General features: G+C 71.9%; 53 protein-coding genes and 1 tRNA gene (1 of these 54 running past the window's edge). 35 read left to right on the forward strand and 19 right to left on the reverse strand.

Going from position 1 to position 55800, the window contains the following annotated elements; all coding sequences use genetic code 11:
* On the reverse strand, window positions 1-860 hold the 5' portion of the coding sequence (locus SGA01_RS21655; RefSeq protein WP_141298092.1) for a serine/threonine-protein kinase. The gene continues 304 nt to the left of window position 1, outside the view; the window shows 860 of its 1164 coding nt (coding positions 1-860); it begins with the start codon at window positions 858-860; its stop codon lies beyond the left edge, outside the window.
* Between the two features lie 117 nt (window positions 861-977).
* Here SGA01_RS21655 and SGA01_RS21660 point away from each other — a divergent pair, with 117 nt between their 5' ends.
* Together SGA01_RS21660 and SGA01_RS21665 are read left to right on the forward strand one after the other, a co-directional pair.
* Window positions 978-1580 (forward strand): gamma carbonic anhydrase family protein, encoded by a 603-nt coding sequence (locus SGA01_RS21660; RefSeq protein ID WP_141298093.1) that lies wholly within the window; start codon window positions 978-980, stop codon window positions 1578-1580.
* A gap of 122 nt (window positions 1581-1702) precedes the next feature.
* Window positions 1703-2566: a glycosyltransferase family 2 protein gene (locus SGA01_RS21665; protein WP_141298157.1), complete on the forward strand. Its 864-nt coding sequence runs from the start codon at window positions 1703-1705 to the stop codon at window positions 2564-2566.
* On the opposite strand, the gene SGA01_RS41140 is transcribed toward SGA01_RS21665, so the two are convergent.
* Entirely contained in the window at window positions 2559-2708 is a 150-nt protein-coding gene (locus tag SGA01_RS41140) for a hypothetical protein (RefSeq protein WP_167534150.1), read from the reverse strand. The two genes, SGA01_RS21665 and SGA01_RS41140, sit on opposite strands and share 8 nt — an antisense overlap.
* Window positions 2709-2896: 188 nt before the next feature.
* Here SGA01_RS41140 and SGA01_RS21670 point away from each other — a divergent pair, with 188 nt between their 5' ends.
* From SGA01_RS21670 to SGA01_RS41145, 3 genes are read left to right on the forward strand one after another with little or no spacing between them, the layout of a single operon-like run.
* Window positions 2897-3391: a DUF5994 family protein gene (locus SGA01_RS21670; RefSeq protein WP_141298094.1), complete on the forward strand. Its 495-nt coding sequence runs from the start codon at window positions 2897-2899 to the stop codon at window positions 3389-3391.
* Complete coding sequence (locus SGA01_RS21675) at window positions 3388-3744, forward strand: PRC-barrel domain-containing protein (protein WP_141298095.1); 357 nt, start codon at window positions 3388-3390, stop codon at window positions 3742-3744. The genes SGA01_RS21670 and SGA01_RS21675 overlap by 4 nt, the downstream gene beginning before the upstream one ends.
* A gap of 30 nt (window positions 3745-3774) precedes the next feature.
* Window positions 3775-3945, forward strand: a complete 171-nt coding sequence (locus SGA01_RS41145) for a hypothetical protein (RefSeq protein ID WP_167534153.1) — start codon at window positions 3775-3777, stop codon at window positions 3943-3945.
* 72 nt (window positions 3946-4017) lie between these two features.
* Here SGA01_RS41145 and SGA01_RS21680 read toward each other — a convergent pair whose 3' ends face one another.
* The 4 genes from SGA01_RS21680 to SGA01_RS21695 all read right to left on the reverse strand — a co-directional run bounded on the left by SGA01_RS21680 (window position 4018) and on the right by SGA01_RS21695 (window position 7494).
* Window positions 4018-5259, reverse strand: a complete 1242-nt coding sequence (locus tag SGA01_RS21680; protein ID WP_141298096.1) for a PP2C family protein-serine/threonine phosphatase — start codon at window positions 5257-5259, stop codon at window positions 4018-4020.
* A 420-nt stretch (window positions 5260-5679) separates the two neighbouring features.
* Window positions 5680-5753 (reverse strand) — tRNA-Pro (locus SGA01_RS21685).
* A 38-nt stretch (window positions 5754-5791) separates the two neighbouring features.
* Window positions 5792-6538 (reverse strand): Pr6Pr family membrane protein, encoded by a 747-nt coding sequence (locus tag SGA01_RS21690; protein ID WP_141298097.1) that lies wholly within the window; start codon window positions 6536-6538, stop codon window positions 5792-5794.
* 17 nt (window positions 6539-6555) lie between these two features.
* Window positions 6556-7494, reverse strand: a complete 939-nt coding sequence (locus SGA01_RS21695; protein WP_141298098.1) for a metallophosphoesterase — start codon at window positions 7492-7494, stop codon at window positions 6556-6558.
* 74 nt (window positions 7495-7568) lie between these two features.
* On the opposite strand from SGA01_RS21695, the gene SGA01_RS21700 reads away from it, so the two are divergent.
* Complete coding sequence (locus tag SGA01_RS21700) at window positions 7569-8033, forward strand: GatB/YqeY domain-containing protein (RefSeq protein WP_055642689.1); 465 nt, start codon at window positions 7569-7571, stop codon at window positions 8031-8033.
* A gap of 65 nt (window positions 8034-8098) precedes the next feature.
* On the opposite strand, the gene SGA01_RS21705 is transcribed toward SGA01_RS21700, so the two are convergent.
* Window positions 8099-10351, reverse strand: a complete 2253-nt coding sequence (locus SGA01_RS21705) for a transglycosylase domain-containing protein (RefSeq protein ID WP_141298099.1) — start codon at window positions 10349-10351, stop codon at window positions 8099-8101.
* Between the two features lie 417 nt (window positions 10352-10768).
* On the opposite strand from SGA01_RS21705, the gene SGA01_RS21710 reads away from it, so the two are divergent.
* Window positions 10769-11113 (forward strand): WhiB family transcriptional regulator, encoded by a 345-nt coding sequence (locus SGA01_RS21710; protein ID WP_015034550.1) that lies wholly within the window; start codon window positions 10769-10771, stop codon window positions 11111-11113.
* Window positions 11114-11140: 27 nt separating this feature from the next.
* On the opposite strand, the gene bagB is transcribed toward SGA01_RS21710, so the two are convergent.
* On the reverse strand, window positions 11141-12466 hold the full coding sequence (bagB, locus tag SGA01_RS21715; protein WP_141298158.1) for an ATPase BagB: 1326 nt from the start codon (window positions 12464-12466) through the stop codon (window positions 11141-11143).
* 110 nt (window positions 12467-12576) lie between these two features.
* Window positions 12577-13539, reverse strand: coding sequence for an ATPase BagA (gene bagA, locus SGA01_RS21720; protein ID WP_174867415.1), 963 nt, complete (start codon window positions 13537-13539; stop codon window positions 12577-12579).
* A 73-nt stretch (window positions 13540-13612) separates the two neighbouring features.
* Here bagA and sp36 point away from each other — a divergent pair, with 73 nt between their 5' ends.
* From sp36 to SGA01_RS21745, 5 genes are all read left to right on the forward strand, one after another.
* Window positions 13613-13771 (forward strand): Sp36 family protein, encoded by a 159-nt coding sequence (gene sp36, locus SGA01_RS21725; protein WP_015034547.1) that lies wholly within the window; start codon window positions 13613-13615, stop codon window positions 13769-13771.
* Window positions 13768-14238, forward strand: coding sequence for a RidA family protein (locus SGA01_RS21730; RefSeq protein WP_141298101.1), 471 nt, complete (start codon window positions 13768-13770; stop codon window positions 14236-14238). Before sp36 ends, SGA01_RS21730 begins: the two co-directional genes overlap by 4 nt.
* 172 nt (window positions 14239-14410) lie before the next feature.
* A complete protein-coding gene (locus tag SGA01_RS21735; RefSeq protein ID WP_141298102.1) occupies window positions 14411-15289 on the forward strand; it encodes an NUDIX hydrolase in 879 nt (292 codons plus the stop codon).
* Window positions 15286-16116: an MBL fold metallo-hydrolase gene (locus tag SGA01_RS21740; RefSeq protein ID WP_055642694.1), complete on the forward strand. Its 831-nt coding sequence runs from the start codon at window positions 15286-15288 to the stop codon at window positions 16114-16116. The genes SGA01_RS21735 and SGA01_RS21740 overlap by 4 nt, the downstream gene beginning before the upstream one ends.
* A gap of 213 nt (window positions 16117-16329) precedes the next feature.
* Window positions 16330-17214 carry a prohibitin family protein gene (locus tag SGA01_RS21745; RefSeq protein WP_141298103.1) on the forward strand — a complete coding sequence of 295 codons (885 nt, stop codon included), beginning with the start codon at window positions 16330-16332 and terminating at the stop codon, window positions 17212-17214.
* Between the two features lie 75 nt (window positions 17215-17289).
* Here SGA01_RS21745 and SGA01_RS21750 read toward each other — a convergent pair whose 3' ends face one another.
* Window positions 17290-17964 carry a Crp/Fnr family transcriptional regulator gene (locus SGA01_RS21750; protein WP_015034542.1) on the reverse strand — a complete coding sequence of 225 codons (675 nt, stop codon included), beginning with the start codon at window positions 17962-17964 and terminating at the stop codon, window positions 17290-17292.
* Window positions 17965-18150: 186 nt separating this feature from the next.
* On the opposite strand from SGA01_RS21750, the gene nth reads away from it, so the two are divergent.
* From nth to SGA01_RS21765, 3 genes are all read left to right on the forward strand, one after another.
* Window positions 18151-19230, forward strand: a complete 1080-nt coding sequence (nth, locus tag SGA01_RS21755) for an endonuclease III (RefSeq protein WP_371866103.1) — start codon at window positions 18151-18153, stop codon at window positions 19228-19230.
* Window positions 19231-19425: 195 nt separating this feature from the next.
* A complete protein-coding gene (locus tag SGA01_RS21760) occupies window positions 19426-20160 on the forward strand; it encodes an NUDIX hydrolase (protein ID WP_055642696.1) in 735 nt (244 codons plus the stop codon).
* Between the two features lie 46 nt (window positions 20161-20206).
* Window positions 20207-21406 (forward strand): MarP family serine protease, encoded by a 1200-nt coding sequence (locus tag SGA01_RS21765; protein ID WP_141298104.1) that lies wholly within the window; start codon window positions 20207-20209, stop codon window positions 21404-21406.
* A gap of 43 nt (window positions 21407-21449) precedes the next feature.
* Here the strand turns inward: SGA01_RS21765 and SGA01_RS42170 are convergent, their stop codons facing one another.
* From SGA01_RS42170 to SGA01_RS21795, 6 genes are all read right to left on the reverse strand, one after another.
* Window positions 21450-21644 carry a hypothetical protein gene (locus tag SGA01_RS42170; protein WP_141298105.1) on the reverse strand — a complete coding sequence of 65 codons (195 nt, stop codon included), beginning with the start codon at window positions 21642-21644 and terminating at the stop codon, window positions 21450-21452.
* A gap of 147 nt (window positions 21645-21791) precedes the next feature.
* A complete protein-coding gene (locus SGA01_RS21775; protein ID WP_141298106.1) occupies window positions 21792-22727 on the reverse strand; it encodes an alpha/beta fold hydrolase in 936 nt (311 codons plus the stop codon).
* Window positions 22724-23209, reverse strand: coding sequence for a phage holin family protein (locus SGA01_RS21780; RefSeq protein ID WP_141298107.1), 486 nt, complete (start codon window positions 23207-23209; stop codon window positions 22724-22726). The genes SGA01_RS21775 and SGA01_RS21780 overlap by 4 nt, the downstream gene beginning before the upstream one ends.
* Window positions 23210-23283: 74 nt before the next feature.
* Window positions 23284-24675, reverse strand: a complete 1392-nt coding sequence (gene nhaA / locus SGA01_RS21785; protein ID WP_141298108.1) for a Na+/H+ antiporter NhaA — start codon at window positions 24673-24675, stop codon at window positions 23284-23286.
* A 297-nt stretch (window positions 24676-24972) separates the two neighbouring features.
* On the reverse strand, window positions 24973-26928 hold the full coding sequence (acs, locus tag SGA01_RS21790; protein WP_141298109.1) for an acetate--CoA ligase: 1956 nt from the start codon (window positions 26926-26928) through the stop codon (window positions 24973-24975).
* 193 nt (window positions 26929-27121) lie between these two features.
* Window positions 27122-29593, reverse strand: coding sequence for a bifunctional SulP family inorganic anion transporter/carbonic anhydrase (locus SGA01_RS21795; RefSeq protein ID WP_141298110.1), 2472 nt, complete (start codon window positions 29591-29593; stop codon window positions 27122-27124).
* A gap of 324 nt (window positions 29594-29917) precedes the next feature.
* On the opposite strand from SGA01_RS21795, the gene SGA01_RS21800 reads away from it, so the two are divergent.
* Window positions 29918-31234, forward strand: coding sequence for a polysaccharide deacetylase family protein (locus SGA01_RS21800; protein ID WP_141298111.1), 1317 nt, complete (start codon window positions 29918-29920; stop codon window positions 31232-31234).
* Window positions 31235-31337: 103 nt separating this feature from the next.
* Here SGA01_RS21800 and SGA01_RS21805 read toward each other — a convergent pair whose 3' ends face one another.
* A complete protein-coding gene (locus SGA01_RS21805; RefSeq protein WP_141298112.1) occupies window positions 31338-32324 on the reverse strand; it encodes an ATP-binding protein in 987 nt (328 codons plus the stop codon).
* A 102-nt stretch (window positions 32325-32426) separates the two neighbouring features.
* Between SGA01_RS21805 and SGA01_RS21810 the strand changes: the two genes are divergently transcribed.
* Complete coding sequence (locus SGA01_RS21810) at window positions 32427-33290, forward strand: Fic family protein (protein ID WP_141298113.1); 864 nt, start codon at window positions 32427-32429, stop codon at window positions 33288-33290.
* 345 nt (window positions 33291-33635) lie between these two features.
* Here SGA01_RS21810 and SGA01_RS21815 read toward each other — a convergent pair whose 3' ends face one another.
* Window positions 33636-34502, reverse strand: a complete 867-nt coding sequence (locus SGA01_RS21815; RefSeq protein ID WP_055642706.1) for an HAD family hydrolase — start codon at window positions 34500-34502, stop codon at window positions 33636-33638.
* Window positions 34503-34922: 420 nt separating this feature from the next.
* On the opposite strand from SGA01_RS21815, the gene ssd reads away from it, so the two are divergent.
* From ssd to SGA01_RS21850, 7 genes are read left to right on the forward strand one after another with little or no spacing between them, the layout of a single operon-like run.
* Window positions 34923-36122 (forward strand): septum site-determining protein Ssd, encoded by a 1200-nt coding sequence (gene ssd, locus SGA01_RS21820; RefSeq protein ID WP_371866105.1) that lies wholly within the window; start codon window positions 34923-34925, stop codon window positions 36120-36122.
* On the forward strand, window positions 36119-37312 hold the full coding sequence (locus tag SGA01_RS21825; RefSeq protein WP_174867417.1) for a TadA family conjugal transfer-associated ATPase: 1194 nt from the start codon (window positions 36119-36121) through the stop codon (window positions 37310-37312). Before ssd ends, SGA01_RS21825 begins: the two co-directional genes overlap by 4 nt.
* Complete coding sequence (locus SGA01_RS21830; protein ID WP_229918240.1) at window positions 37306-38199, forward strand: type II secretion system F family protein; 894 nt, start codon at window positions 37306-37308, stop codon at window positions 38197-38199. The genes SGA01_RS21825 and SGA01_RS21830 overlap by 7 nt, the downstream gene beginning before the upstream one ends.
* A complete protein-coding gene (locus SGA01_RS21835; protein ID WP_141298115.1) occupies window positions 38196-38981 on the forward strand; it encodes a type II secretion system F family protein in 786 nt (261 codons plus the stop codon). Before SGA01_RS21830 ends, SGA01_RS21835 begins: the two co-directional genes overlap by 4 nt.
* Window positions 38982-39013: 32 nt before the next feature.
* Window positions 39014-39346 carry a DUF4244 domain-containing protein gene (locus tag SGA01_RS42955; protein WP_229918242.1) on the forward strand — a complete coding sequence of 111 codons (333 nt, stop codon included), beginning with the start codon at window positions 39014-39016 and terminating at the stop codon, window positions 39344-39346.
* Window positions 39333-39704 (forward strand): TadE family type IV pilus minor pilin, encoded by a 372-nt coding sequence (locus SGA01_RS21845; protein WP_167534154.1) that lies wholly within the window; start codon window positions 39333-39335, stop codon window positions 39702-39704. The genes SGA01_RS42955 and SGA01_RS21845 overlap by 14 nt, the downstream gene beginning before the upstream one ends.
* Window positions 39701-40093, forward strand: a complete 393-nt coding sequence (locus tag SGA01_RS21850) for an Rv3654c family TadE-like protein (RefSeq protein ID WP_141298116.1) — start codon at window positions 39701-39703, stop codon at window positions 40091-40093. The genes SGA01_RS21845 and SGA01_RS21850 overlap by 4 nt, the downstream gene beginning before the upstream one ends.
* Here the strand turns inward: SGA01_RS21850 and SGA01_RS21855 are convergent.
* Window positions 40032-42512, reverse strand: a complete 2481-nt coding sequence (locus SGA01_RS21855) for a DEAD/DEAH box helicase (protein ID WP_141298117.1) — start codon at window positions 42510-42512, stop codon at window positions 40032-40034. The genes SGA01_RS21850 and SGA01_RS21855 overlap by 62 nt on opposite strands.
* Window positions 42513-42592: 80 nt before the next feature.
* Here SGA01_RS21855 and SGA01_RS21860 point away from each other — a divergent pair, with 80 nt between their 5' ends.
* From SGA01_RS21860 to topA, 11 genes are all read left to right on the forward strand, one after another.
* A complete protein-coding gene (locus SGA01_RS21860) occupies window positions 42593-42946 on the forward strand; it encodes an STAS domain-containing protein (RefSeq protein ID WP_055642712.1) in 354 nt (117 codons plus the stop codon).
* A gap of 14 nt (window positions 42947-42960) precedes the next feature.
* Complete coding sequence (locus SGA01_RS21865) at window positions 42961-43419, forward strand: ATP-binding protein (protein ID WP_055642713.1); 459 nt, start codon at window positions 42961-42963, stop codon at window positions 43417-43419.
* Between the two features lie 216 nt (window positions 43420-43635).
* Window positions 43636-45963: a sodium-translocating pyrophosphatase gene (locus SGA01_RS21870; RefSeq protein ID WP_141298118.1), complete on the forward strand. Its 2328-nt coding sequence runs from the start codon at window positions 43636-43638 to the stop codon at window positions 45961-45963.
* A gap of 161 nt (window positions 45964-46124) precedes the next feature.
* Window positions 46125-46778: an oligoendopeptidase F family protein gene (locus SGA01_RS21875; protein WP_141298119.1), complete on the forward strand. Its 654-nt coding sequence runs from the start codon at window positions 46125-46127 to the stop codon at window positions 46776-46778.
* Between the two features lie 204 nt (window positions 46779-46982).
* Complete coding sequence (locus SGA01_RS21880) at window positions 46983-48563, forward strand: DUF7059 domain-containing protein (protein ID WP_229918244.1); 1581 nt, start codon at window positions 46983-46985, stop codon at window positions 48561-48563.
* Window positions 48560-49564: an ArsR/SmtB family transcription factor gene (locus tag SGA01_RS21885; protein ID WP_141298121.1), complete on the forward strand. Its 1005-nt coding sequence runs from the start codon at window positions 48560-48562 to the stop codon at window positions 49562-49564. Before SGA01_RS21880 ends, SGA01_RS21885 begins: the two co-directional genes overlap by 4 nt.
* Before the next feature lie 73 nt (window positions 49565-49637).
* Entirely contained in the window at window positions 49638-50663 is a 1026-nt protein-coding gene (locus SGA01_RS21890) for an ABC transporter ATP-binding protein (protein ID WP_141298122.1), read from the forward strand.
* The gene (locus tag SGA01_RS21895; protein WP_141298123.1) at window positions 50660-51433 is read left to right on the forward strand and encodes an ABC transporter permease; all 774 of its coding nucleotides are present in this window, start codon (window positions 50660-50662) and stop codon (window positions 51431-51433) included. Before SGA01_RS21890 ends, SGA01_RS21895 begins: the two co-directional genes overlap by 4 nt.
* Before the next feature lie 14 nt (window positions 51434-51447).
* Window positions 51448-52239: an ABC transporter permease gene (locus SGA01_RS21900; RefSeq protein ID WP_229918246.1), complete on the forward strand. Its 792-nt coding sequence runs from the start codon at window positions 51448-51450 to the stop codon at window positions 52237-52239.
* A gap of 159 nt (window positions 52240-52398) precedes the next feature.
* A complete protein-coding gene (locus SGA01_RS21905; protein ID WP_141298124.1) occupies window positions 52399-52596 on the forward strand; it encodes a hypothetical protein in 198 nt (65 codons plus the stop codon).
* Between the two features lie 308 nt (window positions 52597-52904).
* The gene (gene topA, locus SGA01_RS21910) at window positions 52905-55775 is read left to right on the forward strand and encodes a type I DNA topoisomerase (protein WP_141298125.1); all 2871 of its coding nucleotides are present in this window, start codon (window positions 52905-52907) and stop codon (window positions 55773-55775) included.
* Window positions 55776-55800: the final 25 nt, after the last annotated feature.

Genomic DNA, 55800 nt, shown 5'->3' on the forward strand with positions numbered 1-55800 from the left:
TGAGGCAGCCCGTGAACGGACTGGGGGACCTGGTGGCCGGGCTGCGGATAGCCGCGCCAGGCACCCGACGAGAACCAGTCCGCGATCGCCTGCGCCGAGGGCCGCTGCTCGGGCTGCTTGGCCAGCAGGCTCAGCAGGTACGTCTCGAAGACGGGCGGCAGCGCCACCCCCAGCCGGCCGGGCGGCACCGGCGCGGTGTCGATGTGCTGGTAGAGCAGGGCCGTCGCCGTGTCCGCCCGGAAAGGCGGCTGGCCGATGAGCAGTTGGTAGAGCACGCAGCCCAGCGAGTACACGTCGGACGCGGACGAGGCGGGCTGCCCCAGGGCCCGCTCGGGGGCCAGATAGAGCCCGGTGCCCACGATCTGGCCGGTCGTCGTGAGCGCCGCCGAGGGGTCGTCGACGAACCGCGCGATGCCGAAGTCGGCCAGCTTCACCGTGCCCTCGGCGTCGACCAGCAGGTTCCCCGGCTTGATGTCGCGGTGCACGACCCCCTGCCGGTGGGCGGCGGCGAGCCCGGCGGCGGCGTGGGCGGCGACGACGGCGACCCGCTCGGCCGGCAGGACCAGCGGATCGGACGGGCTGCCCGCGAGGCTGTCGCCCTCGACCAACTCCATGACGAGGAACAGCTTCCCGTCCCACGTGCCGAAGTCGAAGACGCCCACGACGTGCGGGTGGCTCAGCCGGGCGGCGGTCTGCGCCTCCAGCCGGAAGCGGTCGCTCGCGGACGGGTCGGTGCCGTGACCCAGCATCAGCTTCACGGCCACGGGCCGGCCGAGGACCTCGTCCGTGGCCTGCCACACCTCGCCCATGCCGCCCCGGCCGATACACACATGAAGCCGATATCGGTCCGCGACCAGCACCTGGACACCACCCTTTCGACGATCGATCAACTTGACGGAAGGGGACCAGCGTAGAGCCGTCCGGACACGCTCCTCGCCGCGCGTCCCCTCAGGGCTCCGCCCCGGCATGATGACGGGATGCTGATCGAACACGAAGGCCAGGCGCCGAGCGTCCACCCGACCGCGTACGTGGCCCCGACGGCGACCCTCTCCGGCGACGTGCGCGTCGGCGCGGGCTGCCGGATCCTCTTCGGAGCCGTACTGACCGCGGAAGGCGGCCCGGTGGAGCTCGGCGAGGGCTGCATCGTCATGGAGAACGCGGTCCTGCGCGGCACCCACCGCGACCCGCTGACCCTCGGCCGGCACGTCATGGTCGGCCCGATGTCCTCCCTCGCCGGCTGCACGGTGGAGGACGAGGTCTTCCTCGCCACCGGCAGCAGGGTGTTCAACGGGGCGCGGATCGGTACGCGTTCGGAGGTCCGGGTCAACGGCATCGTGCACCTGCGGACGGTCCTCCCCGCCGACGCGACCGTCCCGATCGGCTGGGTCGCGGTCGGCGACCCGGCGCGGATCCTCCCCCCGAACGACCACGGCGAGATCTGGAAGGTCCAGCGGCCACTGGACTTCCCCGGCTACGTCTTCGGCCTGGACCGCCCGGCGGAGGGGGAGAGCCTGATGCCGGCCGTCTCCGAACGCTACGGTCGCGCGCTCGCCCGCCACCGCGAGGACCGTGTGCTCTGACGAGCGGCCGGAGCCGTGTCCTCCACACGTGACGCGGGTGAACGGAAGGTGACGCCCGCCCGTTAGCATCCGGGGCGAGTGTCGGTCAGCGTGGGACGGAGTGGGTCGTGGCACGACCGCGTATGGGTGTGGCGGTACTGACGATGGGCACGCGCCCCGACGAGCTGCGGGCCCTGCTCGACGCCGTGGCAGGGCAGGACGAACCGGCGGCCCGGATCGTCGTGGTCGGCAACGGCACCGGCTCGCTCCCGGAGCTCCCCGAGGGCGTCATCGGCGTCGAACTCCCCGAGAACAGGGGAGTGTCGGGCGGCCGGAACGTCGCGATCGAGGCGCTGCGCGAGTACGGCGACGTCGATGTCGTGGTGGACCTCGACGACGACGGCCTGCTCGTCGACACGGACGTCCTGCGCCGCCTCGGCGACCTGTACGAGGCCGACCCGACCCTCGGGATCGTGTCGTTCCGCATCGCCGACGAGACGGGCGAGACGCAGCGCCGCCACGTCCCCCGCCTCGGGGCGAAGGACCCGCTGGTGGGCGGCGAGGTGACGACCTTCCTCGGCGGCGGCCACGGCCTGTCGATGCCGATGCTCGACCAGGTCGGCGACTGGCCCGAGGACTTCTTCTTCACCCACGAGGAGACCGACCTCGCGTGGCGGGCCCTCGACGCGGACTGGAAGGTCGTGTACGCGCCGGAGCTCCTCCTCCAGCACCCGAAGACCAGCCCCGCCCGGCACGCCGTCTACTACCGGATGACCGCCCGCAACCGCGTCTGGCTGGCCAAGCGCAACCTGCCCGTCCTCCTGGTCCCCGTCTACCTCGGCGTCTGGACCCTCCTGACCCTGGCCCGCACCCGCTCCGTCCCGGGCCTGGCGGCCTGGTTCGCCGGCTTCGCGGAAGGCGTCCGCCGCCCCTGCGGCCCCCGCCGCCCCATGCGCTGGTCCACGGTCGCCCGCATGACCCGCCTGGGCCGCCCGCCGATCATCTGAGGAAACCGCCGGCCGCCCTCCGGGGCCGGCCGGCGCCCGGGAGCACCACCGGGACTCCGAGGAGACGGTTGCCTTCGGTGGCTTCGTAGAGGGCGGTCAGGACCCGTTCGCGGTAGAGCTGGCGCTCACGGAGTGTCGCCATGACCGAGTCTTTCAGCGTACTCCGCCCAGCGGCCGGACGAGCGGCTCTGACCAGGCGATTTCCCGCGAGGGGCACCTCCCGGCCGGCGGTCGCGGGCATCACCGCAGGCACGCGGGTACCGTGAGAACCACGGCGGTATCGCGCCGGCCATGAGGTGTCGGCGGCCCCGCGCAGGCAGGCGGACCACTATGGCCGAATCCGACACTCCCACCCCTCCCCGGCTCCTTCCGGAAGAGATCCACCGAGCGGTGAAACCCGGCACGGCCCTCCTCCGGCTGCAGACGACGCCCGCCCGCGAAGGCGTCCTCGACGGCGCCTGGTGGCCCCGCACCCGGCACGTCAGAGCCGAGTTGCCCGCCCTGATCCGGGCGCTCACCGGACACCTCGGTCCCATCACGCGGGTCGGCCTCGACACCGCCGCCTGGGAGGAGGTCCCGACTCGTGTGGTCGTCGACGGCCGTGTCGTGCACCTCGACTCCTTCCCCGTCGGCGACGACACCGTCCTCATCACTCGAGGCGCCAACGACCACTTCGCCCTGATGGTGGTGCCGCCGGACACGACGCCCGACGCGGCACGTGACGCGATGGCCCGTGCGGTCCGAGCCGACAACGTCACCCAGGCCGCCGAGATCCTTGTCGCCCCGCTTCCCGAACCAGCGGCACCCCGTCAGGAGTCGGCATGATCCAGATGGCAGACATCCGTGAGTGGCGAACCCACGACGTGGTGGACGCGCGGGGCCACAGGATCGGTGAGCTGGAAGCGGTCTACGTCGACACCAGCACCGACGAGCCGGCCATGGCCACGGTCCGCGTCGGCCTGCCCACCCGACACCGTCTGGTGTTCGTCCCCCTGGACGGTGCGACGGTGGGGCCGGGCTATGTGAAGGTCGCCCATGACAAGGCGCTGGTGAAGCAGTGCCCTTCGATCGGCAGCGACGACGTACTTCCCGCCGAGGACGAGGAGGCGGTCTTCCGGTACTACGACCTCCCCTACCAGCCCGGGGCGAACGGTGAACGCCAGCTGGCCCGCCGCTGAGCTCCCCGACCGACCGAGGAGGTGGCCCTCGTGTCGCTCTTCCTGGCCCTGATCATCGTGGCGATCGTGCTGGGCCTCATCGGCGCCGTCGTCGACGGACTGCTCTTCCTTCTGTTCATCGGCATCGTGCTGCTCGTGGCAGACCTCATCTACATCGCCATGCGCACGCGCCGCTCCGCTCGTCACCGCCCGGTCCGGTGACCCGACGCACCGGGCGAACCGGTCCGGACAGCGAAGAAGCCCTGTCCACTGCGTGTGAGGGCGCGCATTCGTTCAATCGAGTGTGGCGAGATGGTCGGCGTCGCCGCCGCGCCACTCGATGAGGAAGATGGTCGCGTCGTCGCTGGTGACGCCGCCTCGTCCCTGTTTCAGGGCGTGGGAGAGCGCGCGCACCACCGGCCGCACCGCCGTGTGGTCACGGACGGCCCGGTTGGTGCACTCGATGAGCTGCTCCTCTCCGAACTGTTCCCCGCCGGGCTGATGCTCTTCGATCAGCCCGTCGGTGAAACACAGCAGCCGGTCCCCGGGCTGCAGCATCCGCTCGCTGACCACCGGCTCCTCACCGCCGAAGCCGACCGGCAGGGTAGTCGGGCTCTCCAGCCGGTCCACCACGGCGCGGCCGCGGATCAGCAGCGGTGCCGGGTGGCCGGCATTGACCCACTGCAGCCGGCCCGTGGCGACGTTCAGACACATCATCTGGGCGGTGACGAAGTGGTCGTGGCCGAACTGCTCGTTGATGGCCTTGTCCATGAACGCGTACACCTGGGACAGGCCGGTGCCGGCCCGCCGCGTGTGGCGGTAGGCGCCGATGGCGACCGTCGCCATGGTCGCCGCGTCCAGGCCGTGGCCCATCGCGTCGATCATGGCCACATGGAGGATGTCGCCGTTGAGGGCGTAGTCGAAGCTGTCGCCGGCCACGGTGTACGCGGGCTCCAGGATTCCGGCGACCTCGACTTGCGGAACAGTCATCGACAGCGGAGGCAGCAACGACCACTGGATCTCTGCGGCCACGCTCATGGGGGCGCGGCGTCGGGTCTGGAAGAACAGGTCGGTGTAGGCGTCCTTGGTCACGATCATGTCCGCGACCAGCCCGGCGAGCCTGCGCAGCAACCGCCGGTCGTCGTCATCGACGCTGTCCAGCGTGACGGCCATCGCCCCGACCTGGTCACTGCCGTCCAGCAGCGGCAGATACATCCGCACATTTCCGTCCCGCGGTACCTCTACCGTTCTGCGGCTCAGGAACGACTCCCCGGCGGGGGACCCCTCGACCGGTTCGGGGTCCCCGACCATCAACCCCCGGCCCGGCAGCGGCACCAGCAGCATCTGTTCGTAGTCCTGCAAGAGGATCGAGACGTCCCGGCCGCCGACCCTGGCCACTTCTTCCGCAACGAGCGGCGCGATCAACTGCGGCGGCATCTCGTGAGCCCGGTCCAGCAGCAGACCCAGCAACCGCTCGCCAAACCCCTCCGACCGGTCCACCCCGAACTCGCCCGGCTTTCGCCCACCTTCGGACATCGCTGCTCGCATCCCTTCATTGGCGCGGCATGGGAATTCAGTGCGTGGTCATCCAGGTGCCTGCGCCTTCGGCCGCGGCGGCTGCATATCCCGGGTCGGGGTGCCCGCGACCCGACGCGGACCCCGACATGCTCGGATCCAGCGAGCAGTCAACGGCGATCCGCTCGAAACGACGTTCACACGCCCCATGCGCACAGGGCTCCTCGCACGACAGAGATCAACCCGTGCAGCCTGACACCGCCAACCGGCCCAACGAGCCGATTACGCCAGAGGCGGCATGTCACGCCCGGTCAGAGGAGTTGGCATGCACGGTCCCCCTTGAGATCCGGGTCCGGCGGCGAGAGTGCTCAAGGTCCCGGAAACCACTCAGGGGCCTGATCCGATTTCTCGGATCAGGCCCCTGACCTGGTCTTACGGCTGTCGGGGTGGCGGGATTTGAACCCACGACCTCTTCGTCCCGAACGAAGCGCGCTGCCAAGCTGCGCTACACCCCGATGTCGCTGCTCTGTGCTTCACGTCGCGGCGACATCGCTTACTTTAGCCCACGGGCGCGCTGAGACGAAATCCGGTTTTCGGAGAGCCGCGCCGCAGGTCGGATGCGGTCGAGGCCGACGATCGCGAGGCCCAGGACGTAGAAGGCCGCGCCCAGCACGACCGTGTTCACGAGGACGCCGGCGTAGCCGTGGGCGGTGACGTCGAGGAACGGGTACGTGTAGCGGGTGGGGGCGTCCGGGGAGATCAGTTCGCCGCGGATCAGGGCGAAGGCGAGGTAGAGGCCCGGGGCCGCGAGCCACTGGGCGGCGTGGCGCCACCGGAGGGCGCCGGGGAGGGTGAGGAGGAGGAAGTCGAGCGCCGCGCCGATCGGGGTGACGGTGTGGAGGAGCTGGTTGGCGACGGCCTTCGCGCCGGTGAGGCGGGCGATCTCGGCCGCCTGGTTGAACTGGTTCGACGGGTTGTCGAGGACCAGGTGGAAGACGAGGCCGACGACCGAGATGCAGAGCAGGGCGCCGCCGGTCCAGAGGGCGGGGAGCGGCGGGCGGCGGCTCCAGGCGCGGACGGCGCTCCGGCCGAGGACCACGGCGACCAGGATGTTCGACCAGATCGTGAAGAAGCTCAGGACGACGAGCACGGTCCCGTGGGCGCACTCGATGACGATTCCCGTCGCCGCGCACAGGGCGATCAGGCCACGGAACGCCGCCGCGAAGGGGCGGCGCTCGGCCGGGGGTACGACGGCGGAGGCCGGCACGGCCGCGGAGTCGGCGGGGCGAGGCGTGATCATCACCCCACCGTAGGGGCTCAGGCGCGAGCCGTCAGCGTGAGCAGGGTGACCTCGGGCGGGCAGGCGAAGCGGACCGGGGTGAAGCGGTTGGTGCCGCAGCCCGCCGAGACGTGCAGGTAGGAGGTCCGGTCGGCGACGGTGTGGGTCGAGAGCCCCTTCACCCGGTCGGTGTCCAGGTCGCAGTTGGTGACGAGCGCCCCGTAGAAGGGGATGCACAGCTGGCCGCCGTGGGTGTGCCCGGCGAGGATCAGCTCGTACCCGTCCGCCGTGAACGCGTCGAGCGAGCGCAGGTACGGGGCGTGGACGACGCCCATCGTGAAGTCGGCCGAGGCGTCGGGGCCGCCGGCCACCCGCTCGTACCGGTCGCGCTTGATGTGCGGGTCGTCGAGGCCGGTGAAGGCCAGTTCGGCCTCGGGCAGCTTGAGCGTGCCGCGGGTGTTGGTGAGGTTCACCCAGCCCGCCGCGTCGAAGGCGTCCCGCAGGCCCTCCCACGGGTTGTGCACGGCGCCGACGACCGGCTTGTTGCCGTTGAGCCCGTGGCGTCCCTGCACCTTCTCCATCAGGTAGCGGCCGGGGTTGCGCAGCATCGGCCCGTAGTAGTCGTTGGAGCCGAAGACGTACACGCCGGGAAACTCCATCAGCGGCCCGAGCGCGTCCAGGACCTCCGGCACCGCCTCGGTGTCGGAGAGGTTGTCGCCGGTGTTGACGACGAAGTCCGGGCGGAGCCCCGCGAGCGACTGGAGCCAGGCCCGCTTCTTGCGCTGGCCGCTCACCATGTGGATGTCGGAGACCTGAAGGACCCGCAGGTCGCGCATGCCGCGCGGGAGTACGGGCACGGTCACGCGGCGGAGCCGGAAGGAGCGGGCCTCGAAGCCTGCCGCGTAGACGATTCCGGCCGCGGCCGTCGCCGTGAGACCTGCCGTGACCTTCAGGGGAATCCCGTACCGTGCGCGCATCGCACCATCGTCGCAGACCCGGCGGGTGGAAATGTGCGGGCGTGCGGGGCGGGGCACCTGCCACACTTGACCCCATGACCACGCTCAAGGAGAAGCTCAAGGCCGACCTCGACGCCGCGATCAGGGGGCGCGACGAACTGCGCTCCTCGACCCTGCGGCTGACCATCACCGCGATCACCATGGAGGAGGTCTCGGGCAAGTCCAAGCGCGAACTCTCCGACGACGAGGTGCTGAAGGTGATCGCCAAGGAGGCGAAGAAGCGCCGCGAGGCCGCGGAGGCCTTCGCCCAGGGCGGTCGGGCCGAGTCCGCCGAGCGGGAGCGGGCCGAGGGCGTCCTCCTCGACGCGTACCTGCCGAAGCAGCTCAGCGACGAGGAGCTCGACGGGATCGTCGCGGCGGCCGTCGAGGAGGCGAAGGCGGCGGGCGCCGAGGGGCCGCGTGCCATGGGCGCCGTCATGAAGATCGTGAACCCGAAGGTGGCCGGCCAGGCCGACGGCGGCCGGGTCGCCGCCTCCGTGAAGAAGCTGCTCGCGGGCTGACACAGCGCGTACGACGAAGGGCGCCCCACTCCTGTGGGGCGCCCTTCCTCGTACTCATCCGCGCGTCAGCGGTTTCCGCCTCGGCGGTTGCCGTTGTTGTTGTCACCGTCGCCGAACATGTCCGGCGGGATCGTGATCCCGGGGAACGGGTTCGTCGGCGGCTTCGTGTCGCCCGGCTTGCCGTCGCGCGGCTTCCGCGGCTTGTTCGGGCCCTCCTCGCCCTCCTTCTCCTTGTCCTTGGGCTTCTCGGCCCGCGGCACGGAGATGGGGGTGAAGCGCGGCCGGTCGGAGTCGTCCAGCGCGCCCGTCATCGCGATCCGCCAGATGGGGCCGGGCAGGCAGCCACCGCAGACCTTGTCGTAGTAGACGCCACCGATGGTGATGTCGAACATCTCGTCACGCTTGCCGACGTCGTCGCCGACCCAGACGGCGGTGGACAGGCTCGGCGTGTAGCCGACGAACCAGGCGTCCTTGCGGCCCTCGGTGGTACCGGTCTTGCCCGCGTTGTCACGGTCGGTCAGACCGGCCCGCGTACCGGTGCCGTCCTCGACGACGCCCTTCAGCATCTGGTTGATGGTGTCGGCGGTGCGGTCGGACATCGCGCGCGTGCACTTGGTCTGCGGCACGTTCAGCTTGTCGCCGTTGGCGGCCCTGATCGACTCGATGGCGACCGGGGTGCAGTAGATGCCGCGGTTGGCGAAGGTGGCGTAGACGTTCGCCATGTCGAGCGGGGTGCTCTCCAGGCTGCCGAGCGTGGCCGACGGGCTCTGTGCGATGGACTTGCCCAGCTCGCGCTCGTAGCCGACCTTCTTCGCCATCGTCAGCGTCTCGCACAGGCCGGCCATCTGCTCCAGCTTGGCGAAGTACGTGTTGATGGACTTGCCGAGGGCGCTCGTCATGTCGTACGCCCCCTTCTCCGACTTGAGCTCGTTCTGGACGGGCCACTCGGCGTAGCCGGCGGGCTTGCCGTCGCAGCGAGTGAAGTCGTTCTCCCGCATCGAGATCTTCCACGGCGTGTCGAAGCTCTGCGCCGGGCTCAGCCCCTTCTCCAGGGCGGCGGCGGCCGTGATCGGCTTGAAGGTCGAGCCGACCGGGAAGCCGTACGTGGTGCCGCCCATCTTGCTGCCGACGGCGAGGTTGAGCGTCGTCTGGTGCTGCTTCTGGTCCAGGCCGTACGGGCGGGACTGGCCCATCGACAGGATCTTGCCGGTACCGGGCTGGACCTGGACGACGGCGGTCGCGACCCCGTCGTCCTTGTTGACCTTGGCCACGGAGGCCTCGTTGGCCGCCGCCTGCGCCTTCGGGGAGAGCGTGGTCTTGACGGTGAGACCGCCCAGGTTCCACAGCTTCTGCCGCTCCTCGGCCGTCTTCCCGAAGACCGGGTTGCTCAGGATCGTCTTGCGGACGTAGTCGCAGAAGAAGCCGGCGCCGTCGACGGCGGTGATGCAGCCGTTCTTCGGCGTCTTGACCTTGAGCTTGAGCGGCGCGGCCTTCGCCTTGTCCGCCTCCGCCTGGCTGATGTCCTTCACGTCGGCCATCCGCTGGAGGACCACGTTGCGGCGCTTGGTGGCTTCCTGGATGTCGTTGATCGGGTCGTAGCGGCTGGGCGACTGGACGAGTCCGGCCATCATCGCCGCCTCGCCCAGGTCCAGCTTGGCGGCCGGCTTGGAGAAGTACCGCTGGGAGGCGGCCTCGATGCCGTACGCCTGCTGACCGAAGAACGTGATGTTGAGGTAGTTCTCCAGGATCTTCTTCTTGCCCAGCTCCTCCTCGACCTGGATCGCGAACTTCAGCTCGCGGACCTTGCGGCCGATGGTCTGCTGGGTGGCCTGCGCGACCTTCTCGGGGTCGTCGCCGGCCTCCTCGACGAAGACGTTCTTCACGTACTGCTGGGTGAGCGTGGACGCGCCCTGCGCGACCCCGCCCGACTGCGCGTTGCGGTTGATCGCGCGCAGCACGCCCTTGAGGTCGATCGCCCCGTGCTCGTAGAAGCGGCCGTCCTCGATCGCGACGATCGCCTTCTGCATGTACGGGGAGATCTTGTCCAGCGGGACGACCTTCCGGTCCCGCGAGTACACCGTGGCGAGGAGACCGCCCTCGGCGTCGAGAATGGTGGTGCGCTGACTCAGCGGCGGGGTCTTCAGGTTGGAGGGGATCTCGTCGAACCCCTCGACCGTGCCCTTCGCGGCCAGTCCGAGTGCTCCGGCCGCGGGCAGGGCGATGCCCGCCAGCACGGCTCCGGAGAGCACACTGACACCGAGGAACTTGGCGGCCTGCTGGGTCCCGGTCAGACCACCGCCCGAGCGCTTCTTTGCCATGGGGGCAGCCTACGTTCTCATTCGCCGGACACGCGTATATGCCTTGGCCTAAGCTGCTCACAACTGTCACAGCAGTGCGGTCTCGCATCAAGACCCGCGCGTGACATCGGCATGAATTTCCGTGACCCCGAAACACGGGAAGCTCGTGTCCGTTTCCGGATCATGCGTCACCCGGCGCCCCAAGTGGGGCCGGTGAGGAAGGACGTATCCATGGGGATATGTCCGCTATCACGCGCATGTCCTTCGATCACTCCCCTGGGTGATCTGACGCGTACGCATAGTCCGTTCGGGCCATTCAAGATTGGGCCCGAAGGGGGTGTTGCGCTGTGCCCACCTTCCGTAACGTCCCAACTGGCAGCGGTGAATATGCCGCTACCGCCGTGGGGGAGCCTCGATTCGGGAGAGGACGGCGCCGGTATGGGCTGGGTAGCTGACTGGAGTGCGCAGGCGGCCTGCCGCACTACCGATCCGGATGAACTTTTCGTGCAGGGAGCGGCACAGAACAGGGCAAAGGCGGTGTGCACCGGATGTCCGGTGCGGACCGAGTGCCTCGCCGACGCCCTCGACAACCGCGTGGAGTTCGGTGTGTGGGGCGGCATGACGGAGCGCGAGCGCCGTGCGCTGCTGCGCCGACGGCCGACGGTCACGTCGTGGCGCCGGCTCCTGGAGACCGCGCGGACGGAGTACGAGCGCGGTGCGGGCCTGCTGCCCGTGGCGATCGAGGACGACGCGACGTACGAGGCGTACGCCGCGGTGGGCTAGTCCCCCGGACCGGCAGGGGCCGGTGGCTCAGGCCGAGGGCATCCGCCCGGCCGTGAGCCGGTCACCGATGGCCCGCAGCCCGGCGAGGTCGTGCACATCGCCGGGCAGGGCGGCCACTTCGGCCACGGCCACCTCGGGGTGGAGCGCGGTGAAGCGGTCGCGCGTGCGCTGCTCACGCGCGAGCACCCGCATGCGCTCGGCATGCAGGCGCAGAAGTCCCGCGGTGAGATGTCGTACGTCTGTGTCTGTGTCCGTGCCGGTGACTGCGTCTACGTCGTCTACGTCGGGGTGCTGTGCGGCCGGTTCGGCTGTGGGGGCAGCCTCGGGTACGGAAGAAACGGCGGCGGTGGCGAGATCTGACAGCTCGGGCGACGTGGCCGGGGAGCCACTCAGTCCAGCCTTCCCGTCCCCCCGATCCGTCATGCGCCCCTCGTCAAGATTTTCCGCGGCGGCCCGCGCCCGCTCGGCCGACAGGCCGGCCGCGCCACTGCCGTGGACGCGGTTGAGGACGAGACCGGCCAGCGGCATCTCCTCGGCCGCCAGCCGCTCCACGAAGTACGCGGCCTCGCGCAGCGCGTCCCGCTCCGGGGTGGCGACGACGAGGAACGCCGTGCCCGGGGCCTGGAGCAGCCGGTACGTGGCGTCGGCGCGGGTCCGGAAGCCGCCGAACATCGTGTCCATCGCCGCCACGAAGGTCTGCACGTCCTTGAGGAACTGACCGCCGAGCAGCTTCCCGAGCGTCCCCGTCATCATCGACATGCCGACGTTGAGGAACTTCATGCCGGCCCGGCCGCCCACCTTCGCCGGGGCCATGAGCAGCTTGATGAACTTCCCGTCGAGGAAGGACCCGAGACGCTTCGGCGCGTCCAGGAAGTCCAGCGCGGACCGGGACGGCGGCGTGTCGACGACGATCAGGTCCCACTCGTCGCGCGCCCGGAGCTGGCCCAGCTTCTCCATCGCCATGTACTCCTGCGTACCGGCGAACCCGGCCGACAGGGACTGGTAGAAGGGGTTCTCCAGGATCGCCCGGGCCCGCTCGGGCTCCGCGTGCGCCTCGACGATCTCGTCGAAGGTCCGCTTCATGTCGAGCATCATGGCGTGCAGTTCGCCGCCGTCGGACCCCTTGATGCCGTCGACCTTGCGGGGGGTGTTGTCGAGCGAGTCGATGCCCATCGACTGCGCGAGCCGCCGCGCCGGGTCGATGGTGAGGACGACGACCCGCCGGCCGCGCTCCGCCGCCCGTACGCCGAGGGCGGCCGCCGTGGTCGTCTTGCCGACCCCGCCCGCGCCGCAGCACACGATGATGCGGGTGCCCAGGTCGTCGATGAGCGGGTCGAGCTCCAGGACGGGCACGGCGTCGAGCCCGGCCGTGTCGAGCCCGGCCGTGTCAGGCCCCGTCGTGTCGGGCCCCGCTCCGTCGCGCCCCTTCGTGTCGGCGCCGGTCCCGGCGGTCGGCTTCTCCGTCACGCGCCCACCCCTTGCTTCCGCAGTTCCTTCGCCAGCCGGTAGAGCCCCGCGATGTCCCCGCCGTCCCCGAGGAAGGGCAGCTCGTACGCGGGCACGCCGATGCCGTCCAGGACCGCGCGCTGCTCCCGCTCCAGCTCCACGCGCCGGGCGTGCTCGGCCGCCTGGTCGAGGAGCGGTTCGACGAGCCGCGTGCCGCCCGTGACGCCGACGGAGGCCAGGCTCCGCGCGATCGCGTCCCGGTGGTCGCCGGAGGCGGCCCGTACGGCCGCCTCGTCGAGGACGTGCGGGCGGACCATGTTCACCACGACGCGCCCCACCGGCAGTTCGGCCGCGCGGAGCTCCGCGATGCCGTCCGCCGTCTCCTGGACCGGCATCTCCTCCAGGAGCGTCACCAGATGGACCGCCGTCTCGGGCGACTTGAGGACCCGCATGACGGCCTGCGCCTGATTGTGTATCGGGCCGATCCTGGCCAGGCCCGCGACCTCGTCGTTGACGTTGAGGAAGCGGGTGATGCGGCCGGTGGGCGGCGCGTCCATGACCACGTGGTCGTAGGTGTGGCCGCCGTGCTTCTCGCGCCGCTTGACCGCCTCGCACGCCTTGCCGGTCAGCAGGACGTCCCGTACGCCCGGGGCTATCGTCGTCGCGAAGTCGATCGCCCCGAGCTTCTTCAGGGCCCGCCCCGCGCCGCCCAGTTTGTAGAACATCTGGAGGTAGTCGAGGAGCGCGCGCTCGGCGTCGATCGCCAGCGCGTACACCTCGCCGCCGCCCGGCGCGACGGCGATCTTGCGCTCCTCGTACGGAAGCGCTTCCGTCTCGAAGAGCTGTGCGATGCCCTGTCTGCCTTCGACCTCGACGAGGAGGGTGCGTTTGCCCTCCGTCGCGAGGGCGAGCGCGAGGGCGGCGGCGACCGTCGTCTTACCGGTACCGCCCTTTCCGCTGACGACCTGGAGCCTGCTCACGCTGTCGAGCCTAACCACTGGCGGCGGCGCCCAATCAGGAGGCCGCCCCGCGGCAGCGGATACAGTCGCCTCCATGACCAAGTGGGAGTACGTCACGGTGCCGCTTCTGGTGCACGCGACGAAGCAGATTCTGGACACCTGGGGCGAGGACGGCTGGGAGCTCGTCCAGGTCGTGCCCGGGCCGAACAACCCCGAGCAGCTCGTGGCCTACCTGAAGCGGGCCAAGTCGTGAGCGGGGCCGTGGAGGCGAAGCTCGCCGAGCTCGGCCTGACCCTGCCGGAGGTCGTGCCGCCGCTGGCCGCGTACCAGCCGGCCGTGCAGTCGGGCGTGTACGTCTACACCTCGGGCCAGCTCCCGATGGTGGGGGGCAAGCTCTCGGTGACCGGCAAGGTCGGCGACGAGGTCACCGCCGAGGAGGCCAAGCAGCTCGCGGCCACCTGCGCGCTGAACGCCCTCGCGGCCGTGAAGTCGGTCGTCGGTGACCTGGACCGGATCAAGCGGGTCGTGAAGGTCGTGGGCTTCGTCGCCTCCGCCTCCGACTTCACCGGGCAGCCCGGCGTCATCAACGGCGCCAGCGAGCTGCTCGGCGCGGTCCTCGGCGACAAGGGCGTGCACGCGCGCAGCGCCGTCGGCGTGGCCGTGCTGCCCCTCGACGCGCCGGTCGAGGTCGAGGTCCAGGTGGAGCTCGTCGAGGCCTGACAGCCCGTCGCGCGCCGTTCGTCGCGCGGTGTGTGCGCCGTTCGTCCGTGAAGAGCCGGTTTCCCCGTGGGTGGGGGAGCCGGCTCTCGCGCGTCCGCCCGCCGCCGCGCCGCCGCCTTCCTCACACCGTCCGGCCCTCGTGCATTTCGGTGCTTGCGCATAGCATCCGCCCATGTCGAATGCTCAGCCGAACGGTCAGTGGTACCCGCCGGAATGGCCCGACCGCATCCGCGCCCTCGCCGCGGGCGAGCTCACCCCGGTGAGCCCCCGGCGCGCCGCCACCGTGCTGCTCCTGCGGGACGGGGCCGCGGGGCCCGACGTGCACATGCTGCGCCGCCGCGCCTCGATGGCCTTCGCGGGCGGTGCGTACGCCTACCCCGGTGGCGGCGTCGACCCGCGCGACGAGCAGCCGGTGCGCTGGGCGGGGCCCTCCCTCGCCGAGTGGGCCGGGCGCCTCGGCCTCGACGACCCCGCGCAGGCGCAGGCCGTGGTCTGCGCCGCCGTACGCGAGACCTTCGAGGAGGCGGGCGTCCTGCTCGCCGGGGAGACCGCGGACACCGTGGTCGGCGACACCACCGGCGAGGACTGGGAGCGGGACCGCGAGGCGCTCGTCACCCGGGAGCTGCACTTCGCCGACTTCCTCGACCGGCGCGGGCTCGTCCTGCGCTCGGACCTGCTCGGCGGCTGGGCCCGCTGGATCACCCCGGAGTTCGAGCAGCGGCGCTTCGACACGTGGTTCTTCGTCGCCGCGCTCCCGGCCGGCCAGCGCACCCGGGACGTCTCGGGGGAGGCCGACCGCACGGTGTGGATCCGCCCCGCGGAGGCCGCCGCCGGCTACGACCGGGGCGAGCTGACGATGATGCCGCCGACGATCTCGACCCTGCGCGCCCTGGAGCCGTACGGGACGGCCGCGGAGGCGCTGGAGGCGGCCGGGGAGCAGGATCTGACCCCCGTACTCGCCCAGGCGCGTCTGGAGGGCGACGAGCTGGTCCTGAGCTGGCCGGGGCACGAGGAGTTCACCAAGATCATCCCGGCCGGGGGTGCGCGATGAGCGACGCCGCCGCCCTGCCCGGGCAGCCGCGCGGGCTCGTCGTCTCCGGGCCCGCGACCGCCCGCGCCGTGAACGTGCTCGCGCCGAACCCGTCCGCGATGACCCTCGACGGCACGAACACCTGGCTGCTCTCCGAGCCCGGCTCGGACCTCGCGGTCGTCGTCGACCCCGGCCCGCTCGACGAGGGCCATCTGCGCCATGTCGTCGAGACCGCCGAGAAGCTCGGCAAGCGGATCGCGCTCACCCTGCTCACCCATGGCCACCCGGACCACGCGGAGGGGGCCGGCCTCTTCGCCGAGCTGACCGGGACCGCCGTACGGGCCCTGGACCCGGCGCTGCGGCTCGGCGACGAGGGGCTCGGCGCGGGGGACGTGCTGGAGGTCGGCGGCCTGGAGGTCCGGGTCGTCCCGACGCCCGGGCACACCTCGGACTCGCTCTCCTTCCATCTGCCCGCCGACCGGGCGGTCCTGACGGGGGACACGATCCTGGGGCGCGGCACGACGATGGTCGCGCATCCGGACGGGCGGCTCGGCGACTACCTGGACTCGCTGCGGCGGCTGCGCTCGCTCACCGTCGACGACGGGGTGCACACGGTCCTGCCGGGGCACGGGCCGGTCCTGGAGGACGCGCAGGGGGCGGTGGAGTTCTATCTGGCGCACCGGGCGAACAGGCTCGCCCAGGTCGAGACGGCGGTCGAGAGCGGCCACCGGACGGCGGCGGAGGTCGTGGCGCACGTGTACGCGGACGTGGACCGCTCGCTGTGGCCGGCGGCGGAGCTGTCCGTGCGGGCTCAGCTGGAGTACCTGCGGGAGCGCGGACTGGTCTAGCGCGGACCGGTACAGCGCGGATCGATGTAGCCGCGGATCGAAGTAGCGCGGACCGGTTCGGCGTGGACCGGTTCGGCGCGGACCGGTTCGGCGTGGACCGGTTTGGCGCGGTCGTCACGATCCTGTTCCGAGGTGGGCCCCGGCGCTGCGGCCCGCCGACCCCGTGTTTTACGCTCCGTTTACTTCTGGCCGTAGCTTTCGGGGGGAACGCCCGTGTTCGTCATCGCCATCCTGCTGGTCATCGCCGCAGTGGTGCTCTTTTTCGTCGGCCGAGCCAACGACTCGACGGGGCTGAAGTTCGGCGCCCTCGGAGCGGTCCTGGCCGGTGTCTTCTCGCTGATCGTGAGCATGACGTACGTGATCAGCGCGTACGAGGTCGGTGTGCCGGTCGCCTTCGGCAAGGTCGGCTCGCCCATGACCTCGGGCATGCACGTGAAGTCGCCGTTCACCGACGTCACGACCTTCTCCACCCGCCCCGTCGACCTCAACCTCTCCGACAAGGACGTGGTCGAGGTCCGCTCCTCGCAGGGCGGTGTCATGTACGCCGAGGTGACGGTGAAGTGGGCCGTCGTCCCGGCCAAGTCCGTCGAGCTGTACAAGCTCGCGGGCAGCGAGGACGCCATCCAGCAGCGCCTCGTCTACCCGGACAGCCGGGAGATCGTCCGTAACGTCTTCGCCCGCTACACCAGCGAGCAGGGCTACGCCTCCGACCGCGAGAAGATCAACGCCGAGATCGGCGCCCTGATCAAGGAGCGTCTCGTCCCGCGCGGCATCGACGTGACCACGGTCAACCTGCGGAACGTGAAGCCCTCGGACTCGCTCCAGGGCCAGATCGACCGCAAGATCCAGCAGCAGCAGTCGACCGAGCGTGCCCTTGAGGCCGCCCGTACCGCCAAGGCCGAGTCGGACCGGCGCCGGATCGAGGCGGAGGGCATCGCCCGCGCCAACAAGATCCTCAACGACTCGCTGACGGACAAGGTCCTGATGAACCAGTGCATCGACGCGTTCAAGGAGGCCGCGGCGAAGAACCCGATCTACACCGTGCCCTGCGCGAACGGCGGCTCGGCCCCGGTGATCGTGGACGGCTCGAAGCGCTGACGACGAGCCCGTAGGCGTACGAGAAGGGCCGCCCCGGTCTGTCGGCCGGGGCGGCCCTTTCGCGTACGAGGATGCTTACCGCGAGCGCTTCGCGAGGCGCTCCACGTCCAGCAGGATCACGGCGCGGGCCTCCAGGCGCAGCCAGCCGCGCTGGGCGAAGTCGGCGAGCGCCTTGTTGACCGTCTCGCGGGAGGCGCCGACCAGCTGGGCCAGCTCCTCCTGGGTGAGGTCGTGGACGACGTGGATGCCCTCCTCCGACTGCACGCCGAAGCGGCGCGACAGGTCGAGGAGCGCGCGGGCGACACGGCCCGGCACGTCGGAGAAGACCAGGTCGGACATCTGGTCGTTGGTCTTGCGCAGCCGGCGGGCGACCGCGCGGAGCAGCGCGGTGGCCACCTCCGGGCGGGCGTTCAGCCAGGGCTGGAGGTCGCCGTGGCCGAGACCGAGCAGCTTGACCTCGGTCAGCGCCGTGGCGGTCGCGGTGCGCGGGCCCGGGTCGAAGAGGGACAGCTCACCGATGAGCTCGCCGGGGCCGAGGACCGCCAGCATGTTCTCCCGGCCGTCGGGGGAGGTGCGGTGCAGCTTCACCTTGCCTTCGGTGACCACGTAAAGGCGGTCACCGGGGTCGCCTTCGTGGAACAGCGCGTCGCCACGGGCGAGCGTCGCCTCACTCATCGAGGCGCGCAGCTCGGCGGCCTGCTCGTCATCGAGCGCCGCGAAGAGCGGGGCGCGCCGCAGAACGTCGTCCACGAGTTCTCTCCATACTGTCGACCTGCTCAAAGGACCTGGGTCCCATGATGCCGGACGCACAAAACAGTGCGATCAATCACAACAAGTTTGACGCACTTGGCTACCCGTGCGTACGGCAGGGGCCCGATTGGGGTCCGATCGGCCATGCCCGGGGCGGATGTCGGTGGTGGCCCCTAGGCTGGCCGGGTGTCCAACTCGCCGGTGAGAGCGCAGGCCAAGGGGGCTGAAAGAGTGTCGGCCGAAGGTAATTCCGCTGTGGGCGAACACGGCGTGTCGAAACGGGTGAAAGCCTCAAATCGGAAGGCTGAGAGGTCCCGGTCGGCCGAGTCCGTCCCGTCGGCCAAGGCCGTCGAGCCGGTCGCGGCCGCCAAGGCCGCCAAGGTCTCCAAGCCGGTCGCGGTCTCCAAGCCGGTCGCGGTCGCCAAGCCGGCCAAGGTCTCCAAGCCGGCCAAGCCCGCCAAGGTCGCCGCGCCGGTCAAGGTCGCCGGGTCCGCAAAGCCCGAGTCGCGGCTCGCGATGGTCCGGCGGGCGCGGAAGATCAACCGCGAACTGGCCGAGGTCTTCCCGTACGCCCATCCGGAGCTCGACTTCCGGAACCCCTTCGAGCTGCTCGTCGCCACGGTCCTCTCCGCGCAGACCACCGACCTGCGGGTCAACCAGACCACCCCCGCCCTCTTCGCGAAGTACCCCACGCCCGAGGACCTCGCCGCCGCCGTGCCGGAGGAGGTCGAGGAGCTGATCCGCCCGACCGGCTTCTTCCGGGCCAAGACCAGGTCGATCATGGGCCTGGCCGCCGCTCTGAGGGACGAATTCGGCGGAGAGGTCCCCGGCCGCCTGGAGGACCTCGTCAAGCTCCCCGGCGTCGGCCGGAAGACCGCGTTCGTCGTGCTGGGCAATGCCTTCGGGGTCCCCGGCATCACCGTCGACACCCACTTCATGCGCCTCGTCAGGCGCTGGAAGTGGACCGAGCAGGAGGACCCGGTCAAGATCGAGGCGGAGATCGCCGAGATCTTCCCGAAGAGCGAGTGGACCATGCTCTCGCACCGGGTGATCTTCCACGGCCGCCGGATCTGCCACGCCCGCAAGCCCGCGTGCGGCGCCTGCCCGATCACCCACCTCTGCCCCTCGTACGGCGAGGGCGAGACGGACCCGGAGAAGGCGAGGAAGCTGCTCAAGTACGAGATGGGCGGTTTCCCCGGCCAGCGGCTCGACCCGCCGCCCGGCTACCCGGGCCGCCCCGCGCCCCCACTGGGCGCGAGCGGCTGAGCCCGAGCGCCTGAGCCGGGCCGAGCCCGGGCCCACGCCGCGCCCGCAAGGCCGGAGCAGCCGAACCACCGGGCCGAACCACCGGGCCGAACCACCGGGCCGAACCACCGGGCCGAGCCGCAAGGCCGCGCCGCAAGGCCGAGCCCGCGGGGAACGAACACGTCCATCGATCGCGTTGTGAAACACGGGGTGCCTATGACGCGCACTGACGAAGACATCCAGGACGAGCACGTGCACGGCGAAGGGGCCCGAGCCCCCGGTACCGGCGGTCTGCTCGACAGGGACGGGCTGCCCGGCTGGCTCGGCCCCGTCGACCGGGCCGCCCGCACGGTCGCGCCCGAGCAGCTGAGCCGCTTCCTGCCGCCCGAGAGCGGCGCCGGCCGCCAGTCCGCCGTCCTCGTCCTCTTCGGCGAGGGCGAGCGCGGACCCGAGCTGCTGCTCATGGAGCGCGCCGGCAGCCTCCGCTCGCACGCCGGGCAGCCCTCCTTCCCGGGCGGCGCCCTCGACCCCGAGGACGGCGACCCGGCGGACGGCGGGCTGCTGCGCGCCGCCCTGCGGGAGGCCCAGGAGGAGACCGGGCTCGATCCGGCGGGCGTCCAGATCTTCGGCGTGCTGCCGCAGCTCTACATCCCGGTCAGCGGCTTCGTCGTCACCCCCGTCCTCGGCTGGTGGCGCACCCCGAGCCCGGTCGGGGTCGTCGACCCCGGCGAGACCGCCCGCGTCTTCACCGTGCCCGTGGCGGATCTCACGGATCCCGCGAACCGCGCGACGACCGTCCACCCGAGCGGCCACCGGGGCCCCGGCTTCCTGGTCGAGTCCGCTCTGGTCTGGGGTTTTACGGCCGGAGTGATCGACCGGCTACTGCACTTCGCAGGCTGGGAGCGTCCCTGGGACCGGGCCAAGCAGGTCCCGCTCGACTGGCGCTCATGACAGGCTGACCCCGGGCGACCGAAACGAATTTGCGAGGCTATCGACGGTGAACGTGCTGGACATCTTGTTGCTGCTCGCCGCCGTGTGGTTCGCCGTCATCGGATATCGCCAGGGATTCGTGGTCGGCATCCTGTCGGTGGTCGGGTTCCTCGGCGGCGGTCTCGTCGCGGTTCTGCTGCTCCCGATCCTCTGGGACCAGCTGACAGACAACAGCGAGGTCTCGACCACGGCGACGGTCGTCTTCGTGATGGTGGTCATCGTCTGCGCCTCGGTCGGCCAGGCGTTCACCACCCACCTCGGCAACAAGCTCCGCCGGCACATCACCTGGTCACCGGTGCGTGCCCTGGACGCCACCGGCGGCGCGCTGGTGAACGTCGTCGCGATGCTGCTCGTGGCCTGGCTGATCGGCTCGGCCCTGGCCCGGACCTCGCTGCCCACCGTGGGCAAGGAGGTGCGGAACTCCAAGGTGCTGCTCGGGGTGGAGCAGGTGATGCCGGATCAGGCGTCCCGCTGGTTCGACGACTTCAGCTCCATGCTGGCCCGCAGCGGCTTCCCGCCGGTCTTCAGCCCCTTCGCCGACGAACCGATCACCCAGGTCACCCCGCCCGACCCGGATCTCGCCGACAGCCCGGTCGCCGACCGAGCCCAGCGCTCCATCGTGAAGGTCGTCGGCACCGCGCAGAGCTGCGGCAAGGTCTTCGAGGGCACCGGCTTCGTCTTCGCCGACCGCCGGGTCATGACCAACGCCCACGTCGTCGGCGGGGTCGAGGAGCCGACCGTCCAGATAGGCGGCGAGGGCAAGCTCTACGACGCCAAGGTCGTCCTCTACGACTGGCAGCGCGACATCGCCGTCCTGGACGTGCCGGACCTCAAGGCGCAGCCGCTGAACTTCACCGAGCAGGACGCCCGCAGCGGCGACGGAGCGATCATCGCGGGCTTCCCGGAGAACGGCTCGTACGACGTGCGCTCGGCTCGTGTGCGGGGCCGTATCAGCGCCAAGGGACCCGACATCTACCAGCGGGACGAGGTGCGCAGGGACGTGTACTCGCTGTACGCGACGGTGCGCCAGGGCAACTCCGGCGGTCCGCTCCTCACCGAGGACGGCGAGGTGTCCGGCGTGATCTTCGCCCGCTCCCTCGACGACACGAACACGGGCTACGCCCTGACGGTCGACGAGATCCGCGAGGACATCGAGCGCGGCCGGACCGCCGTCCAGGAGGTCGACACCCAGGGCTGCGCGCTGTAGCGGCGCGCCTCCCCGGGGCGGTACCCCTTCGGGGCGTTACCCCCTAGGGGGTGTCGCGTGGATGCCGGAGCCGGGCCGAGACCCACCGCGCCCGGCGGCGCAGAATGCGTGAGATCCCTACCTCTGGCACGGCGTACGCGTGGCCCTGGTCCTGCGGGCCCCCCCTTTCTCGGGAGCCCGGCCCAGCGGCCGAGCGGCGGTTGCGTGCTGTGTCACCGTAGTCGTGCGTCCAGCCCATACCCCGACGTCTGCCCGTGCCCCAAGGTCGGTAACCGCCCGGGGGCCCGCCAATTGGAGTATGCGCCGGGCACATGGCCGTTCGACGGATGCCTGTGCGTCTGTCCCCGCGTCAGAAGCGTGGCCGGAAAGCTGTTCGGACGGTGCGTCAGCGGTCGGGCTCGGGGTCCTTCAGCCAGTTGACGAGCTCCGTGGAGAAGGCCACCGGGTCCTCCTCGTGCGGGAAGTGGCCGAGACCGTCGAAGAGCCGCCAGCGGTACGGCGCTTCCACGTACTCGCCCGAACCGGCCGCGCTGCGGGTCCGCATCACCGGGTCGAGGGAGCCGTGGAGGTGCAGCGTCGGTACCCGTACGGGCCGCTTCATGCGCCGGTTGAACTGGATGCCGTCCGGGCGGGCCAGGGACCGCACCATCCAGCGGTACGGCTCGATCGAGCAGTGCGCCGTCGACGGGACCAGCATCGCCCGCCGGTACACCTCGACGGCCTCGTCGTCGGCGGGGCGCGGCCCCGACCAGTCGTGGATCAGCTCCCCGACGAGCGCCGCGTCGTCCGCGACGAGCTGACGCTCCGGCAGCCACGGCCGCTGGAAGCCCCAGATGTGCGAGCCGGCCCGCGACTGCGCGAAGTCGCCGAGCATCGCCGAGCGCCAGCGGCGCGGGTGCGGCATCGAGGAGACGGCCAGGCGGCGCACCAGCTTGGGCCGCATCACGGCCGCCGTCCAGGCGAGGTAGCCGCCCAGGTCGTGCCCGACGAGCGCCGCGTCCGGTTCCCCGAGGGAGCGGATGACGCCGGTGATGTCGAGGGCCAGGTTGGCGGGGTCGTAACCCCGGGGTGTGCGGTCGCTGCCGCCCACCCCGCGCAGGTCCATCGCGACGGCCCGGAACCCCGCCTCGGCGAGGGCCGGCAGCTGGTGGCGCCAGGTCCACCAGAACTGCGGGAAGCCGTGCAGGAGCAGCACCAGCGGGCCGTCGCCCATCTCGGCGATGTGGAAGCGGGCGCCGTTGGCGGCCACGTCGCGATGGGTCCACGGCCCGTCGAGCCGGACGGGCCCGCCGTTGCCGTTGCTGCTCTCGGGGAGGGTCATACGGACGAGCGTGCCACAGCGGAGGCCTTGTCCAGTGCCTTGGCCGCCTCCGGGCGCGGGTGCGGCTTCACCGTGGCGATCACGGCGGCCGTCTTCTTCGCGGAGGCGATGGACTTCTCCGGCGGCTTCACCTTGCGGAACTTGGCGTACGCCACGAAGCCGAGGAGGCACGCGAGCAGCACGTTCGCCGCGAAGGAGAGGAGGAAGCACCAGACGAGGTTCCAGCCCCCGTCGCCGTTGTGCCCGCCGGTCCAGGTGTTGATGGCGTACGCGAGCGCGAAGCTCAGCATCGGCAGCGAGAACAGCAGCACGACGCCGGCGGCGATGCCCGCGGCACTGCCGATCGCGCCGCGCTTGACGTCCTGCTTGACCTCGGCCTTGGCCAGGGCGATCTCGTCGTGCACCAGCGCGGACATCTCGGCGGTCGCCGAGGCGACCAGCTGGCCGAGGCTGCGCTCGGTGCCGTCGAACGGGTCGCTCATCGCTGCTCCCTCTTCTCTTCTGCGGTCCGAGGCTCTCCACACGGTGCGAGTCCTCTTCCACGGTCCGACTCAGATCATGCCGGACGGTCGGCGTCGTCGCGCGATGCCCCCGCCGCTTGGGCGAGCTCGCGGTGCTCGGCGGCCTTCTTCTCGTAGATCTCCGCCATGCGTACGTGGTACGCCGGGTCGCCCTCCTCGTAGATGTCGGGGATGCCGTCCTCGTCGTCGTCGCGCTCCTCGTCGGCGATGAGCGCCCGGTACTTCCTGACCCGGAGCTTCAGCAGGACGGAGGCGAAGACGGCCGCGATGAGCGAGCCGATGAGGACGGCGGCCTTCACCTCGTCGGTGAGGGTGTCGTCGCCGGCGAAGGCGAGCTCGCCGATGAGCAGCGAGACGGTGAAGCCGATGCCGGCGAGGGAGGCGACGGCGAAGACGTCCGGCCAGGTCAGGTCGGGGTTGAGTTCGGCCCTGGTGAAGCGGGCGGCGAGCCAGGTGCCGCCGAAGATGCCGATGGCCTTGCCGACGACGAGGCCGAGGACGACGCCGAGGGTGACCGGCTGCGTGAAGACGTCCCCGATCGCCCCGCCGGAGACGCTGACGCCGGCGGAGAAGAGCGCGAACAGCGGGACGGCGAGGCCGGCCGAGAGCGGGCGTACGAGGTGCTCGATGTGCTCGCCGGGGGAGTGCTTCTCGCCCTCGCGGGTGGTGCAGCGCAGCATCAGGCCCATCGCGACGCCGGCGATGGTGGCGTGGACGCCGCTGTTGTACATGAGGGCCCAGATGACGAGGGCCAGCGGGACGTACACGTACCAGCCGCGGACGTCCTTGCGGAGGAGCAGCCAGAAGACGACGAGTCCGGCGAAGGCGCCGCCGAGCGCGGCGAAGTTCAGGTCGCTGGTGAAGAAGATCGCGATGATCAGGATCGCGAAGAGGTCGTCGACGACGGCGAGGGTGAGCAGGAAGGCGCGCAGCGCGGACGGCAGCGAGGTGCCGATGACGGCGAGGACGGCGAGCGCGAAGGCGATGTCGGTCGCGGTGGGCACGGCCCAGCCGTCCATCGAGCCGTTGCCGAGGGTGTTGACCAGGGCGTAGACGAGGGCGGGCGCGGCCATGCCGCAGATCGCGGCGATGACGGGGAGCGCGGCGGCCTTGGGGTCGCGCAGCTCGCCCGCGACGAGCTCGCGCTTGAGCTCGATGCCGGCGACGAAGAAGAAGATCGCGAGGAGGCCGTCGGCCGCCCAGTGCTGGATCGACAGGTCGAGGCCGAGGGCGGCGGGACCGATGTGGAAGTCCTGCACGGACTTGTAGCTGTCCGCCGCGGGGCTGTTGGCCCAGACGAGGGCGGCGACGGCGGCGAGGAGGAGCAGTACGCCGCCGACGGTCTCGGTGCGCAGGGCGTCGGTCAGGTACCGCCGCTCGGGCAGGGAGAGCCGGCCGAGGAACTTTCGGTCGGTGGGCGCAGACACGTGGGAATCCTCCGTCGGGCAGGCAGGGCAAAGCACATGCCGACCAGACTTCCCGGCTCACCTAGGTCTTTCTGACGCGTTCCTGACGCGATCCTTACTTTACCTAACGAGCGGAGGGTGTGTCCGGCGGGATTCACTTTCGGGATTCACTTTATGGATGTTCGCGGCTTTCGTCCCATCGAGGGCAGGTCCGGCCCGGCATGCGGAACGCCCGCCCCGAAGGCTCGGGACGGGCGTTCCGTGTCGTACGGCGGCTGTCGCTGATCGGTCCTCGATCAGCCCTTGATCAGCCTTTGATCAGTCCTCGCTGGAGGAGGTCGGCAGCTGGGTCTGGATCAGCGACATGACCGAGGAGTCGGTGAGCGTCGTGACGTCGCCCAGCTCCCGGTTCTCCGCCACGTCGCGCAGCAGACGGCGCATGATCTTGCCCGAGCGGGTCTTCGGCAGCTCCGCGACCGGCAGGATCCGCTTCGGCTTGGCGATCGGGCCGAGGGTCGCGCCGACGTGGTTGCGCAGGTCGGCGACGAGGTTCTCGTCCTCGGTCGCCGAGCCGCGCAGGATGACGAAGGCGACGATGGCCTGGCCGGTCGTCTCGTCGGCGGCGCCGACGACGGCCGCCTCGGCCACGGACGGGTGCGAGACGAGCGCCGACTCGACCTCGGTGGTCGAGATGTTGTGGCCCGAGACGAGCATGACGTCGTCGACCCGGCCGAGCAGCCAGATGTCGCCGTCCTCGTCCTTCTTGGCACCGTCACCGGCGAAGTACTTGCCCTCGAAGCGGGACCAGTACGTGTCGATGTACCGCTGGTCGTCGCCCCAGATCGTGCGGAGCATCGACGGCCACGGCTCGGTGAGGACCAGGTAGCCGCCGCCGCCGTTCGGCACCTCGTTCGCCTCGTCGTCGACGACGGTCGCGGCGATGCCGGGCAGCGGGCGCTGGGCGGAGCCCGGCTTGGTCTCGGTGACGCCCGGCAGCGGCGAGATCATCATCGCGCCGGTCTCGGTCTGCCACCAGGTGTCCACGATCGGGGTCTTGTTCGCGCCGATGTGCTCGCGGTACCAGACCCAGGCCTCGGGGTTGATCGGCTCGCCGACCGAGCCAAGGACCCGGAGGCTGGACAGGTCGAACTTCGCGGGGATGTCGTCGCCCCACTTCATGAACGTGCGGATCGCGGTGGGCGCCGTGTAGAGGATCGTGACGCCGTACTTCTGCACGATCTCCCAGAACCGCCCCTGGTGCGGGGTGTCCGGGGTGCCCTCGTACATGACCTGCGTCGCGCCGTTGGCCAGCGGGCCGTAGACGATGTACGAGTGCCCGGTGACCCAGCCGATGTCGGCGGTGCACCAGTAGACGTCGGTCTCCGGCTTCAGGTCGAAGACGGCGTGGTGCGTGTACGCGGCCTGGGTGAGGTAGCCGCCGGAGGTGTGCAGGATGCCCTTCGGCTTACCCGTGGTGCCGGAGGTGTAGAGGATGAAGAGCGGGTGCTCCGCATCGAAGGCCTCCGGGGTGTGCTCCGCGGACTGGCGGGCGACGATGTCGTCCCACCACACGTCGCGGCCCTCGGTGAAGGCGGTGTCCTGGCCCGTACGGCGGACCACGAGGACGTGCTCGACCTGCGGGCACTTGGCGACGGCCTCGTCGATGGCCGGCTTCAGGGCGCTCGGCTTGCCGCGGCGGTAGCCGCCGTCGGCGGTCACGACCAGCTTGGCGTCGGCGTCCTGGATGCGGGAGGCGACGGCGTCGGCCGAGAAGCCGCCGAAGACCACCGAGTGGGCGGCGCCGACGCGGGCGCAGGCCAGCATCGTGATGGCCGCCTCGGGGATCATCGGCAGGTAGACGGCGACCCGGTCGCCCTTGCGGACGCCCAGCTCGGTCAGGGCGTTGGCCGCCTTGGAGACCTCGTCCTTGAGCTCGGCGTAGGTGATGGCGCGGCTGTCGCCCGGCTCGCCCTCGAAGTGGATGGCGACGCGGTCGCCGTTGCCGGCCTCGACATGACGGTCGACGCAGTTGTACGCCACGTTCAGCTCGCCGTCCGCGAACCACTTGGCGAACGGCGGGTTCGACCAGTCGAGCGTCTCGGTCGGCTCGGTGGCCCAGGTCAGGCGCTTGGCCTGCTCGGCCCAGAAGCCCAGCCTGTCCGCCTTGGCCTGCTCGTACGCCTCCGCCGTCACATTGGCGTCCGCGGCCAGCTCGGCGGGCGGTGCGAACCGCCGCTCTTCCTTGAGCAGGTTGGCCAAGGATTCGTTGCTCACGACATCTCCCTTTCCCAGGGCGTCCTCTGTGCGTATGTGTCCCGCGTCATACCTCATCAGTCAGATGCCCGGGTGACAAGAGTCTCCAGGGAATTGGTTTAGACCTGTGAGTGACTTGACGTGGTGTGGCCCCTTGCTCCAGAGCGGGGGGAGAAGGGGCCACACAGTCTCACGGACGGGGACACCGGATGGTTCAGGACGCGCGCGCCGTCTCCCTGACGTCCGCTTCTCCGGCCTGCGTCTCCCTGCCGTCCGCCTCTGCGAGGGCCGTCGGCATGACCCGGGTGAAGACGTCGTCGTAGCTGTGCACCTCGTCCGTGCCGGAGAGCAGGTACGCCTGCGCCTCGCCCACGTGGAAGTACACGCCGTGCAGCGTGAGGCTGCCCTCGGCCAGTCGGCGCGCCACCGACTCGTACGCCCTGAGGTGCTCCAGCTGCTGGACCACGTTGGTCAGGCAGAGCTGCTCGACCGCGTCGGCCGGCAGCCGGCCGGAGATCCGGGCCCAGGCGTGGCGACGGCTCGCCATCCGCTCCAGGCTCGGCCGGCCGTGCCGCAGCCAGCGCCGCAGCGGGGTCCGCGGCACCGCCAGGTCGTCCGGGCCGCTGCCCAGCAGGGCCTGCATCGCGCCGCAGCCGGAGTGGCCGCACACGGTGATCGACGCGACCTGGAGCACGTCCACCGCGTACTCGATCGCCGCCGCCACCGAGTCGTCCCCGCTCTCCTCGCCGGGGAGGGGGACGAGATTGCCGACGTTGCGCACGGTGAAGAGGTCGCCCGGGCCGCTGGAGGTGATCATGCTCGTGACCAGGCGGGAGTCCGCGCAGGTCAGGAAGAGCTGTGACGGGCGCTGGCCCTCGCGGGCGAGCCGGGCGAGCTCGTCCCGGACGAGCGGGGCGGTGTTCCGCTGGAACTTGCCGATGCCGCTGGCCAGGTGCAGCCCCGAGGTCCGCCGGGCCTCGGCGGGCTCCGCGGGCGTGTCGGGTCCTTCGGATCCTTCCCGGGAGGCGGTGGGGCCGTCGGCCGGCAGCTCCCCGCACTGGTGGTTGTGCCACGGGGTCCAGGGGCGGCAGCAGGTGGGCGCGGCCGCGTCGGAGGCCGCGGCGGGGGAGGGTTCGGCGATCCGGGCGCCGGACGGACCGGTCGTCTCGACCGTCCCGCCGTGGGCGATGTGCCCGGTCGTCCACTCGCTCAGCGTCTCGTAGGCGGCGTGGTCCATGAAGGACCCGTCCAGCTCGACCACCACGTGGGATCCCTGGGGCAATTGGTGCAGGGCTCGGCTCAGCCGGGGGACGGCGAGGAAGGTCAGCTGGCCCCGTACGCGCAGCAGCTGGTTCCCGTCGCGCTCCTCGCGGCTGATCCGTGTGCGGGCCAGCCGGTGCAGCGCGACGGCGATCGCCACGGCGATGCCGAGGGCGACGCCTTCGAGGATGCCGACGAGGACGACACCGGCCGTCGTCACCGCGTACACGACGACCTCGCGGTGCCGGGTGACCGTACGGATGTGGGTGATGCTGACCATCTGGATGCCGACCACCATGACGAGCGCGGCGAGTGCTGCCAGCGGGATCAGGTCGAGCGCGGGGACGAGCAGCAGGGCCGCCAGCACGATCCACAGGCCGTGGAGCATGGTGGAGGTCCGGCTCACCGCTCCCGCCGAGACGTTGGCGACGCTGCGGACCGCGACCCCCGCGACCGGCAGTCCGCCGAGCGCCCCGGAGACCATGTTGGCCGCGCCCTGTCCGGCGAGCTCACGGTCGAGGTGGGAGCGCGGGACGCTCCCGCTGCGGTCCCCGCGGGCGGCGACGAGCTTGTCGACGGCGACGGCGGAGAGCAGCGACTGCACGCTCGTCACCAGCGTGATCGTGAGCACCCCGGCGGCGATGCCGAGGACCGGCCCCTCGGGCAGACCGGGCAGCGCGTGACTGCTCCAGGAGGGCAGGTCGACGCGGGGCACGGAGAGCCCGGCGGCGACGGCCGCCGCCGTCGCCCCGGCCACCGCGACGAGCGCGGCGGGGACTCTCCGTACGAGCCGGCCGGCCCGGCCCGGAAGCTTCGGCCAGGACAGCAGGACGGTCACGGTGAGGGCGCTGATGGCGAGCGCGGACGGGTGGATGTCCGCCAACTGGGCGGGTAGGCCGAGGACGTTGTCCACGGCGGAGCTCTGCGGGGTGCCGCCGAGCACGATGTGGAGCTGGGCGAGGGCGATGGTGACGCCGATGCCGGCCACCATGCCGTGCACGATCGCGGGCGAGACGGCGAGCGCGGATCGGGCCACGCGCAGGGCGGACAGGCCGAGTTGGGCGAGTCCGGCAAGGACGGTGATGGCGCAGGTGGTGCGCCAGCCGTATCGCTGGATGAGCTCGGCGGTCACCACGGTGAGACCGGCGGCGGGCCCGCTCACCTGGAGCGGGGAGCCGCCGAACCGGCCGGCGACGATGCCGCCGACGGCGGCGGCGACCAGGCCCGACTGGAGCGGCGCTCCGGTGGCGAGCGCGATGCCGAGCGAGAGCGGCAGGGCGATCAGGAAGACGGCGACCGAGGCGGACAGGTCCGCGCCGGCGATGCGGAAGCGGCGCGGTCCGCTCGGCGGGCCGTGGGGCCGCTGGGCCCGGGGCCGGTCGGTCTTGTGGTGGGTGGTCTTGCGGGCAGGGGCGTAGAGAGTCATGTTCCCGTCTCCTCCGGGGCGGCGCGGTCGCGGCTCGTGCGGGACGAACGTGGGGGCGCGGCCGTGGGTCACGGCGTGCAGCGGCGGGATTCCGGCTGGACCCTCGGGATGGGGAGGATCAACGCTCGGTAAATGGATCGTAATGGAGAGTAAAGTCTCCGGCATTATTTTCGGGGCAAACAGGGCAACGATTCACCGGTTCCGGTGATAGACGAACGGATTGCCGCTTGTCGTTTCATCTCCCCGGCAGGTGTGGTGCGACGTTGACGCCGCTCGTACGGGATGCCGCTCGTACGGAACACGTGTCTGAGGAGAGGTGGGCGGATGCCAGCCGCCGGGAGAAGGACCGCAGTCCACAAGGCCGTCCGGAAGAGGGCGCTCGCCGCCGGTGCCCTCGCGGTCGCCCTGATCACCGGCCTCGCCGGCTGCTCGGGCTCCGACGGTGGCAGCCCGTCGGCCTCGCCGGGTGGCGCGGGCGCCAAGAAGGCCCCGGCCGCCGCTCCGCCGAACGCGGTCCGCCTGATCGGCGACGGTTCCACGGCCTCCACCGGCGCCCAGCCCCACCAGCCGGTCTGGCAGCGGCTCAAGCCGGGGGAGACCCCGCCGCAGTTCGTGGTCTTCTCGTGGGACGGCGCGGGCGAGGACAGCCAGAAGCTGTTCTCGCACTTCCGCTCGGTCGGCAGGAAGTACGACGCGTCCATGACGTACTTCCTGAGCGGCGTGTACCTGCTGCCCGAGGAGAAGCGGAAGCTCTACGACCCCCCGCAGCACAACGCGGGACGCTCCGACATCGGCTTCAACGACGTCGAGGGGATCCGCGCCACCGTCCGCGAACTGCGTGCGGCGTGGCTGGAGGGCAACGAGATCGGCACCCACTTCAACGGCCACTTCTGCGGGAAGGAGTCCGGCGTCGGCAACTGGTCGCCGGAGGAGTGGAAGAGCGAGATCAACCAGGCCAAGTCCTTCGTCAAGAACTGGAAGACGAACGCCGGGCTGCGCGCGGAGCAGCCGCTCCCCTTCGACTACGACAAGGAGCTCGTCGGCGCCCGTACCCCCTGCCTGGAGGGGCGGACGAACTTCGTCCAGGCGGCGGCGCAGATGGGCTTCCGCTATGACACGAGCGGTGTCAACGACCAGATCTGGCCCAAGAAGGACCTGGGCCTCTGGGACCTGTCGATGCAGCTGGTGCCGGTCCCGGGCCGCGCCTTCCAGACGCTCTCCATGGACTACAACTTCCTCGTCAACCAGTCCCCCGGCACGACCCAGGGCGATCCCTCGCAGCACGCGTACTGGGGCGACCAGATGCGGGACGGCCTGGTGCAGGCCTTCGAGCGCTCCTACCGGGGCAACCGCGCGCCCCTGATCATCGGCAACCACTTCGAGTCCTGGAACGGCGGCACGTACATGCGTGCCATCGAGGAGACCATCGCGACGGTCTGCGTGCAGAAGGACGTCAAGTGCGTGTCCTTCCGCCAGCTCGCCGACTGGCTCGACGCCCAGGACCCCGATGTCGTCGCCAAGATGCGCACCCTCAAGGTGGGCGAGGCCCCGCAGGGCGGCTGGCAGAGCTTCCTGGCCGCCCAGCCGCCCGCCCCGGCGGGCGCCCCGGCGACCGGCGCCAAGCAGGCCGAGCGACGCTGAGCCCTTCGCACCACCTGAACCCGGGGTCGACCTGCGCCGCCAGGCCGGCCCCGGGCCTCTTCGTCTTTGCGTCCCTCGCGCGCTCGGCGCCGGTCCAGGGGCGTCAGCCCAGCCGCGCCACGGCCAGGGGTTCGCCGAGGACGAATTCGGGGTCGACCTGCGCCGCCAGGTCGGCCCCGGTCTTGGCGTTGCCCCAGCTCTCCGCGTTGCGCAGGTGGAAGTGGACCATCTGGCGCGTGTAGCGGTCCCAGTCGCGGTGGGCGTACGAGTCGTCGGCCGCGTCCTGGAGGGCCTGGAGCGACATGCGGTTCTCCGCCTCCAGGAGCTCGAAGCGGGGCGGGCGGCCCTTCTCCATCGCACGGACCCAGTCCGAGTGGCCCACCGTCACCAGCAGGTCGTCGCCGACCTCCGCGCGCAGGAAGTCGAGGTCGTCCTGGCCCTGCACCTTGTTCCCGACGACCTTGAGCGCGACGCCGAAGTCCCGTGCGTACTCCTTGTACTGGCGGTAGACCGAGACGCCCTTGCGGGTCGGCTCCGCGACGAGGAAGGTCATGTCGAAGCGGGTGAAGAGACCGGACGCGAAGGAGTCCGAGCCTGCCGTCATGTCGACGACCACGTACTCGTCGGCCCCGTCGACCAGGTGGTTGAGGCAGAGCTCCACCGCGCCGACCTTCGAGTGGTAGCAGGACACCCCGAGGTCCGACTCCGTGAAGGGGCCGGTCGCCATCAGTCGGATGTCGCCGTCGTCGAGCCCGACCGTGCGCGCGCAGGCCTCGTAGACCGGGTTGTCCTCGCGGACCCGCAGCAGCCGTGAACCCTCCCCGGGCGGCGTCGTCTTGATCATCGTGTCGGCGGAGACGATCCGCGGGTTCGAGCCCCGCAGGTAATCCTTGATGAGCGGCAGGTGCGCGCCCATCGCGGGCATCGCGGCGGCCTCGTGCTCGGGCATTCCGAGCGCGGCGCCCAGGTGCTGGTTGATGTCGGCGTCGACGGCGACGACCGGGGACTCGGTGGCGGCGAGGTGGCGGATGAAGAGCGAGGACAGCGTGGTCTTGCCGCTGCCGCCCTTCCCCACGAAAGCGATCTTCATGTTCACCTAGCGTAGTGGCATGGATGCGTGGCGTGGTCAAGGTGCGTGAAGAAGACCACTCCAACGTGGGGCGGGCCGCCGGGGCGCGTAGCCTCCCTACTTATGAGTACGCACGCCTCTGACCCCTTGGCCGCCCTCGGCTCCCTGCCGGGCGTCGCCGACGCGGTGGACTCCGTACGCAAGGCCGTCGACCGGGTCTACGGCCACCGTGTGATGCGCCGTCGCAGCAACGAGATCTCCTCCGAGGCCGCGCTGCGCGGCGCGCGCGGCTCGGCCGCCCTCTCCGGTGCCGACTGGGCCCTGGAAGAGGTCCGGCGGCGCACCGACTTCAGCGCCGACGCCGAGGCCCGCACGGTCGGCGCCGCCCTGCGCCTGGGCGCGGAGGCCGGGCAGCTCCTCTCCATCTGGCGTCAGTCGCCCATGCGGGTGCTGGCCCGCCTCCATCTGGTCGCCTCGGGCGACGCGGGAATCCCGGGTGGCTCCGCGGCCACGGCCGGCTCCGGAACGGTCGGCGATTCGGTCGGGCGTCCCCGGCTGGACGGCGAGACGGTCGACGAACCCCTCGTCCACGCCCCGCTGCCGTCGCCCTCCGAGGTGGCAGGCCGTCTCGACGGGCTCGCGGAGCTGATCGTCGCGGGCGGCGAGGCCCCGGCGCTCGTGACGGCCGCGATCGTGCACGGCGAGCTCCTCGCCCTGCGCCCCTTCACCTCGTACAACGGCCTGGTCGCGCGGGCGGCGGAGCGGATCGTGCTGATCGGCAGCGGCCTGGACCCCAAGGCGATCTGCCCGGCCGAGGTCGGCCACGCCGAGCAGGGGTCGACGGCGTACCTCGCCGCGTTCGAGGGGTACCTCTCGGGAACCCCGGAGGGTGTGGGCGGCTGGATCGCGCACTGCGGCCGCTCGGTCGAGCTGGGGGTCCGGGAGTCGACGGCCGTCTGCGAGGCGCTCCAGCGCGGCGCGGCCTGACCGGCAAGGGCCGTTTCCGGCGCCGGATCAGTTTGCGATCCGGATCCGGGCCGGAAACGGGTTGCGGCGGCACCAGGTCTGGTACCGCCGCTGGCACGTCTACCCAGTTACCATGCGTCCTCGATAAGTGCCCATCAGGCCGGGAACTTTGCCCTTGGCCTGGTGCGGCTGGCCCGTAATCGACGGGTCGACGTCGCGTGGGTGCTCGGTTTCTGTGCTAGGTCCGTGGGGCCTTCATGCTCAACAGGTGATCCTCTCGGATGTCCTCGGTCTCGCGGGCCTGATTCCTTTCTACTCCTGTCGGCGGGGAAGCGAAAGTGCTGGCTCCGCTTCTTTGCTCATTGCTCAAATTCGGGCAAAGTCACCGGCAAGGCGATGGGCGAGCGCGGCCTGGCGGCGCCGGGAGGCGTACCAGACGAGTCCGGCCGTCGCCGCTGCCGCGCCCACGGCCGCGGCGGCGACGAGTGCGGGGCGGGGCGGCATCCGGAATTCCGGCAGCCGCTGCTTGAGGCGCACCGGCTTCTCGAACGAGAGCACCGGCCATTCGCGGGTGACGGCCTCGCGGCGCAGGGTCCGGTCGGGATTGACGGCGAACGGGTGGCCGACGGCCTCCAGCATGGGGATGTCGGTCGCGGAGTCGCTGTAGGCGTAGCAGCGGGACAGGTCGTACCCCTCCGACTCCGCGAGCTCCCGGACGGCCTCGGCCTTCGTCGGCCCGTAGGCGTAGTACTCCACCTCACCGGTGAAGCAGCCGTCCTCGCCGACCACCATCCGGGTGGCGACGACGCGGTCGGCTCCGAGCATCTCGCCGATCGGCTCGACGACCTCGGCGCCGGACGTGGAGACGATCACGACGTCGCGGCCGGCGGCGTGGTGCTCCTCGATGAGGGAGGCGGCCTCGTCGTAGATGATCGGGTCGATCAGGTCGTGCAGGGTCTCGGCGACGAGCTCCTTGACCTGGGCGACGTTCCAGCCTTTGCAGAGCGCGGAAAGATATTCGCGCATCCGCTCCATCTGGTCGTGATCGGCTCCGCCCACCAGGAACACGAACTGGATGTACGCCGTCCGCAGGGCGGCGCGACGGCTGATCAGCCCGCCCCGGTAGAAGGACTTGCTGAAGGTCAGCGTCGAGGACTTCGCAATGACCGTCTTGTCCAGGTCAAAGAAGGCGGCTGTGCGCGGCAGGGAGTGGTTTTCCACAAGCCAGAGCATAGGTGCCCGCCATTCGGCGTACGCTGGGGCGCGTGGGTTTGCCTGAGAAGGCTCTCGGGTACACCATGGAAGTCACGGATCGTTCGCGACCGTGCTAACCCGGTCCGGCTCCTCCCCCCCCGAGTCGGCCGGAAAGACGACCCCCGCTCTCCCCCCCGGCGGGGGTCGTCGCATGTCCGGAGCCGTTTTGGCCCTCCGTGTCATCGCTGACTCCTCTCTCCGTACGCCTCGGCCGTGCTCCGGCCGGCCTGCTGTCGACGGCTCGATTCATCACTCAGAGTAATCGACAGGCTGCGCTCCGGGGAGTCCTCGGAGGGGTGGCGTAGATATTCACAGACCCTCGGTTATCCACAGTTTTTCGGTGAGATCTCCGAGATTTCCGGTACGGCCTCACGGTGATTCCTGACGCGAAGTTCGCGGATGGCAGGAATCACGAGAGGGGTGTGCGCCGTGGAGGGAACGAGGACTTCCGGGGCCGGGAGTGCGGCGAGGACTGCGGGGAGGGCCGGGGGGAGTGCAGCGGTGAGTGCCGCGGCCCCGGGTGGGGCGACGGGCGAGTCGCGCCGTCCCGGGCCGCTGATCGTCACCGAGGACCTCGCGCTCCTCGACGACCTCCTCCGGCTGTGCGCGGCGGCCGGAGTGGAGCCCGAGGTGCACCACATCGTGCCGGAGCGGCGGGGGAGTTGGACCGATCCGCCGCTCGTCCTGGTCGGTGACGACGCCGCGGCCCGCTGCCGGGCGGCGGCGCGTCGCCCGGGCGTCGTCCTCGTCGGCCGTGAGCAGGACGATCCGGGGGTCTGGCGGCTGGCCGTCGAGGTCGGTGCGGAGTGCGTGCTGCGGCTGCCGGATGCCGAGAGCGTCCTCGTCGACCGCATCGCCGACGCGGCCGAGGGCGTGGGGCGCCAGGCGCTGACGGTCGGGGTCGTCGGTGGCCGGGGCGGCGCGGGCGCCTCCACCCTGGCCTGCGGTCTCGCCCTGTCCGCCGCGCGGACCGGCCGACGCACCCTGCTCGTGGACGGCGATCCGCTGGGTGGGGGCCTCGACGTGTTGCTCGGCGGCGAGCGCGAGGACGGCAGACGCTGGCCCGACTTCGCCGCCTCGAAGGGACGGCTGGCCGGCGGCGCCCTGGAGGAGTCCCTGCCCGCCGTGCGCGGTGTCCGGGTGCTCAGCTGGGGCAGGGAGCCCGCGGCGCCGGTGCCGCCCGAGGCCGTGCGGTCCGTGCTCGCCGCCGCTCGCCGGCGCGGCGGGGTCGTCGTGGTCGACCTGCCTCGCGGGACCGACGAGGCGGCCACCGAGGCCCTGGCCCAGCTCGACCTCGGACTGCTCGTCGTCCCGGGCGAGCTGCGGGCCGTCGCGGCGGCCCACCGGGTGGCCTCGGCCCTCGGCATGGTCGTGCGGGACCTCCGGGCCGTGGTCCGCGGGCCGTACGCGGCGGGGCTCGACGAGCGCTGGGTCGCCGACGCGCTGCGGCTGCCGCTCGCCGGCGAACTGCCCTACGACCCGGGGATCGTCACCGACCAGGACGCGGGCGTGCCGCCGGGCGCGGAGCCCCGCGGGGCGCTCGGCCGGTTCTGCGACGCCTTCTGGGACCGCGCCCTCGCCCCCGGCGGTGCGGCGTGACCGGGCCCGACGTCGCGGGCGGCGGCGGGTTCGGGGCCGGCGGTACGGGACTGCTCGACGCCGTGCGGCAGCGCCTCGCGGCGAGCGGGGCCGAACCCACACCCGCGCGGGTGGCGGCGGCGCTGCGGGCCCAAGGACGGCTGCTCGGCGATGCGGAGGTGCTCGGCGCGGCCGAGGAGCTCAGATCCGAGCTGATCGGGACCGGGCCCCTGGAGCCGCTGCTCGCCGATCCGGCGGTCACCGACGTCCTGGTCTCGGCGCCCGACCGCGTCTGGGTGGACCGGGGCACCGGCCTCGAACGGGCCCCGGTGGCCTTCCCCGACGCCACCGCCGTCCGCAGGCTCGCGCAGCGGCTCGCCGCGGTGGCGGGACGCAGGCTCGACGACGCCAGGCCCTGGGTGGACGCGCGGCTGCCCGACGGCACCCGTATGCACGCGGTGCTGCCCCCGGTGGCGGTCGGCTCGACCAGCCTGTCGCTGCGGGTCGTGCGCCCCCGCGCCTACTCCCTGGAGGAGCTGGCCGAGGCGGGCACCGTGCCGCCTGGCGGAGCCCGCGTCCTGCGGGCGCTGATCGACGCCCGCGTGTCGTACCTGGTCAGTGGCGGCACGGGGACGGGAAAGACCACATTGCTCGCCTCCTTGCTGGGTCTCGTGGGACATCGGGAGCGGATCGTGCTCGCCGAGGACTCGGCGGAGCTGCGACCGGACCACCCGCACGTGGTGCGCCTGGAGGCGCGGCCCGCGAACCAGGAGGGCGCCGGTCTCGTGACCCTGCAGGACCTGGTCCGCCAGGCCCTGCGGATGCGGCCCGACCGGCTGGTGGTCGGCGAGGTCAGGGGCGGCGAGGCGGTGGACCTGCTCGCCGCTCTCAACACGGGCCACGAAGGCGGCTGCGGGACGGTCCACGCCAACACCGCGGCGGACGTACCGGCCCGTCTCGAGGCGCTCGGGACCGCGGCCGGGCTCGACAGGGCCGCGCTGCACAGCCAGTTGGGCGCAGGTCTCTCCGCGGTGCTCCACCTCGTGCGGGACCGGGACGGGCGGCGGCGGATCGCCGAGATCCACGTCCTGGAGCGGGATCGGGACGGGCTCGTGCGGACGGTCCCCGCACTGCGGTGGGGTGCGGCCGGGTTCGAGCGTGAGCGGGGCTGGGAGCGGCTGCGGTCGCTGATCGGAGGCGAGACGTGGTGATCGCGGAGCTGGTGTCGGTGCAGGCCGTGGCGGAGGGCGCGGCGGTGCTCTGCGCGGGGCTCGGTCTGTGGGGGCTCGTCGAGTGGCGGCGCGGGACGGTCCGGGCCCGGTCGGTGCTCGCGGGTGTCGTGCCGGACGGGCCCGGAGAGCGGGACGGGCTCCGTGCGTGGTGGGCGGCGGCCGCGCGGTGGTGGGCCTTGGTGCGGGGGCGGCGCGCCTGGCTGTGCCTGCCGTTGGCGGGGGTGGTCGCCCTGCTGGGCGGTTCGCCGCTGCCGCTGCTCCTCGGGGTGGTCGCGGTGCCGGTGGTGGCGCGGCGGCTGCGGGCGGCCGAGCGGCGGAAGGAGCGCGAGGCGCGCGCCGGACGGGTGGTGGCCCTCTGCGGGGCCGTCTCCGGGGAGCTGAGGGCCGGCTGGCAGCCCGCGCAGGCGCTGTCCTTCGCGGCCCGGCAGACGGGCGCGCTGGGCGACGAGGAGGCGGCGGTGCTCGCGGCGGCCCGGTTCGGCGGGGACGTCCCGGAAGCGCTGCGGCGGGCGGCCCGGCAGGACGGCGCCGACGGGCTCGCCGGTCTGGCGGCCTGCTGGCAGGTGGCCGTGGACGGCGGTGCGGGCCTGGCGGAGGGACTCGACCGGCTGGAGGCGGCGCTGCGGGACCACCACGAGCAGCGGGAGCGGCTGCGGGCCGAACTGGCCGGGGCGTGGGCGACGGTGACGGTCCTCGCGGTGCTGCCGGCGGCCGGAATCGCCCTCGGCGCGGCGCTCGGCGCCGATCCGCTGCGGGTGCTCCTGCACACCCCGGCGGGCCTGGGGTGCCTGGTCGTGGGCGGTGCGCTGGAGGCGGCCGGTCTCTGGTGGGCCGCGCGGATCGTCCGGGGAGGGGAGCGGGCATGACGGGGGCGGTTCAGGTCATGGGGCTTCTCGTCCTGCTGATGGTGATGTGCGTGCAGGCCGGCCGCGAAGTGGTGCGCGAGCGGCGGGTGCGGAGGATGCGACGACGGGTGGGGAGCCTGCTGGCGACGTCCGCGTCACGGCCCGGGAGGCCAGTGGCCGGGCGGGCCGGGGGCGGGTGGTCGACCGGAGTGAAGCGGTGGGCGGTGCCGCTCGCGGCGGCGCTCGTCGGCTGGGCGCTGCTCGGCGGGCTCGGCGGCCTGGGCGCGGGCGCCCTCGCGGCCTGCGGGGAGCGATGGAGGCGGGCCCGGAAGCGGTCGGCCACGCCGTCCGAGGAGAGCGAGGCGGCGGGACGTCACCTTCCGCTCGCGGCCGATCTGTTGGCCGCCTGCGCATCCGCCGGAGCGGGGCCGGGAGAGGCGGCGGAGGCCGTGGGCCGCTCGCTCGGCGGGCCGCTGGGCGAGCGCCTGGCCCGCACGGCGGCCGAACTGCGGCTCGGCGGCGAACCGGCCGAGGTGTGGCGGAGGTTCGGCGCGATACCGGGCGCCGAAGGGCTGGCCCGCTGCATGGAGCGGGCCGGTTCCTCGGGGGCGCCCGCGGCGGAGGCCGTCGCCCGGCACGCGGCCGGCCTGCGGGCCGCCCGGGCCAGGACGGCCGCGGCCCGGGCCCGCCGGGCGCAGGTGCTGATCAGCGCGCCCGTGGGGCTCTGCTTCCTGCCCGCGTTCCTGGCGGTGGGGGTGGCACCCGTGGTGATCGGGCTGGCGACGGGACTGATGGACCGATGAAGGCAACGGCAAGGCGAGACAAGGAGATCGACATGACGAACACGGCGAACATGACGAACACGGCGAGCGCGGCAAGCACGGCGAGCGCGGCAAGCACGGCGAGCGCGGCCGGCACGGCAGGCGCGGCGGACAAGGCGACCGTCACCCATTCGGCGAAAGGTGGGCCGATGAGTTCGGTGCGGGAGTGGTGGCGGGCCCGGCGGCGGGCCTTGCGGGCCGACGCGGGCATGACGACGTCCGAGTACGCGGTGGGCACGATCGCCGCGGCGGCCTTCGCCGCGGTCCTCTACAAGATCGTGACGAGCGGGACCGTCTCGGGAGCGCTCGAGTCGATGATCGGCAAGGCCCTCGATGCGCCGTTCTGACCGGGGGTTCGTGACCGTGGAGGCGGCGATGGTCCTGCCCGTCGTCGCGCTGTTCACGGTGACCCTGCTCTGGGCGCTGGCCGCGGCCGCCGCGCAGATCCGGTGCGTGGACGCGGCACGGGCGGGGGCCAGGGCGGCGGCCCGCTCCGAACCGGTCGCCGCCGCAGAGGGGGCCGCCCGGGCCGCCGCGCCCGAGGGCGCCCGGGTGTCGGTGACGCGGTCGGGGGAGCTGTGGCGGGTGACGGTGGAGGTCGCCGCGCCGGGCCCCCGGGGCATGGGACTGACCCTGCGGGCGGCTGCGGCGGCCCTCGCGGAGGACCCGGTGGGCGAGGACCCGGCGGTCGGGGGCCCACCGTGACGGCGGGTCGGCGGGCCCGTCTGGTCGGCCGCGGCGATCGGGGGGCGGCGACCGTGTGGGCGGCGTTCGCGGCCTGCGCGTTGTGCGTGGTGTTCGGGGCGGTGCTCGCGCTGGGGCAGGCGGTGGCGGCCCGGCACCGGGCCGGCGGCGCGGCCGACCTGGCCGCTCTCGCGGCGGCCGACCGGGCCCTGTGGGGCGAGGCCGAGGCGTGTGCCGCGGCTTCCCGGGTGGCCGCCGCGCAGGGGACCGAGCTGCTGCGGTGCGCCGTGCGCGGCGAACTCGCCGAGGTGACGGCCAGGGTGGTGCGCGGGCCGTACCGGCCGGACGTCAGCTCTCGGGCGGGGCCTGCGCGGGAGGCGGCTCCGGGGCCTCCCGCAGCAGTTCCGTGAGGAGGCGGACCGCGCCGCGCTTGTGCAGCGGATCGTTGCCGTTGCCGCACTTCGGGGACTGGACGCAGGAGGGGCACCCCGCCTCGCACTCGCAGGAGGCGATGGCCTCGCGGGTCGCGGTCAGCCAGGCCCTGGCCGTGTGGAAGGCGCGCTCGGCGAAGCCCGCGCCGCCGGGGTGGCCGTCGTACACGAAGACGGTCGGCAGCAGCGTGTCGGGATGGAGGGGGACGGAGACGCCGCCGATGTCCCAGCGGTCGCAGGTGGCGAAGAGCGGCAGCATGCCGATGGAGGCGTGCTCGGCGGCGTGCAGGGCGCCCCCGAGGATCTCCGGGTTGATCCGGGCGGCGTCGAGCTGGTCCTCGGTGACCGTCCACCACACGGCCCGGGTGCGCAGGGTGCGGGGCGGCAGGTCGAGCTTGGTCTCGCCGAGGACCTCGCCGGTGATCAGGCGGCGGCGCAGGAAGGAGACGACCTGGTTCGTGACCTCGACGGAGCCGTAGCAGAGGCGGCCGGCTCCCCAGGGGATCTCGGTGTCGGTTTCGAGGACGGAGACGGAGGTGGTGTCGCGGGCGGTGGTGGAGTACGGCGGGACGGCCTCCTCCACGAGTGCCACGGAGTCCTTCAGGTCGAGCTCCCGCACCAGATAGGTGCGGCCCTGGTGGAGGTGGACGGCGCCCTCGTGGACGGCGGTGTGGGAGGCGGCCTCGTCGACCGTGCCGAGGAGGCGGCCGGTGCCGGCCTCCACGATCCGGACGGGGCTGCCGCCCCCGCCCCGGATGTCGGTGAGGTCGGCGGCCCGCTCGCGGCGCGTCCAGTACCAGCCGGCGGAACGGCGGCGCAGCAGTCCGGCGCCCTCCAGCTGGGGCATCAGACCGGGCGCGGCGGGGCCGAAGAGCGTCAGGTCCGTGTCGGTCAGCGGGAGCTCCGCGGCGGCGGCGCACAGATGGGGGGCGAGGACGTAGGGGTTGTCGGGGTCGAGGACGGTCGACTCGACCGGCTGTTCGAAGATCGCTTCCGGGTGGTGGACCAGGAAGGTGTCCAGCGGGTCGTCCCGGGCGACGAGGATCGCCAGGGCGCCCTCGCCCGAGCGGCCGGCGCGGCCCGCCTGCTGCCACAGGGAGGCCCGGGTGCCCGGGTAGCCGGCGATCACGACGGCGTCGAGGCCGGAGACGTCCACGCCCAGCTCCAGGGCGGTCGTGGCGGCCAGGCCGAGGAGCTCGCCCGAGTGCAGGGCCCGCTCCAGGGCGCGGCGCTCCTCGGGCAGGTAGCCGCCCCGGTAGGCGGCGACCCGGCGGGCCAGGGCGCGGTCGGTCTCGGCGAGCCGTTCCTGGGCGATCACCGAGATCAGTTCGGCGCCGCGCCGGGAGCGGACGAAGGCGACCGAGCGCACGCCCTGCCGGGTCAGGTCGGTCAGCAGGTCGGCGGTCTCGGCGGTGGCGGTGCGGCGGACGGGCGCGCCGCGCTCGCCGTGGAGCTCGGTGAGCGGCGGCTCCCACAGGGCGAACACCAGTTCGCCGCGGGGGGAGGCGTCGTCGGAGATCTCGGTGACCGGCAGTCCGGTGAGGCGGCCGGCGGCCAGGGCCGGTTCGGCGGAGGTGGCCGAGGCGAGGAGGAAGACGGGATCGGAGCCGTACCGGGCGCAGATCCGGCGCAGGCGGCGCAGCACCTGGGCGACGTGCGAGCCGAAGACGCCCCGGTAGGTGTGGCACTCGTCGATCACGACGTAGCGCAGGGCGCGCAGGAAGGAGGACCACCTGGGGTGGGAGGGGAGTATGCCCCGGTGCAGCATGTCGGGGTTGGTCAGCACGTAGTTCGCGTACTGGCGGACCCACTCGCGCTCCTCGACCGGCGTGTCGCCGTCGTAGACCGCGGGGCGGATCCGGGTGCCGAGCGGGCCGGCCAGTTCCCGTACGGCGCGGCGCTGGTCGGCGGCGAGGGCCTTGGTGGGCGAGAGGTAGAGGGCGGTGGCCCCGCGTCCGTTGGCGGCCTCCGAGCCGTCCAGGAGGGTCGTCAGGACCGGGGCGAGGTAGGCGAGCGACTTGCCCGAGGCCGTTCCTGTGGCGATCACCACGGAATCGCCGTTCAGGGCGGCCTCGGCGGCCTCGGCCTGATGCGCCCAGGGGTGCTCGATCCCGGCCGCCTGGATCGCGCTGATCACCTCGGGCCGGATCAGGTGCGGCCAGACGGCATGACGGCCCTCCCGGGCGGGCATGTGCTCCGTATGAGTGATGCGCGCGGCCCGACTCTCGCCTGCCGAGAGCCGGTCGAGGACCATGCCGGGGGAGGGGCGACTGCCCGTGTCCCCGGCCGGGTGACGGGGGCGCTGATTCTTGGCCATCGGCACCGAGTGTGTCACTGCCAGGACGGACAATGCTTCCAAGGCGTCGTGCATGGCTGCTCGTAAGTGATTGAATGCCATTGCGGCTGGCGATCAGTTCCCTGGCTCCGCCCGGGAGGCCCGAGGGGGCGATCGCCCGATAGCAAGGTGCTGGAGGATCCGTGGACCTGTCCCTGTCGACTCGCAATGTGTCCGGCGCTGGTGGCGACCGTACGGTCGTCGAGGTCGGTGGCGAGATTGATGTGTATACCGCGCCCAAGCTGCGCGAGCAGTTGGTCGAGTTGGTGAACGACGGCAGCTACCACCTGGTTGTCGACATGGAGGGCGTGGACTTCCTCGACTCCACCGGCCTGGGTGTGCTCGTCGGCGGCCTGAAGCGCGTTCGCGCGCACGAGGGCTCGCTGCGTCTGGTCTGCAACCAGGAGCGCATTCTGAAGATCTTCCGGATCACGGGGCTCACCAAGGTGTTCCCGATCCACCAGTCGGTCGACGAGGCCGTCAACGCGGTCGACTGACCGAGGGGGATCGCATGGCCACCGTTGAACTCCGATTCAGCGCTCAGCCCGAGCACGTCCGTACGGCCCGCCTGGTGGCGGCCGCGGTCGCCCGCAGGGCCGGAGTGGACGAGGCGGTCCTCGACGAGGTGCGTCTCGCCGTCGGTGAGGCCTGTTCCCGTGCGGTCGGGCTGCATCGCAGCAACGGCGTCACGACCCCCATCAGGGTCGTGCTGACCGAGGAGGAGAAGACGTTCTCCATCGAGGTCGGCGACGAGGTGCCGGGCGCGGGCGTGGCGGCGGCGGATGCCGCCGGTGTGCCCGGTGCGCGGTCCTCGGCTCCGGCCGACGACTTCGACGACGCCGACGGCGAGGACGAGATGGGTCTCGCGGTGATCCGCGGGCTCGTCGACGACGTCGAGGTGAGCGCCGGCGAGGACGGCGGCACCATCCGCATGAGCTGGCCGACCAGCCCGGCGGACGTCCTGTCCTGACACCGCCCTGAGCGGTACAAGAGCGACGAGAAGAGGCCCTGCCCAGCGCAGGGCCTCTTTTTCGTTCCCCGCCCCGCCCCGCCCTGCCCCGCCCCGCCCCGCCCCCGTGCTCGCCTGCCCCCGCTCGCCCGACGCGCCCGCTCGGATTGGTGCATCCGCGCGGTGGCTCCGCGGGGTCCACGTTTGTGTCGGTTTATCTCCCTATGATCCGTCCCCATGGACCCCACTTCGCTCGCCGCGGCGGTGCTCACGAGCGGGAACCGGACGATCGTGGTCGTCGTCGCGGCCGTCGCGCTCGGCGCGCTGGTCGTCGCCCAGCTCCTCGTCCGCCAGGTGCTCGCGGCCGGCGAGGGCACCGAGAAGATGAAGGAGATCGCCGCCGCCGTGCAGGAGGGCGCCAACGCCTATCTCGCGCGGCAGCTGCGCACCCTCGCCGTCTTCGCGGTCGCCGTGTTCTTCCTGCTGATGCTGCTGCCCGCCGACGACTGGGCGCAGCGCGCCGGACGGTCCCTGTTCTTCCTGGTCGGGGCGCTGTTCTCGGCGTCCACCGGATACGTCGGCATGCGCCTGGCCGTCCGGGCCAACGTGCGGGTCGCCGCCGCGGCCAGGGAGGCCACCCCAGGGCCGGGCGCTCCCGAGAAGGACCTCACCGAGGTCGCGCACCGGGCCATGCGGATCGCGTTCCGCACGGGCGGGGTCGTCGGTATGTTCACCGTCGGCCTCGGGCTGTTCGGAGCCTCCTGCGTCGTTCTCGTCTACGCCGCCGACGCGCCGAAGGTCCTGGAGGGTTTCGGTCTCGGCGCCGCGCTCATCGCGATGTTCATGAGGGTGGGCGGCGGCATCTTCACCAAGGCCGCCGACGTCGGCGCCGACCTGGTCGGCAAGGTCGAGCAGGGCATCCCCGAGGACGACGCGCGCAACGCCGCCACCATCGCCGACAACGTGGGCGACAACGTCGGAGACTGCGCGGGCATGGCCGCCGACCTCTTCGAGTCGTACGCGGTGACGCTGGTCGCGGCGCTCATCCTCGGCATGGCCGCCTTCGGCGACCACGGCCTCGCGTTCCCGCTGATGGTGCCGGCCATCGGCGTGGTCACGGCGGTGATCGGCATCTTCGCGGTCGCCCCGCGGCGCACCGACCGCAGCGGGATGAGCGCGATCAACCGGGGCTTCTTCCTCTCGGCGGCCGTCTCGCTGGTGCTGGTCGCCGTCGCCGCCTTCACCTACCTGCCGTCCTCGTACGCCGAGCTGGATGGCGTCACCGAGCCCGGCATCCCCGAACACAGCGGCGACCCGCGGGTCCTCGCCCTCGTCGCGGTCGCCATCGGCATCGTCCTCGCCGCGCTCATCCAGCAGCTCACCGGCTACTTCACCGAGACCGGCCGGCGGCCGGTGCGGGACATCGGCAGGTCCTCGCTCACCGGAGCCGCCACCGTCGTCCTCGCGGGCGTCGCCCTCGGTCTGGAGTCCGCGGTCTACGCGGCGCTGCTGATCGGTCTCGCCGTGTACGGGGCGTTCCTGCTCGGCGGCGCCTCGATCATGCTGGCGCTGTTCGCGGTCGCCCTCGCCGGGACGGGACTGCTCACCACCGTCGGCGTGATCGTCGCCATGGACACCTTCGGCCCGGTCTCCGACAACGCGCAGGGCATCGCGGAGATGTCCGGGGACGTCCGGGGCGCGGGCGCGCAGGTCCTCACCGACCTGGACGCCGTGGGCAACACGACGAAGGCCATCACCAAGGGCATCGCCATCGCCACCGCCGTCCTGGCGGCCGCGGCGCTCTTCGGCTCCTACCGGGACGCCATCGAGACGGCGGTAGCCGAGGCCGGCGGGGCCGATGCGATCGGCGGGGCGGCCGACCTCCTGACGCTCTCCATGGACATCTCGCAGCCCAACAACCTCTTCGGGCTGATCCTCGGCGCCTCGGTCGTGTTCCTCTTCTCGGGCCTCGCGATCAACGCGGTCTCCCGGTCTGCCGGTTCGGTGGTCCACGAGGTGCGCCGGCAGTTCCGCGAGCACCCCGGGATCATGACGTACGCCGAGAAGCCCGAGTACGGGCGGGTCGTCGACATCTGCACCCGGGACGCACTCCGCGAACTCGCCACGCCCGGGCTGCTCGCGGTGACGGCCCCGATCGCGGTCGGCTTCGCGCTCGGTGTCGGCCCGCTCGGCTCGTACCTCGCCGGGGCGATCGGCGCGGGCGCCCTGATGGCGGTCTTCCTCGCCAACTCCGGTGGCGCGTGGGACAACGCGAAGAAGCTGGTCGAGGACGGCAACCACGGCGGCAAGGGCAGCGAGGCGCACGCGGCGACCGTCATCGGGGACACCGTCGGCGACCCCTTCAAGGACACGGCGGGACCGGCGATCAACCCGCTCCTGAAGGTGATGAACCTCGTCGCGCTGCTGATCGCCCCCGCCGTCGTGAAGTTCGGATACGGGGACGACGCCAGCGACTGGCTGAGGGCGCTGGTCGCGGGACTCGCGGTCCTCGTCGTGGTCGTCGCGGTCCTGGTCTCCAAGCGGCGTTCGGTGGCGGTCTCCTGACGTGTCGTCCGTCTCATTCCCCGGGCTTCGGAGGGGTTCGAGACGTCATCTCGCTTGGTTCAAAAGACTGCAATGTGGGATGAATCCGTCCCACGAAAGGTGGAAGTAGCCCGTTCGGCGTGTATGTTCCGGGGCCGAGAGCCTTGGAAGGGACCGATCCGGTGAACAAGAAGCTTGCGGCCGCACTGTCCGGCGGTGCGGTACTGGTGCTCGTGCTGTCCGGTTGCAGCGATGACGAGGGCAACAAGGTGGAGGACTGGGCGAAGACGTTCTGCGACCAGGCGAAGCCTCAGATCCAGAAGCGGGCCAACGCCCACCAGATCATCATCTCGACGGCCGCGGACAGTAAGCCGGCCGAGATCCAGGCCGCCGACTCGAAGGCGTTCCAGGACATCGCCGACGCCGACCGCGCGCTCGCCAAGGCCGTCGAGGCCGCCGGGGCCCCGCCCGTCGAGAACGGCCAGAAGGTCCAGCAGGACGCGATCAAGGAGCTCAACGCCACCGCCGTGGCCTACGAGGGGCTCAAGAAGGAAGTCGACGCGCTCGACCCGGCCAACCAGCAGAAGTTCGCGGACGGCCTCCAGGACGTCGCCGACGGGCTGACCAAGATCGAGAAGATGGACCAGGCGGCGCTCGCCAAGCTGGAGGAGGGCGAGCTGGGCCAGGCGATGGCCAAGCAGCCCGGCTGCCAGAAGCCCACGGCCTCGGTCCCGCCGAAGACCTCCGGGTCGGCCACGGCCTCGCCGAAGGCCGGCGCGACCGCCTCGGACAAGGCCTCCGCCTCCGCCAAGCCCACCAAGAAGTCCTCGGAGTAGGTCCGGAACAGGTCCCGGCTCACCGGCGGCGGCAGCGGCGATCCGGCCGTCTGCCGCCGGTTCGCTGCCCGGTCCGCTGCCGGTCTTCCGCCGGTCCCATGCCGGTCTGCCGCCTGTCCGGCGTCGGTCCGCTCGGCCCGTCGTCGGGCTTGGCGCCCGTCTGCGGCCGGGTCGGCCGCCCGGATGTCGGTGGCGGCCGTCACAATGGGATCCGTGAGTACGACCAGCCTGCCTCCCCGCCTCCCGGTGCCCGCGCACGCCGACCGTCTGCGCGAGGCACTGCTCGCCGCCGACTACACCGCCGACGGCCTGCTCGACCTGCTCGGCGCCCCCGCCTACGCGGCGCTCGCCCGCAGCGAGACCGTGCCCGCCCTGCGCGCCACCCGCGGCGACTCGCCGCTGGAGACCCTCGTGCGGCTCTTCCTGCTCCAGCGGGCCGTCGACCACGACAAGGCCGCCGCGGCGCTCCCGCTGGCCGAGGCCCTCGCCGACGGCTGGGTCGTCCGCGAGGACGACGCCGTGCTCGCGACGGTCGACATCCGCCCGTACGGCGGCCCGGACGGCGCCCAGGACGGCGGGAACTGGTTCATCGTCTCCGACCTCGGCTGCGCCGTCGGCGGAGCCGGGGGCATCGGGAAGAAGGCCGAGGGCGTCGTCCTCGGCGTCGGCGGCGCCTCCACCACGCTCGCCGGGATCACCGTCCGTACGCCGGTGTCCTCCGCGCTCGACCTCGGCACCGGCTCCGGCATCCAGGCGCTGCACGCCGCCCAGCACGCCACGCTGGTCACCGCCACCGATCTCAACGGGCGCGCCCTGGACTTCACCCGGCTCACCCTCGCCCTCTCCGGGGCCAGGGAGGCCGAGCTGCTCGAAGGGTCGCTCTTCGAGCCGGTCGACGGCGACACGTACGACCTGATCGTCTCCAACCCGCCGTTCGTCATCTCTCCCGGCGCCACGCTCACCTACCGGGACGGCGGGATGGGCGGCGACGACCTGTGCCGCACGCTCGTGCAGCAGGCGGGCGAGCGGCTCAACGACGGCGGATACGCCCAGTTCCTCGCCAACTGGCAGCACGTGGAGGGCGAGGAGTGGCAGGACCGGCTGCGGTCCTGGGTGCCGCGCGGCTGCGACGCCTGGATCGTGCAGCGCGAGGTCCAGGACGTCACGCAGTACACGGAGCTCTGGCTGCGGGACAGCGGGGACCACCGCGGCGACCCGGACGACTACCGACTGGCGTACGGACGCTGGCTCGACGAGTTCGAGGCCCGCAGGACCAGGGCGATCGGCTTCGGCTGGATCACGATCCGGCGGAACGCGGCGGTGGAGGCGGGGACCACCGAGCCCTCGATCCTGATCGAGGAGTGGCCGCACCCCGTCGAGCAGCCCCTCGGCGACACCATCCGCGCCCACTTCGAGCGCCAGGACTACCTGCGGAGCCGCGACGACGCCGCACTGCTCGCCGACCGCTTCACGCTCGCGCCCGAGGTCATGCAGGAGCAGGTCGGGCTGCCGGGCGCCGAGGACCCCGAGCACGTCGTGCTCCGGCAGAACCGCGGCATGCGCCGCGCCACCAAGGTCGACCACGTCGGCGCCGGGTTCGCCGGTGTGTGCGACGGCACCCTCAGCGCGGGCCGCATCCTCGACGCGATCGGGCAGCTGATGGGGGAGGACCCGGTCATACTGCGGGACCGCACCCCGCAGGCGATCCGGCTGCTCGTCGAGGAGGGCTTCCTGCTGCCCGTCGGGCAGACGCCCGGGGAGTACGGCGAGGAGAGCCCCGCTTGATACGGATCGAGCTGGACGAGGCCTCGCTCGGGGCGACCCGGATCGCGATCAGCCCGCTGCGGGACGCGTTCTGTTCGATGCACCTCGCGCTGCCGCACCGGCATCCTTCCTGGCCCTACCAGGCGTGGGTCGGGCAGGCGCGCGAGGTGTGGCGGGAGGACGACAGGCTCCGGCCGCTGTGGGACCTCTTCGTCGAGGGGCGGGGCGAGGTATCCGACTTCCTGCTGCCCCGGCCGTTCGGCACGGTCAACGTCCACGAGGAGCTGGCCGCGCTGCGGGCCACCGACCCGGAGTTCGTCCGCGAGCAGGTGGCCGTCTGCTACCCGGGGATGGCCGACCAGCCCTTCGTGCAGCCGTACCTGAAGGACCCCGAGGCGGCCTGCGCGGCGCTCGCCGACGCGTACGCGGCCTACTGGGAGGGCGCGATCGAGCCGTACTGGCCGACGATGCGCCGGCTCGTCGAGGACGAAGTGCTCGTCCGGGCCAGGACGTTCGCGACGGAGGGCATCGACGCGCTGTTCGCCGGCCTGGAGTCGCGGGGGCGGTGGCAGCCCCCCGTGCTCGAACTGACCAAGCACGTCGACGCCGAGTACGCGCCGGGGGAGCGGCGGCTCGTCCTCGTGCCGCTGGTCTTCGCCGAGGGCTGCCGGCTCTACTCGACGGACGACCCCGAGGTCTTCGCGCTCAGCTTCCAGGCCAGGGGCGCCGCCGCGCTGCGCGAACCGTCCGAGCCCGTCGCCGAGGACCGGCTCGGCCTGATGCTCGGCCGGGGCCGCGCGGCGGTCCTGCGCGAGCTGGGCGGGCCGCTGACCACGGCCGGGCTCGCCGACCGGCTCGGCCTCGCGCCCAGCACGGTCTCCGAGCACCTGTCGGTGCTCTCCGAGGCCGGGGTGGTCACCCGCCACCGCGTCGGCCGCTCGGTGTACTACCAGCTGACGGACACCGGCCGTTCGCTGCTCGCGCTGCTCACGGGTGAGGGCCTCCTCAAGGCCGTGGCCTGAGGCCGTGGCCTGACGATTCGGGGCCTCCCGAATCGATGGCCCGGACCCTCCGCGGGCTTCTAGCGTCCGCCGCATGCTCGCAATCGAGGCGGACGCGCTGCGCCGCACCTACACCAGCAGGACCGGGTGGCTGAAGCCCCGGCGGACCGAGACCGAGGCCGTGCGCGGCGTCACCTTCGAGGTGGCGCCGGGGGAGCTGTTCGGCCTGCTCGGCCCCAACGGCGCCGGGAAGACCACCACCATCAAGATGCTCAACACCCTGCTCCTGCCGACCTCCGGCACGGCCCGGGTGTTCGGTCACGACGTGGCCCGCGACCCCGTCGCCGTACGCCGCAGGATCGGGTACGTCTTCGGCGGCGACCGCGGTCTGTACGACCGGCTCTCGGCGCTCGACAACCTCCGCTACTTCGCCGAGCTGTACGGCGTCGAGGCCCGCGACCAGAAGCGGCGCATCGCCGAACTCCTCGACCTGGTCGGCCTCGTGGGCCGGGAGAAGGAGAGCGTCGAGGGGTACTCGCGCGGCATGCGGCAGCGCCTCCACATCGCCCGCGGCCTCCTCCACCGCCCCGACGTGCTCTTCCTCGACGAGCCGTCCATCGGCGTCGACCCCGTCGCCGCCCGCGACCTGCGCCGCACGGTCGCCGACCTGTCCGCGGCCGGCACCACGGTCCTGCTCACCACCCACTACATGGCCGAGGCCGACGAGCTCTGCGGCCGGATCGCCGTGATCGCCGGTGGCCGGATCTGCGCCCTCGGCACCCCCGAGAGCCTCAAGTCCCGTGTGCGGGGCCGGGACGTGCTGGAGATCGAGGCGTACGGGGTGGACGAGGAGCGGCTCGACCGGGTGCGGCGCCTCCCCGGGGTGCGCGGCGCGTCGGTCGAGGACCGGGGAACGCTCCAGGTCGTCACCGTGCAGACCGGCCGGAGCTCCGCCGAGCTGCACGGGCCGGTGCTGACCGCGCTCGACGGCGTCCGCATCGGCCGGGTCACGAGCCGCGAACCGTCCCTGGAGGACGCCTACATCGCGATCGTGGAGGAGGCGGCGGGCGGGCCGGACCGGTCCGCGACGCCTGCCGAAGCCGAGGAGCCGGCCGTATGAGGCACGTCCTGCGGCTGGTCCTCGTCGGCGTGCGCACCCATGTCTCGTACATGTCGCGCTCCCCGATCGAGATCACCTTCGCCGTCCTCGTACCGCTCGTCTACGCGACCCTGGCCGTCTACCTCTTCCGGGCCGCGGGCGACCCCGACCGCCTGCTCACCGCCTCCGTCGGCGCCGGACTGATGGGCATCTGGGGCTCGGTGCTCTTCGGTTCGGGCGGCGCCGTGCAGAACCAGCGCTGGCTCGGCACCCTGGAGACCCTGGTCGTGGCGCCGGCGCCGCTCGCGCTCGTCCTGCTCCCGATCACCCTCGCGACCGCCGTCATCGGCACGTACGCGATGGGCGCGACGGTGCTGTGGGGCGTGGTCCTCTTCGACGTCCCGCTCGACTTCGCCCACCCGCTGCTCTTCCTGCTCGCCGTGCCGGTGTGCGTCCTCGCCCTCGGCATGATGGGGCTCCTCCTGGCCGCCACCTTCGTCCTGCTGCGGAACGCCAACGCCCTGGCCAACCCGCTGGACACGCCCGTCTGGCTGCTGTCCGGGCTCCTCGTGCCCGTCACCGTGCTGCCCGCCTGGACGCAGCCGCTGTCCTGGGCGCTGCCGACCACCTGGGGCGCGCGGGCCGTGCACGCGGCGACCTCCGGCGGGGACGTGATCACGCCGCTCCTCGTCGCCGCCGCGCTCGGGGCCGGCTACGCCCTGGCCGCCGTCCTCGTCCTCGGGCGGGTGGAGCGCCGGGCGCGCGCCGCCGCCACCCTCGCCCTCGCCTGAAAGGCCTGACAGAGATGTTCCGTTTCCCCGCCACCGCCCGGCTCGTCGTCGTCGGCGGCGCGATCTCCTACCGGGCGCTCTTCAACTGGACGACCCCGCCGATGTTCATCGGAACCCTGCTGGTGGGGCCGCTTCTCCAAGTCTTCTTCTTCGTCTTCCTCGGACGGGAACTGGGCGTCGCCGACGACCGTTTCCACCTTGTGGGAAACGCCGTTCTCGCAGCTTCCGCCTCCTGCGTGTACGGCGGCACGATGGCCGTCGCCAACGAGCGCCGGTACGGCACGCTCGGCGCCGTCCTGCTCTCGCCCCGGCACCGGGTCCCGCTCTGGATCGGCCGCGCCCTCCCGTACGTCCTCAACGGGCTGTTCGTCAGCGCCTTCGTGCTCACCGCCGCCGCGCTCGTGCTCGGGCTGCCCGTGCCCGCCGGGGCGCTGCCCGGGCTCGGTCTGGTGCTCCTCGCCGCCGCCGCTGCCTGCTCCGCCTTCGGGCTCGCGCTGGGGGCGCTCGGGCTTCGCTTCCGCGATGTGTTCCTGGTGTCCAACGTGGCGAGTTCGGGGCTGCTCCTCCTGACGGGCGCCGCCGTGCCCCGGGAGTCGCTGCCGGAGTGGATGCGGTTCGTCGGCGAGCTGCTGCCGCTCACGCACGCGGCGGACGCGGCGCGGCGGCTGACCGCGGGCGGCGGCCTGGACGGATCCCTGCTCGGGACCGAGCTCGCGGTGGGTGCCGGCTGGGGGCTGCTCGCCGTCGCCCTGCTCGCCGTCTTCGAGCGCGGCAGCCGACGCCGGGCCACGCTCGACGTGATGTGACAGGAGAAGCAGAAGGGAGTGGGTCACTACCGGCCATCTTCGTGAAACCGTACGGGACGGTCCGCGTCGTTCACCCGGAATTCGCGCTCTCGATGCCCGGAGGTGTCAGCCTCGGCTGCGGGAGACGAACACCTCACATGGACGGAACGGGGTACGGGCATGGAGAGCGGGCCGGCGATCTTCGCGGGGGCGGCGTTCACGCTGTTCGGAGGCGCGCTGCTGCTGTGGACCACCGTGCGGACGCTGCACCGTGAGCCCGTGGCGTACGGGGTCGCGCCGCGGACGGCCCTGGCGGCCACGAGCCTCTTCGGCACCGCCTTCGTCGTCCTCGGCTTCTGGTGCTTCGGCAGGCTCTGAATCCTGCTCCGAATCTCGCTCCGGACCACGGTCCGAATCTCGCTCCGAAACTCTCTCGGGGTCTTCCTCCGGCGCTCCGGCACGCCGGCCCGTTCCGCCGCCCGCCCCGCCCGACCGGGAGTCCGGGCGGCAGGAATGCCAGGACTCGGGTTACCGTTCGAGTGGCCGTTGCGGGCTTTCGCCGTTTGACACGGGGGCGGGTTGTACCGTCACACTCCGCAGCGACGGGAGCGTCACCGTCCGTGCCGCTGCCGTGCGTGCCAGTGCCGTACGTGCCAGAGAGTGTCGATCCGGAGAGAAGAGCGAAGTTGTCCCCGACCAGCGAGACCGCACACGGCGGCCGCCGACTCGTCATCGTCGAGTCGCCTGCCAAGGCGAAGACGATCAAGGGCTACCTCGGCCCCGGCTACGTCGTCGAGGCGAGCGTCGGGCACATCCGCGACCTCCCGAGCGGTGCCGCCGAGGTGCCGGAGAAGTACACCGGCGAGGTGCGCCGCCTCGGCGTCGACGTCGAGCATGACTTCCAGCCCATCTATGTCGTCAATGCCGACAAGAAGGCGCAGGTCAGGAAGCTCAAGGAGCTGCTTGCCGAGTCCGACGAACTCTTCCTCGCCACCGATGAGGACCGCGAGGGCGAGGCCATCGCGTGGCACCTCCAGGAAGTCCTGAAGCCCAAGGTCCCGGTCCACCGGATGGTCTTCCACGAGATCACCAAGGACGCGATCCGCGAGGCCGTCGCCAACCCGCGCGAGCTGAATCAGCGCATGGTCGACGCCCAGGAGACCCGCCGCATCCTCGACCGGCTGTACGGCTACGAGGTCTCGCCGGTCCTGTGGAAGAAGGTCATGCCGAAGCTGTCGGCGGGCCGCGTCCAGTCGGTGGCCACCCGCCTCGTCGTCGAGCGGGAGCGCGAGCGCATCGCCTTCCGTTCCGCCGAGTACTGGGACCTCACCGGCACCTTCGCCACCGGCCGCACCGGTGACGCCTCCGACCCGTCGCAGCTGGTCGCGCGCCTCGCGGCGGTCGACGGCAAGCGCGTCGCGCAGGGCCGGGACTTCGGCGCCGACGGCCGTCTGAAGAGCGACACGGTCCTCCACCTGGACGAGACGAACGCCCGCGCCCTGGCCGCCGCGCTCGCCGACACCGCCTTCGCGGTGCGCTCGGTGGAGTCGAAGCCGTACCGCCGCTCGCCGTACGCCCCCTTCCGCACCACGACCCTCCAGCAGGAGGCGAGCCGCAAGCTGGGCTTCGGTGCGAAGGCGACCATGCAGGTGGCGCAGAAGCTGTACGAGAACGGCTTCATCACCTACATGCGTACGGACTCCACGATCCTGTCCGACACCGCCGTCACGGCGGCCCGGGCGCAGGTCACGCAGCTCTACGGCGCCGACTACCTGCCGGAGAAGCCGCGCGTCTACGCCGGCAAGGTCAAGAACGCGCAGGAGGCGCACGAGGCGATTCGCCCTTCGGGTGATCGTTTCCGCACCCCCGCGGAGACCGGTCTGACCGGCGACCAGTTCCGGCTCTACGAGCTCATCTGGAAGCGGACCGTCGCCTCCCAGATGAAGGACGCCACCGGCAACTCGGTCACCGTGAAGATCGGCGGCCGCGCCGCCGACGGCCGTGACGCCGAGTTCAGCGCCTCCGGCAAGACGATCACCTTCCACGGCTTCATGAAGGCGTACGTCGAAGGCGCCGACGACCCGAACGCGGAGCTCGACGACCGCGAGCGGCGCCTGCCGCAGGTCGCCCAGGGCGACGCGCTGACCGCCGACGAGATCACGGTCGACGGCCACGCGACGAAGCCGCCGGCCCGCTACACCGAGGCCTCGCTGGTCAAGGAGCTCGAAGAGCGCGAGATCGGCCGCCCGTCGACGTACGCGTCGATCATCGGCACGATCCTCGACCGCGGCTACGTCTTCAAGAAGGGCACGGCCCTCGTGCCGTCCTTCCTGAGCTTCGCCGTCGTCAACCTCCTGGAGACGCACTTCGGGCGGCTCGTCGACTACGACTTCACCGCCCGGATGGAGGACGACCTCGACCGCATCGCGCGGGGCGAGGCCAAGTCCGTGCCGTGGCTGAAGCGTTTCTACTTCGGTGAGGGCGACGGCTCCGGCGCAGGCGCCTCCGGCGGCGCGGCGGACGCGGGGAACGGCGACGGGGACCACCTCGGCGGCCTCAAGGAGCTCGTCACGGACCTCGGCGCGATCGACGCGCGCGAGATCTCCTCCTTCCCCGTCGGCAACGGCATCGTGCTGCGCGTCGGCCGCTACGGCCCGTACGTCGAGCGCGGCGAGAAGGACGCGGAGGGCCACCAGCGCGCCGACGTCCCGGACGACCTCGCGCCCGACGAGCTGACCGTCGAGCACGCCGAGGAGCTGCTCGCCAAGCCGAGCGGCGACTTCGAGCTGGGCGCCGACCCGGTCAGCGGCAACCAGATCGTCGCGAAGGACGGCCGCTACGGCCCGTACGTCACGGAGATCCTGCCCGAGGGCACCCCGAAGACCGGCAAGAACGCGGTGAAGCCGCGGACGGCCTCCCTCTTCAAGTCGATGGCGCTCGACACCGTCACCCTGGAGGACGCGCTCCGGCTGATGTCCCTTCCCCGGGTCGTCGGCGCGGACGCCGAGGGCGTCGAGATCACCGCGCAGAACGGCCGCTACGGCCCGTACCTGAAGAAGGGCACGGACTCGCGGTCGCTCACCGAGGAGGAGCAGCTCTTCACGATCACGCTCGAAGAGGCGCTCGCGATCTACGCGCAGCCGAAGCAGCGCGGCCGGGCCGCGGCCAAGCCGCCGCTGAAGGAGCTGGGCACCGACCCGGTCAGCGAGAAGCCCGTGGTCGTCAAGGACGGGCGCTTCGGCCCGTACGTGACGGACGGCGAGACCAACGCCACCCTGCGCACCGACGACAGCGTGGAGACGATCACGCCGGAGCGCGGTTACGAGCTCCTCGCGGAGAAGCGCGCCAAGGGACCGGCGAAGAAGGCCGCCAAGAAGGCCCCGGCGAAGAAGGCCACCGCGAAGAAGGCGACGGCCAAGAAGACGGCCACGAAGACGGCGGCGAAGAAGACCACCGCCGCCAAGACGACGACCGCGAAGAAGACCACGGCGGCGAAGACCACCGCCGCGAAGAAGACGACCGCGGCCAAGAAGACGACGGCGGCTCAGCCGGAGTAGCCGTTCCGAGGTTGTTCAGGTGTGT

Source organism: Streptomyces gardneri (assembly GCF_006539185.1).
Taxonomy (GTDB): Bacteria; Actinomycetota; Actinomycetes; order Streptomycetales; family Streptomycetaceae; genus Streptomyces; species Streptomyces gardneri.

Coding starts and splice junctions, on each gene's coding strand:
- SGA01_RS42955 (WP_229918242.1), top strand. CDS start 39,014: ATGACGAACACGGCGAACATGACGAACACGGCGAGCGCGGCAAGCACG.
- SGA01_RS21665 (WP_141298157.1), top strand. CDS start 1,703: ATGGGTGTGGCGGTACTGACGATGGGCACGCGCCCCGACGAGCTGCGG.
- SGA01_RS21865 (WP_055642713.1), top strand. CDS start 42,961: ATGGCCACCGTTGAACTCCGATTCAGCGCTCAGCCCGAGCACGTCCGT.
- SGA01_RS21760 (WP_055642696.1), top strand. CDS start 19,426: ATGACGCGCACTGACGAAGACATCCAGGACGAGCACGTGCACGGCGAA.
- SGA01_RS21880 (WP_229918244.1), top strand. CDS start 46,983: ATGGGATCCGTGAGTACGACCAGCCTGCCTCCCCGCCTCCCGGTGCCC.
- SGA01_RS21815 (WP_055642706.1), bottom strand. CDS start 34,502: ATGCTCTGGCTTGTGGAAAACCACTCCCTGCCGCGCACAGCCGCCTTC.
- SGA01_RS21900 (WP_229918246.1), top strand. CDS start 51,448: ATGTTCCGTTTCCCCGCCACCGCCCGGCTCGTCGTCGTCGGCGGCGCG.
- SGA01_RS21845 (WP_167534154.1), top strand. CDS start 39,333: ATGCGCCGTTCTGACCGGGGGTTCGTGACCGTGGAGGCGGCGATGGTC.
- SGA01_RS21670 (WP_141298094.1), top strand. CDS start 2,897: ATGGCCGAATCCGACACTCCCACCCCTCCCCGGCTCCTTCCGGAAGAG.
- SGA01_RS21690 (WP_141298097.1), bottom strand. CDS start 6,538: ATGATCACGCCTCGCCCCGCCGACTCCGCGGCCGTGCCGGCCTCCGCC.
- SGA01_RS21905 (WP_141298124.1), top strand. CDS start 52,399: ATGGAGAGCGGGCCGGCGATCTTCGCGGGGGCGGCGTTCACGCTGTTC.
- SGA01_RS21810 (WP_141298113.1), top strand. CDS start 32,427: ATGAGTACGCACGCCTCTGACCCCTTGGCCGCCCTCGGCTCCCTGCCG.
- SGA01_RS21705 (WP_141298099.1), bottom strand. CDS start 10,351: ATGGCAAAGAAGCGCTCGGGCGGTGGTCTGACCGGGACCCAGCAGGCC.
- SGA01_RS41140 (WP_167534150.1), bottom strand. CDS start 2,708: ATGGCGACACTCCGTGAGCGCCAGCTCTACCGCGAACGGGTCCTGACC.
- SGA01_RS21870 (WP_141298118.1), top strand. CDS start 43,636: ATGGACCCCACTTCGCTCGCCGCGGCGGTGCTCACGAGCGGGAACCGG.
- SGA01_RS21775 (WP_141298106.1), bottom strand. CDS start 22,727: ATGACCCTCCCCGAGAGCAGCAACGGCAACGGCGGGCCCGTCCGGCTC.
- SGA01_RS21800 (WP_141298111.1), top strand. CDS start 29,918: ATGCCAGCCGCCGGGAGAAGGACCGCAGTCCACAAGGCCGTCCGGAAG.
- SGA01_RS21855 (WP_141298117.1), bottom strand. CDS start 42,512: ATGGCATTCAATCACTTACGAGCAGCCATGCACGACGCCTTGGAAGCA.
- SGA01_RS21675 (WP_141298095.1), top strand. CDS start 3,388: ATGATCCAGATGGCAGACATCCGTGAGTGGCGAACCCACGACGTGGTG.
- SGA01_RS21740 (WP_055642694.1), top strand. CDS start 15,286: ATGAGCGACGCCGCCGCCCTGCCCGGGCAGCCGCGCGGGCTCGTCGTC.
- SGA01_RS21780 (WP_141298107.1), bottom strand. CDS start 23,209: ATGAGCGACCCGTTCGACGGCACCGAGCGCAGCCTCGGCCAGCTGGTC.
- SGA01_RS21710 (WP_015034550.1), top strand. CDS start 10,769: ATGGGCTGGGTAGCTGACTGGAGTGCGCAGGCGGCCTGCCGCACTACC.
- SGA01_RS21835 (WP_141298115.1), top strand. CDS start 38,196: ATGACGGGGGCGGTTCAGGTCATGGGGCTTCTCGTCCTGCTGATGGTG.
- sp36 (WP_015034547.1), top strand. CDS start 13,613: ATGACCAAGTGGGAGTACGTCACGGTGCCGCTTCTGGTGCACGCGACG.
- SGA01_RS21700 (WP_055642689.1), top strand. CDS start 7,569: ATGACCACGCTCAAGGAGAAGCTCAAGGCCGACCTCGACGCCGCGATC.
- SGA01_RS21680 (WP_141298096.1), bottom strand. CDS start 5,259: ATGTCCGAAGGTGGGCGAAAGCCGGGCGAGTTCGGGGTGGACCGGTCG.
- ssd (WP_371866105.1), top strand. CDS start 34,923: ATGGCAGGAATCACGAGAGGGGTGTGCGCCGTGGAGGGAACGAGGACT.
- SGA01_RS21805 (WP_141298112.1), bottom strand. CDS start 32,324: ATGAAGATCGCTTTCGTGGGGAAGGGCGGCAGCGGCAAGACCACGCTG.
- SGA01_RS21890 (WP_141298122.1), top strand. CDS start 49,638: ATGCTCGCAATCGAGGCGGACGCGCTGCGCCGCACCTACACCAGCAGG.
- SGA01_RS21695 (WP_141298098.1), bottom strand. CDS start 7,494: ATGCGCGCACGGTACGGGATTCCCCTGAAGGTCACGGCAGGTCTCACG.
- SGA01_RS21895 (WP_141298123.1), top strand. CDS start 50,660: ATGAGGCACGTCCTGCGGCTGGTCCTCGTCGGCGTGCGCACCCATGTC.
- SGA01_RS42170 (WP_141298105.1), bottom strand. CDS start 21,644: ATGGGCTGGACGCACGACTACGGTGACACAGCACGCAACCGCCGCTCG.
- SGA01_RS21660 (WP_141298093.1), top strand. CDS start 978: ATGCTGATCGAACACGAAGGCCAGGCGCCGAGCGTCCACCCGACCGCG.
- SGA01_RS21795 (WP_141298110.1), bottom strand. CDS start 29,593: ATGACTCTCTACGCCCCTGCCCGCAAGACCACCCACCACAAGACCGAC.
- SGA01_RS21735 (WP_141298102.1), top strand. CDS start 14,411: ATGTCGAATGCTCAGCCGAACGGTCAGTGGTACCCGCCGGAATGGCCC.